Here is a 57,671-nt window from a genome sequence, read left to right on the forward strand (position 1 = left end):
TTGCGGCAGTTGCGCGGTCTTTCTCGCGTCGACTGCCCGTGATTGTTAAGTGATTAGTATGGCTCACCAGTTTTACGAGATGCCACCCAGTCACCATTGTCTTTTACAACCCACTGAAAGTCATCTTCATCATAAACGGCTTTATCACCGTCAGGTCTAGAACCAACAACCAAAAACGAAGCTTCTCGATCAGTTTTATTCACCAATCTATGACCAATACCTTCTGCTGCTTTGAACCCTATACAATCCCCAGAGCTAAGTTGGAAGGTTTCTTCACCATAGTGGAGAACCAAGTTGCCAGACAAAACAAACACAAACTCCTCTGATTCAGTATGCCAGTGCTTTAGCCCTGAAGACCCGCCTGGCTGCACGACTTCCATATTTACACCAAAGGAATTCAATTGAAAGTGATCAGATAAACCTCTGAAAATGGAAGCTCCCATTTTATTGTGAAAAATTTCTGGAAAGGGATTGTCACTTTCACATTTAATTTCTAATGCGTTAATTGGTTCGGTCATATTCCTTCACTTAACGTTTCTGTAACTGGCGAATTTGAGCACCAGCGAAAATGAGTCCAAGGCCAGCTTGCGAAGCAAGGGTATTCTGGCCTGAAGTTCACAGGCTTGTTAGAGAGCATTCAGTATTTCCACGGCAATATCCTTTGGATTGCGATCATTTATCGGAATTACACGTGCTCCATTTATAGAATGCCACTCCTCATGGAACGGGAATAGGTGTTCCATAAAGTAAGACCAAAAGTTTCTGCTTCTCGTGTGATCTGATTTCACCCGCGATTCAATATTGGTGATACTATCGCTTAAGTAAAAAGAACGAACTCGGTTATCACCGAGAATTCGTTCAATAATCGAATTAAGTCGCATTCTGCTTTCATCGATTCGATTTAAATAATCTGGATGATGTAACAAGTAAAAGATATATTCAGTCAAACGATTATCGAAAAGAGAATATCGACTCCCTTGGTTTAGCTCTAAAATGTCACGTTCAAGAAACCGTTCTTGAGTTGTAATGAATTTTTCATATGGACTACTGAAACTCATATTTCTTAAAGGCTCAAGCACATCATTAACGTTCTCTTCTAGAACAACCCAATGATCCTCAAGACTTTTAATCTCTTTGATTATGGTGCTTTTTCCTACACCACTACAACCTAGTATCAATATCATTGCACTCTAACGTGTTTGGCACTGGCGAGGAACGAGTCCAGTGCCCGAAGTTGTTAGTTTACCATCAGAGCTGTTATCTGACACACTTCACCATCTGGTTTCAAACCATTGTCAACATAAACTTTGATTGACTTTGAAGTAGTCCATGCAACAAGTAGGATCGACATTAGATGTTCATCTGTTGCTAGCAAATCGGCAGCGTCGTTTCTGCAACCAATATCCGCCCAACCAGCACTTTGTGTGAAGTAGACGCGAGTTAAATCCTGCATGCTTGTGTTAGCAGGTCGCGATATTGAAATTGGGTGTAACCTATCTATGACGATATCTTTCGTGTATTCACCAGCCAATGAAATTGATGAAGTGAAAACTAAACTTAAAGCTAACAAATTAGATTTTAAGTTCATCTATTACTCCTTAAATGAACTAACGTCCAACATTGAGGCGAGCGACGAAGGAGCGAGTCCTTTGGCCCGCCGCGACAGCGGTTTTTGGCGGGGCAACTTGCAACTGTGTCTTGTTATGAATTAGTCGGTGAAGTAACCACGACTTTCAAGAAACTCACAGTACATATTTATTAGCACTGCATCGGCCTCACCAAAACTCTCGACACTTGCCTCTATAAATTTCAAATGCATTTGAGCCTCCACGACCCGTAATGCATTTTCCGCAACTACAAAATCTACACCTATAGCACTCTCGTTGGAAGCTGATAATTTCTCCAAGGCTCGATCAGCTGCTTCAGTGCTTACCTTAGATTCAAACCATTCACGACTTTCTTCTAATTCACCACAATATTTACTTGCCAATACCGAACTGGTAACGAAAAGCAAAAATGTGGCTATTACTAATTTCTTTATAGATTCATAACGCTTACGCCAGTGGCTAAAATGCGCAGCAAATTTTGGTCCACTGCGCGTACTTGTTATGAGATTAGTTGGCATCCCAGATCCAGTATTTCTTACCTTCTAAAGAAAAAAGATAAACGGAGATGTCCCCACCTTCGTTGTAGTGGTTAAGTTTCTTTTTAGGCAATCGATCCCATAACCATTCAATATCATCCTTCGTTTGATCTTCCTCAAGAAACGAACTTAAAAAATCATTCTTGTCGGTGAAGTCCTCAGCCGATGCAATACATTCAAAGATAGGAAATTTCCCGTTAATCATTGGCCAGCCAGTATCTTGCCAAGTAGGCAAACCCGGCGTTTTATATGTAATTGTTTCTGCTGCTGGAGAGCCGTCATCAAAGTTCATATTTGGCTCTATTTCTAATTCAATCAGTGCACCAGCCTTTAAGCATGCCGAACAAATACAATCAATGTCATTAATGCCAGGGTAGCCTCCCGCATCAAAGCAAAGTTCTATTTTGCTGCAGACTGAGCAAGGTTTTGGCTCATCAACTCTATAGGCAAACTTTTCAGGATATCTAAAGAATTCAAATTCCATGGTTACTACTCATAACGTTTCCCGCAGTGGCGAGCGACGAAGGAGCGAGTCCAAGGCCCGCCGCGTAGCGGTTTTAAGCGGGCCTGATATTGCCGGGGCTTGTTAAGCATTACCGTGGCTCGCTTTTAGTTTTAGATTGCCAAACAGATTATAAAACCATATCCCAAAGCTAGTGACAATCCAAGTTACTACGGCTGCCCCTACCGAATAAGGCAATGAGAATAAGACTGAAGCGAGTGGCCAACCAAGAAAATGTATTAGGATGCCATCACTCATATAGAAATTACCGATGCCAATTCCGTCACCAAAGTACAATGCCAGTTCGCCAGCGATCAATAAGAAGGCGAAACAACCAAAAAACCAACCGACGACAAGTACTTTAAAGTACGAAAATTTAGATAGCTGACTGAATTCTAGTTCTTCCATAGTTCCTTCCATGTCAGATGCTTAACGCGTAGCTAAGCGGCGAGCGATAGCGAGTCCACAGCCCGCCGCGTAGCGGTGTATTTTGGGCTGAATCGCTTCAGCGCCTTGTTAAGATTTTGGTACTTCTGGTAACTCTATTTTTGCACTGCGTTTTTTGCACACATTACATTCAAGAAATGTTTGAAACTTAAGGTCAAAGAAATATGAGTAGTACTTAGTAAATTTAGCTCCGCCTTTCATAAAAAAGTACACGATGATACTAACAGTAATAATAGTATCTAGAGCCTCTCCAAACAAATCTAGCCAATTACTTACACCATGTTCAACCGCCCGAAAAGCGGGGATCAAACCAACCCTTGCGGTTTCTATAACTAGACTAAGTACTCCAAAAAATAGCGCGACCAACATTGCGAAAACTAAAACGCCGCCTATAGCATCTGATGGCTTAATCCAAAACTCAAAACGCCTTTTTAACTTAAGGTCACACTCATTGCACTTCATAAAATCTTAACGTTTTTATTTTGGGGCGAGCGTTAGCGAGTCCATAGCCCGCCGCGCTAGCGGAAATAAGCGGGCTAGACCAACAATTCCTTGTTAATGCTGGTTAGCCACGAATTTACTTCTTGCCTTGTTTCGAACCTCATTTTTTGATGCTTAAATTCACTAAACAGAAGTTCATGGTGTTTAAGTGAGTTCTTATTATCGCGACTATAGTACTCGGAGCACCAAGTAACTAGCTCAGCTAAAGATGATTCCGTTTGCCCAGGCTTACTCCTTGAAAGCATACTGGTCTTACATACTTCCCACTCTATGCTAAGAATGACTAATAGGTCAGCATAAGGTGTGAATTTCTCAGCCATTCCACCAAAGACACCTTCAACTACCCAGCTATCTTGTACTTTAAACCTATCAATGTCTGCGTGGACATGCTCTGGTGGTCGTTTGATATCGAAACCGCCTGGCTCCCAAAATAGATCATCGAGTGATATATAATTACTTTCGAGTCTCCTGGCGAGGTCTTCACCTAAATAGGATTTACCGGAGCCACCATTTCCAAGTATGACAATTCTTTTCATAGCATTAACGTTTCCCGCAGTGGCGAGCGACGAAGGAGCGAGTCCAAGGCCCGCCGCGTAGCGGTTTTAAGCGGGCCTGATATTGCCGGGGCTTGTTAAGCATTACCGTGGCACGCTTTTAGTTTTAGATTGCCAAACAGATTATAAAACCATATGCCAAAGGTAGTGACAATCCAAGTTACTACAGCTGCCCCTACCGAATAAGGCAATGAGATTAAGACAGAAGCGAGTGGCCAACCAAGCAAATGCATTAGGATGCCATCACTCATATAGAAATTACCGGTGCCAATTCCGTCACCAAAGTACAATGCCAGTTCGCCAGCGATCAATAAGAAGGCGACACAACCAAAAAACCAACCGACGACAAGTACTTTAAAGTACGAAAATTTAGATAGCTGACTGAATTCTAGTTCTTCCATGGTTCCTTCCATATCAGATGCTTAACGTTTGTAGCAGTTGCGCGGTCTTTTTCGCGTCGACTGCCTACTTTTGTTACATGGCAGAATTTTCAACCCGCCAATGAAAGTTCATAACTAAGACATATTCTTTTATATGGACAAAAACCGCCGCAGTAGATTGGCTATCTGTATCGACCCGATAAAGCCATCGATTAGTTTCTGAGCCATGTTCAGCTGCTAGCGAAACGTACTCCTGAATGTGCCAACGAAACTGTTCGAGTATAAAGTATGTCTCTCTTGAATCTTCGTAATCTTTGCCTAGAAGAAAGTTGTGAAATACATATTCTTCAATTTGCTCCATTTCTATTCTAAGGTCTATTTCACTCACCTTTGGATTAGAATCATCGATGTATTCATTTATAGCTAATTTTGGATCCATTCCTTCTAAGTAAATCAAGTCAGCCCAAAAACCATGTCTATGACCTATTGCATCATTAACATGTGAGATAGCAGACAAGTAGCCATTCAGTTCTGCTACCCAATGCTCAATACCCCTTTTCGAATTTCTCAATGTACGCATATAAATGAGCTAAAGCTTATGCTCAGTAGCTATGTAACGTTGCCTTCAGCAGCGCAGGCGCGTTAGCAACTGCGTCTGCTGGATGGCCTTGTTAAGCTCCAATACCGTAAATATCATACCCAACCACCCGAAAAAGTGGCTGAAATTCAAGCGAGTTCTCATCCTCTACTTTTTTCCAAGTTTTTTCGACTTCTTCGGGGTTTAGGCCGCCCATCGTAAAGGCATTTGTCACTACGGCACCAGTATGCTCATCTTTCAAACCATTAATATCTTCAATGGGCAAATGACCTAAATATAGATTTTGCTTTACTAGTAGGCCGACTGTTAAGTCAACTTCAACGGTGTCATTGTGTCCATTGTCGATAAATACTTTCTTATCACCAAATATTGAAACTCTTTCATGCTCGCCGGGCTCGCTTGGCATAAGGCCATTATCCCATTGTGCTTGGGCTGTTTCTAAAGATGTGCCTAAAACATTACCATTTTCATCTTGTACTGGAAGGTTATAAAAATCTTGAGGCATAGTGAGTGGCTTTGGAGCTGAACAACTGATACCAAAACTCATAAAACTACTTCTAAAATCACATAGCACTGGCGCTGTTACCGTTGCATGCCACTTGTGCTTGCCCGTCGAAACAGGACGATAAAGATCTATTTGAAGTTTTTTAGCTCTTTTTAAAGCAGATTTGGTGAACCCAGCAGGGCAGACTAAAGCTCCTTTGTGTGCTCTTACATCTAGAACAAGCCCTTGAAATTCCTCAACTCCTTTTACATCAACTGGCTTTGAATAATCTTTGCAATCAATAACAATTCGCATTGTATATTGACCAATATTTTGCTCTACCAATACATCGATTTGCCTCTTCGTCTCACTATCAATACCGTCAAGCATTACATTGTGCTGTACAGACGCATCAGGGGATAGCTGCCTCTGTATCATTACGACAAGGGTCTCCAATTCTTTCCAGTCAGGAATTTCATCAGTTGTCGAATTTGTCATTCAATGTATCCATTTCGATTTTGAGCTTAACAGCTTATTCTACCGCCGCAGCGGTTTTTTATGGTTTCGGCATATGCAGATATTTTCTCTACTGCCAAAACCTCGTTTATCGCCGCTCATACTGGTCATTTCGGCAAATGTTGTCAATTCTATTTATTCGGATAAAAACCGCTGCGCTTTTTCTATTTGAATAGTGCCGCTGCTGTAAGGCCCATGCTAGAGGGGTTCACGTTTTGCCCCTGATTGCTGTCCATAGAACGACAGCTGACTTTTACCGCTGCGGCCGTACTATTTGGTTTTCACCGGAAATATGCCGATTCTTTGGTTTAGTTATGTGATCAAGTTCACGTACTTAGCTCTCAAATTCTAAGAGTATGTATGGATAACCAGTATTCGTGTAAGGAGAAGGTTACAATGGAAGCCGCTAATGCTGTCATCGATACCAGAGTGTCCATCGCCTCAAATAATGCAGATTTTTATGATCGTTTACGGTTGTTTATTCGCGCTAGGGGGCTCGCGTACGCAACTGAAAAAACTTATTTGGAGTGGATTAAGCGTTTCATAAAATTCGGTAAGTACACTTCATCCGGACAAATGCACTTGTCGGATGTAGAGGTTTTCCTTAATCATTTGGCAAACGATAAATACTGCTCGTCAAATACTCAGGCGACGGCGTTGAATGCATTAATTTTTTTGTTTAGAGAGTGCCTTAAGCAGAATACTGAAGGGTTAATGTTCAAAAACGCGCGACGCAAGCGAAAGGTTCCGGTTGTTTTATCTTGCACGGAGGCAAAGCAGGTTATGAGCCATTTGAGTGGCGTGGCGTACTTAGGTGTATTACTCATGTACGGTGCGGGGTTGCGTGTTAGTGAGGTTGTTCGATTACGTATCAAAGATATCGACTTCCAAAACAGCGCGCTTTACGTCATGGAGGCTAAGGGCGATAAATCGAGACGCACGTTACTACCAGAGTCTGCACGCGATGTACTGATTACTCAAATTAATTATGTACAGGGTTTGCTCGAGGCGGATATGGCGATTGGGAAAGCAGGTGTTTTTATGCCAGATGCCTTGGCAAGGAAATGGCCTAAGGCACAGTACGAGTTGAGGTGGCAGTATTTGCTGCCGTCAAATCGTTATTCATTTGACCCGCGTAGTAACGTAGAGCGAAGGCATCATATCTCCCCCGATCTATTGCAGAAGGCGATTAAAGCAGCGACTTTTAAAGCGGGCATCAATAAACGTGTGAGTTGCCACACTTTTCGTCATTCGTTTGCGACTGAGTTATTGCGTCAAGGTACAGACTTACGCGCTATTCAGGAAATTTTAGGTCATGAGTCCATTGAAACCACACAGATTTATACGCATGTGGTTGGTTTGCACGAACGGGGCATTGTAAGCCCGGCTGATTTGCCCGGGCGTATTGTGTAAGGTTAGCCGCAGTTCATTTGACAGACAGGGTTAACCCATGCCGCAAGAGATCGTCCACTTTGCTCTGGTCGTAGACGATTACGACGATGCCATCAACTTTTACGTGAATGTACTGGGGTTTGATCTGCTTGAAGACACCTACCAACCTGAACAAGACAAACGCTGGGTGGTGGTGGCGCCCAAGGGGTCTAAAGGCGTCAGCGTTCTGCTGGCCCGGGCGTCAAACGAAAAGCAAGCGGGCTATGTGGGAGATCAAACCGGTGGCCGTGTGTCATTTTTCCTGAATACCGATGATTTCTGGCGAGACTATCAACATTACCGCGCGCAAGGCGTTCGTTTTGTTCGCGATCCGGTACAAGCCGACTACGGCACCGTAGCTGTATTTTTAGACCTTTATGGCAACCGGTGGGACCTTTTACAGCTCAATGCCGAGCACCCCATTTATCAACGGATTCAATCCTGACTTAATATCATCGCCGTTCGGTACCTTGGCTGTGTCTTCACTCAATGCTCTTAACAGGTTGCCGTGTCGCTCTGGCGCGGCACTCTCCTGTCGATTGGTTAAAGCTATCGCAAGTATCGATATTAATAATTATTGGTAATCGTCGATCACTGCTATAACTAACATCACTTGGTTAATCTTCCAGTCGGAAACGATCGCAAGATACATAGCCAACTACTTTGTGTTGCATCGTCTCGTTGAGGCTGCGCTTGAATTAATTGGTTTGAGTGCCCAGTCGTAACCACCTCGCGAGATGTAACCACTAAACTGAATAATCCTAACCCTCAATTGGAGGATGCAATGAGCGATACACGTAACGCAAGCAACGCCAATAAATGCCCGGTTATGCATGGATCACGCACAAAAATGGGCAATGCCGGTACGGCGAATACCGACTGGTGGCCGAATCAATTGAATCTGAAAATACTGCATCAGAATCCGGCGACGATGAACCCGCTTGGAGACGATTTTAACTACGCCGAGGCGTTCAAAACGCTCGACCTGCAAGCGGTGAAAGACGATCTGACCGCCTTGATGACAGACTCTCAGGATTGGTGGCCAGCCGACTATGGGCACTACGGACCGTTTTTTATTCGCATGGCCTGGCACAGTGCCGGAACCTACCGCATGGGTGATGGTCGAGGTGGTGCCGGGAGCGGCATGCAACGTTTTGCGCCATTAAACAGCTGGCCAGATAACGGAAACCTCGACAAAGCCCGTCGCTTGTTATGGCCGATCAAACAGAAATACGGCAATAAGTTGTCCTGGGCGGACCTGATGATTCTGACCGGGAATGTAGCCCTGGAATCGATGGGGTTCAAAACTTTTGGTTTTGCCGGTGGCCGCGCTGATGTGTGGGAGCCGGAAGAAGATGTGTACTGGGGTGCCGAAGACGAATGGTTGGCAACCAGCGACAAAAAGAACAGCCGCTACAGTGGCGAGCGTGATCTCGAAAATCCGCTTGCGGCCGTTCAAATGGGTCTGATTTATGTGAACCCGGAAGGGCCGGATGGCAACCCAGACCCGAAAGCGTCGGCAAAAGATATTCGTGAAACCTTCGCCCGCATGGCGATGAATGATTACGAAACCGTTGCACTCACCGCCGGCGGTCATACCTTCGGTAAGACGCATGGTGCGGGAGATCCTGCCAATGTCGGGCCAGAGCCAGAAGCGGCACCAATTGAAGCCATGGGTTTGGGCTGGTTGAATAAAATGGGCACGGGCAAAGGTGCGGATACCATTACCAGCGGCCTGGAAGGCGCTTGGACCAGTACGCCCACACAATGGGACATGAGTTACTTCGACATTCTGTTGGGTTATGACTGGGAGCTCACCAAGAGCCCAGCCGGTGCCCAGCAATGGGTAGCAAAAGATCCGGCAGAAGAACACCGAGTGCCAGATGCGCATATCCCCGGTAAGACGCATGCGCCGATCATGTCGACAGCCGACATGGCCATGCGAGAAGACCCAGAGTATCGTAAAATTTCTGAGCACTTTCACAAAAATCCCGAGGAGTTTGCCGATGCGTTTGCCAAAGCTTGGTTTAAATTGACGCACCGGGATATGGGCCCAGTGTCCCGCTATCTGGGACCTGAAGTACCCAAAGAAACGCTCATCTGGCAAGACCCATTACCGCCAGTTGACTATGACCTGGTTACAGAGGCCGACGTGGCCAAGCTAAAAGCAAACATCGCCGCATCGGGTTTAACGGTATCTGAGTTAGTCAGCACGGCGTGGGCTTCCGCGTCTACATTCCGGGGTTCGGACATGCGCGGCGGTGCGAATGGCGCTCGCATCCGTTTGGCACCGCAAAAAGATTGGGAAGCCAACCAGCCCGAGCAATTAAGCAAAGTATTGGGCGTGTTGGAAGGCATACAAACTCAATTCAACGCGGGCAGTGGCAAGACCAAAGTCTCGTTGGCGGATTTGATTGTATTGGCTGGCGGTGTCGGTATTGAGTTAGCCGCGAAACAGTCGGGCCGTGAACTGACAGTGCCATTTACGCCAGGCCGTACCGATGCAACCGCAGAGCAAACCGATGTTGAATCATTTGAAGTGTTGCGACCCGAGGCCGATGGCTTCCGGAATTACCGACGCACCAAGTTCACCGTGTCGGATGAAGAAATGCTCGTCGACAAAGCGCAATTGTTAAAGTTAACCGTACCGGAAATGTCGGTGTTGGTGGCGGGTATGCGTGTGTTGGGTACAAACGTGGGGCATACTCAACACGGTGTGTTTACCGACAAACCGCAAACCTTAACGAATGATTTCTTTGTGAATGTGTTGGACATTAACACCTCATGGTTCGCGAAAGCGGATGAAGAAGATATCTTTGAAGGGCGGGACAGTAAAACCGGAAAAATCAAATGGACGGCCACCCGTGTTGATTTGATTTTTGGTTCCAACTCACAGTTGCGTGCGGTGGCTGAAGCCTATGCTCAAGACGATGCGAAAGACAGGTTCGTCAGTGATTTTGTAAAAGCCTGGACCAAAGTGATGAATGCGGATCGGTTTGATTTGGTGTAAACGCCCATTGCATGACTTGCTAATTTTGAATAGGGGATGATAGTTTTGTCATCCCTTTTTTTGTTAGGTTTTCGCCGTCAAGGACCGCCATTTACATCTCGTGGTCGTTTGAAAGGCGTTGAAACAACCATATGAGTCACTTTCTCGATAGATAAAACTAACCTCCAAATTCTATAAACCTAGGAATGGCGTAAATAACCGTTACTTCACCTCTGGTGAAGGCCGGATCAAGGGGATCGCCCCTTGGAAAGAAAAATCCTTCAAGAGATCTTTTGGTTAAAAATGAAACCAATGTCTTCGGAACAGGTTCGGTATTTGAAGTAAAAAAATCGCAGTGAAACTAGGTCACGCATTGATGTAAGTTACATTGATCAATCTCAAGTAAGTGCCATTCGGGCGATCCCACTGAATCCTTCGCGAGTACACGGTTGCCAGTGAAAGCCCCCTATGGTTATATGCCCTCCATTGAAAAAACACGATAGGGAGTGTGCCGTTGTTTTACCGCCGCAAGAACTACATTGTTAAAAACCATTTTGTGGAAGACTTTAATCATCTGTTCAATAACATCAATCTTCCCAATCAATTAAAACACGGTACCCGGTTTGTTGGCCGTTGGATGATGCCGCTGGAAAATGACGAAACGGAGATATTCGCCATCTGGGAATACGATTCCAAAGAAGATTACCAGCGCATCGAAAAGAATGTGCGCAGCGATGAGGCGCATGTCGCGCGTATCAATCAATGGTTTGAAGAACGCGGTGGTCGTGCGCATTTGGGGAAAACAGCGTTTGTGGTTATTCGCGATGAAGAAATTTTCAACACAGTTCCGGCATGATGAATCTGACATTAAGGCCAATCGATAAATCTAACTGGCAAGAAATTGCGCTGTTAAAAACTGGTGTCCTGAGTCTGAAGTTCGTATCGTTTCAGAGCTCATGGGAAGCGCTAGTACAAGGCGCTCTTCGTAGAGAATATCGAGATCTTTTCAAGAAGAGCAACGCCGTAATAGTGTTTTCCATGGGCTCCCTTCGGGCGCGTCATTCAAGCTCTCTAGCGTCGTTTTGTCTCTTGTTAATGGAATAACCATTGACTGCGAGACACGCCTAGCTATAGATCTTGAATGGCACGCTGAATTCATGCGAACTTCTGACTCAGGACACTGACGATGCGCAGAAGGATTTCCTGTTTGACAATAGCTATTCCATCGCTGAATCATTTTATTGCCCGAGTTCATCGATCCAAGGTATTTATTCTGCAAACGTAGCGGTTGGCTTTTTGATGGTTGAGTCGTTGGAAGAGCAGGGGAAACCCAATGAAGTCGAAATTTTGCGGTTCATGATTGGGGCGGATTATCAGAACAAAGGTTATGGCAAGCGCGCATTCTCGCTGGCGCTTCAGCACATTGCTATTCACATGCGGCCCGAGTCCATTCACATTTGCGTCACTCCGGAAAATGTTGTGGCGCATCGGTTGTACGTCGGTTTTGGATTCAAAGACAATGGTGTCGATGAGTTCGGGCAAATCAACCTCATTTTGCAGACGAATATCGACCCTCAGTAAACAACGACCACCGCCTCCAGTCCGCCTCCAATCACCCGGAAAACCCCTTAAATGCTTATTAGACTGACCTGCGCTTTGATAGAGGCGGGCTGCGTTTACTTGCCTTCTTGGTTTTGTGGATATATGCTTCGTATATGATTCATATATAGAGTGTATATTAGGAAACATTATGGGTATAGTAAAAATCAGTGATGATTTGCACGAAGAAATCCGCAAAGCCAGTTCGGTCATGGTCCGCTCCATTAATGCACAGGCAGAATACTGGATTCGTATGGGCATGTTGGCCGAAGCGAACCCCGGGTTGACGTTTTCGCAGCTTATCAACGAGCAGATGAAGCAGGCCGATGTGCAGATAAAAGAGGTGGTCAGTGGCTAGGGTTATTCTGAAAAACGCTGACGAAATGGAGCTGATGCGCCAATCGGGAAAGCTGCTGGCCTCTGTATTTGATTATCTGGACCCTCTGGTGAAAGCCGGCGTCAGCACCATGCAGATCAACAATTGGGTGGAGCGTTATATTGTCGATCATCTGAATGCCCGACCCGCCAGTAAGGGTCAGTATGGTTATGAATACGTGTTGAATACCTCGGTGAATCACGTGGTGTGCCACGGTATTCCGTCTGAGGCACAAACCTTGAAATCCGGCGATATCGTGAACGTGGATATAACGTTGGAGAAGAACGGCTTTATTGCTGACTCCAGCAAAATGTACATGGTAGGCGTGGTGCACCCTAACGCCAAGCGGCTGGTGGAGCAAACCTATCTGGCCATGTGGCAGGGCATTAACGTAGTTAAGCCGGGCGCTACTCTGGGCGATGTTGGCTATGCCATTCAAAGTTTCGCGGCCAAGCAGGGTTACACCGTTGTGCAGGAGTATTGTGGTCATGGTATTGGCCGCAATATGCATGAAGAACCCAACGTGTTGCATGTGGGTCAGCGAGGGCAGGGGTTGGTTCTACGCGAAGGGATGACCTTCACCATCGAACCGATGATTAATCAGGGTAAAGCCAAGGTGAAGGTGAAAAAGGACGGGTGGACAGTGGTCACCAGCGATAAAAAACTGTCTGCCCAATGGGAACATACCATAGCTGTGACAGCGACCGGTTATGAGGTGCTCACCCTACGGGAAAACGAGCGCATCTCTAGTCCAGCATAGGCAGTGGTTTGCGTTTTTTTGCATGGCGCGGACACTAGGTGTTATTGCGCTCGTTGCGTTAAAAACACACGCAACTTCGGGGTATCCTCATTGAATTATCGAATCCCTTCGGCGAGTTTTTCGCTCGCCATGGCATCGTCGTTCATTTGCCAGCGGAAGTTGGCTTCGATTCGATTTTAACGACTTCACCTCCGGTGAAGGCCGGATCAAGGGGATCTCCCCTTGGAAAGAAAAATCCTCCAAGAAATCTTTTGGTTAAAACGGAACCATAGTTTTCGAAACAGATTTAACACTTGAAGTAAAAAACTCTGCGAAACCAAGTCACACATTGATGAAAATTCCATTGCACAAGCTTAAGGCAACTCTGATTAATTCGAATCACCTCAGTCCTATCAGATCGAAGGATGAGCGAGGCGTGTGTTGCAGGGAATGGCGAGTCCTTTTCAAAACACACAACAAAGCTCAATCATCGATCTGAAGGACCCGGAGGGCGTGGCTGAAATGGCAAATTTCGTTGTTAAGTCCTTTGCCAAGATAATGAATATTGCCTGCAGAACTTGCCTCGAATTTTGCGCATTTCTTCACCCGCTGAGGTAGAGAGCAATTATTCAGAGGTGCCTTAAGTAAGTACCATTCGGATCGCCCCTTGGAAAGAAAATTTTAAAAATTTCTTTCGTTAAGATGCAATCCCGAGTCATCAGATCATTTTGATCCACAAGCTAATAGCATTCATAACGTCGCTGAAGGCGCTAGTTATGTTCACAGTGTCCTCACAAGACACTGGCATTTTTCTGTATTAAATGCGGCCAAAAATTGTTACTTCCATCGCCCAGTTTTGTCTGAGACTGAATGAGGCAGGTGTTGCCAAGGCTCTCACTGACGCCCTGACTCTACATATTCAAACCCCGGTGGCTCGTGCATCAGGAAATTCTGGTGTGATATGTTCCACGCATAAGCACCGGCCAACGAGAACACAACATAGTCACCGATGGCGATTTTCTCGATGCATTGCTGCTTGGCGAATACATCTTTCGGAGTGCACAGTTGCCCCACCATGGTCACATTTTCGCCTTCGATTTCACTTTCTCGCTGACGATTCCTGCCCGCGATCACTGTAAACGGATGGTTGTGGTTTTGCGCCGCAGGTGTGCGGAAGTGGTGCGTTCCACCCCGGCAGATCGCAAAGTATTCGCCAAAGTTTTGTTTGATATCGATGACTTCAGCCGCGTAGTAGCCACAGGTTGCGGTAATATAACGACCGCTCTCAAATCGCAGTGTGTGCGCGGTGAAGTCTTCCTCGTTGATGAGATCACGCAGTTTTTGGCAAAAGGTCTCCCAATGAAAATGTGCAGCGGTGGGGCTGTAATCAATACCGAAACCACCCCCGACATTCAGGTGATTCACCTCAAGCTGGTAGGTGTCCATCCACGCTTTGTAGCGTTGTATGCACACCCGAATAAGTTGGATGTGCTTGTCGGCATCGCATTGATGCGACATCAGATGAAAATGAAAACCGCGTAATGTTAAATTTCTGCAATCACTCAGAACCTGCATCGCTTCGGGTAGGTGTTGCTCATCCAAACCAAATGGGGTTGGCCGTCCGGCCATGGCTAAACGGGTTAATGGCGTATCGTCCAGTGCAATGTTCATGCGCAGTAAAATGTCCTGATGATGCCCGGATTGCGCCGCCAACGCCTGTAGCTGTTTCAACTCGTGCAAACTTTCAACATGAATCAGTTCGACCGAATGATCCAGTGCGCTCTGCAGCTCGTGCCGTAGCTTGCCGGGACCGCCAAAAATAACCGGTACGTTTGGCAGGGTGCTGGTAACGTGGTCCAGCTCGCCACCGGAGGCGACTTCAAATCCATCTACGACATCAGCCAGTGCTGCCAGGATCTTGCGATCCGGGTTGGCTTTGGTGGCGTAGAAAAGCTCACAGTTTGCTGGTAACTGCGCTTTGATGGCACGAACGCGAGCGCGTAAATGCGAGAGGTCGTAAATGTAGGTGCACAATGGCAGCGGCTGGTTGCGTTCTGCCAGCTGCGCCACCGTTTGATGAATCAGTTGCATGGCGCCGCCTCTATCGTCGTCGTTGTTCTTCGCATTGGGTGCTGCAGGTAGACATAACTGGATTGTCGATCCGCCTTTTGAAACAGCCGCGTACGGAAATTCGTTTTACACGGGATAGGACCGCCCACTAACAGTGCCTCTATTTCCGGTTGCACACCGTAATTCGATTGGAAGGTGTCCAGTTGCTCGGACACGATCTGCCACATATCTTTTTCAATGTGACTGTGCCCGTGGGAAAGCGCGTAAATCGCTTCGCTCAGATTGTTGATAAACAGGCAATAGGCCAGTCTCTGCCAGCCCTGTTCACGGCTATAAGTCACAGACGCCTGTTCACGTTCCGATAATTGAGTCAGTTTCTCAGCAGGCCATTGGTCGGCAACCAGTTTGGTGCCTTCCAAATCGCGGTAGAACACTTTCACTGGTGTATCCGCCGCTTGCGCGACAACGATATTTTGCAGATGCGGTTCAAAGATCACCCCGAGTTTGAAAAAGTAGTAGAGCGAGGGTTGCATCATTAACTGCGCGTATCGGCGGAACCAATCGAGGGCCAGCGTTTGGTGGGATCGATGGCGTTGGCTCGCTATTGTTTTCAGTTGGTTTAGTAACGCAACATTGCCGTATTCATCTTCAGAAAACAGCGCGGCGGCCATGTTATGTGCATGGGTGGAAGTCTCGTGCAGAAACGTGTTTTCCCGGAAAATGAGCCCAAACACTTCCGTTAAGTGTTCGGCATTGCCTATACCACTTTCCTGTTCCAGGCTCTTAAGGTCCAGTGAAAGCATCCCGCTTTCTCGCATTAGCAGGAAGTCGTCAAAGGGATGTTTCAACTCACTGAGCAGTCTGGTGAGGTTGACAGCGCTGTCCAGTTCATACCATGAATTTTTGCGCAAACAGTTGGTTAGCCGAATGTGCAACGAACTCTTAATGAAAAAAGGCGCATCAGGCTGGTATAGCGTGCGTACGCTGGAGGTTGGGAAAAACGCTGGTCCTTGTTCGCCCAATTGCTTGACGATGCCTTCGCGTTCCGCGAGCACAAAGAGAGGGTCTTGGGCGAAGGTTTTTAATTGCCATGGATGACACGGCAGAATGTCATAGTCAGAATTGTCCGGCCAGTTAATCAGGCTTTGGCAAAAAGTCCGCACATTGGTCGCAGGCAGCTCATTCCATTTCAAATAACCCTTTTTAACCGCCAAATAGTGTAATGGAAAACGGGCCTTTGCCTCTGGGGAATAACGGATTAGGTCTTCCTGTGTTAATCCTGTGCGACTTTTGGGTGTTGGATGCCAATTGTGCCCCCAGATCAGGCTTTGCTCACTGGCTATAAATGGGTTCGGCATAGCGCTTGACTCTCGATTGTCGAGTGCAACCAGAAAGCGATGCGTATTGGTAACGCTGTTTAGTATTTGTGTGAGCAATTCCAGATTGAAAGGTCGATCAAACTGTGCTGCCAATTCCGTGAGTAATGTTTTGGCGAGTGACTGAATATTCAACCGCTGCCATTCACTGCCTGGCTTCTTTAGATACGGCGCAGACAACATCCGGGACTGACCCATAGCAAAAGGTTGGCTGCATCGGTACACAATATCCATTTGAGTACAGGGCAGTGGAAGCTTAATCAAGTGGCCACTCACATGTCGTAATGCCATGGGTAATCGCGCGGTTAGTGACTCAGCCGGTTTCATCGTGGTTGACTCATCGAGCGCGAACTCCCGCAGATAAACGTTCAGAAGAATCTGCATGTGCCGACGTGCGCTGAGTTCTTGTCGGAATTGTTGTCGAAAGTTTGTTTGTATGACCGTTTGCATGAACAAAATCCTTTAGGTTAATAATGAATTATCGAGTCGACGTTACTTGGTTTGTGCGGGGCTGGTGGTTCGTTGAAACATCGGTATGCGATAGAACTGGCAGTAGAGAACCATCAGCCAAGCGAGCACTAACATGGCATTGCTGAGCGTGAAAAAACTGTGCAAACCCAGTCGCTGAGCCACCACACCCGATGCCATCCCTGCTGCTACCGCGCTCCATTTCCCGATGGCATCGAACCAACCGAACTGACGGCCGGAATTACCCGCGTGAGTCAATGCACTGATCAACTTGTGAATACCGAGCAGCCCAAGAAATAAGGCCGCACCTGTGAGCAAGCGCCAGAAAATGAGGCCATCGCTTGTGGTCATGATGGCTTGTTGCCAGTTGGCGATGATAAAAAGAACGATGGCGATATGACAAAGCCTGAGACCATCAGCTCGGTTCAGTGCCGGAATAGGCAGGAGCATGAGCAGCAGATAACACAGGTGCGGTAGACTGAACAGAAACCCAACGGTTTGCGCAGGTAATGCTTGCAGCGATTGCACCCAGGGCAAAAAGTAGGGGAATGTGACCGTGGTAGCAAAGTAAAAGCAAAACTGAATAACCGATACCTGCGTTCTGGACGCTTGGATAATCGCCAGCGATTGACCTTTGCGCACATCGGTCACGGGCGTCGCTTCGGATAACTGCTTCGGCAGCCTGAACGTAATAACCGCCGCTAGCAGCGGTAACAAACTCAGATACAGAAATAGCTGTCTTGGGTGAGTGATGTCGATAAACGAACCAATAACAATGGGCGCCAACAGCAACGAAAGGCGCGCCGACACCTGCATCCAGTTTTGCGTTTTGGTCAATTCCGATGGCCGAACCAAGCACGCTAAATACGCGTTTGACGCCGCAAACGTACCGCCGAATAAACCCTGAAGCACTAGACCCAGTGTAAATTCATAGAGGTTCGTCGCCAGTCCGGTCACCAGAAAAGCAAACACCAACCCGATTTGCGCGCGCAGCAGGGAGAGACGTTTGCCATAACGGTCGGCCATGTGGCCCCAAAACGGAGCCGACACGGCCATGCAGATCAATGGCAGGCTGTAGTAGAAACCAATCCAGTTCAGGTCTTTCGGAGCAAGAAATTCTGCCAGCAAAGTTGGATAGAAAACCGGCATACCCAGTGCGGTGAAAGACGCCAGAAAATGACACAACAACACGGTCAGGATCAGTTTGTTTGTGCTTGTTGTCTGTTCAGCCATGACCGGTATCCTTGGGTTGACGAAGCCATGGGTTCGGCGCTGACATGCCGTAATATTTATTAATGTCCGCCGCACCGCTATCTTGTTTGCTCAACAGGCTGCCGGACAAAAGCAAATATTTAACCGGGTGGAATTTTGCTTGAAACAAAGCATCGTCAGCCGGCTGCGTATGGATACCGTTTTGCGCCAGCAGGGCGAGTTGCTGCTTAATGGCCACTGCAAGCGTATCGAACCATACCTGTTCGTTCAGTAGACCTGCGTCTGCCAGCCCTGAAATAATGGCCGTCAGATTTAACTGCAGGGTAATGGTCATGAACATGTGCATCAGTTCGTCGGCACTGCCTACGAACAGTCGTGGGTCTTCAAATCGCTCAATCAACGTCGTTAATTCTGGTGTGACAGCTTCCAATTGAGGACGAAAGATGCGGCCAGAATCGTTATCCCGAAACATCAGACCCAGCGGCTGTCCCGGTTTAAAAACCAGCATAGAATTTTGCTGGTTCGATTCCAGTGCAACACCATATTTCAACCACAGAGTTAAATGGGTTCTCAACTGTAGATCAATGTATTCCGTTAACAGTTTATCGAGATCGCCACCGTAATAGTTCGCTGCGAGCGCCTCAATAACCAGCGTGCCTTTGTCATCACTCGCAAGCAACGATGCGACACTGGCAATATGTGCGCTTTCGGGAACCGGCGGATATTCGCGGATGATCCAGCTCAGGTCACTGCGCTGCAACACATGCCCCCCCAGTTGTTCGTTGCAATGTCGAAAGCGTCCTTTCAGCAGTGGCTCATGTGCTTCCAATGACTGCAGTAAGGTTTGAAATACAAACCCATCCACCTGTGTTTTCGGGTCAATCAATCTTAAATTACGATGCCCCAAACTGCGCATCAACAGCGGCAACTTGATATGAATGTGTGGATGGTCGACCAGCCGGACTGTTCGCACGGACAACGTCGCCCGTACCGACAAAGCACGTTTGGGCGCGATCAGAATTTCTTCTGCGAGTGGGTATTGCTTTTTAAGTTGATTGGTAACGTCCTTGAGCAATGTGTTGAGATGTTTTTCAGCCGTCATAGGGTGTATCGGCACCAAACGGTACCGATGACGAGCCTGCTCGGGTAAACCAACCTGTTCAAACGTTGGCGTAAACGGACAACTGTCTCCCGAGACAGCTTCGCGAGGCACCGCCAACCATGCCAGTTCAAATGTATTCATGGCTTCCGGTGCATAGGCGTCCAGGTCGCAAAGAGTTAACCCCGACTTTGCTCTCGCAGTAGGGTAAAAAGGATGGTCTCGATGCGCCGCTAGTTGCTCAATGGATTGTGAACCCAGCCAGCCAGGTTTCAGTTCACTTAAGTTAGGTCGGTTGATCTTTCTTGCCCAACGCAGATGGTCGATCGCACATTGATACTCCTGAACGTAACTTAAAAAGTAGTCTCTCTGATCGGGTTGCAGCGTATCGGAGAGACAACCAAGCCACTGTTGAGCCGATTGACTTAACTGCCAGTTGTTACTTTCCTGCAGAATCCACATGGGCAATGCTACTTTCCAACACTGCATATACAACGCAGGTTGCACGGGTAGCCAGACAACCACATTGATGCGCAGTGGAATTTGCAACCAAAGTGGCTGCAGGGCAAAATTCTCGTGCAGTGCCAACAGGGCTGACGGCACCTCGTCGGAATTTACCAAAACCGCACGTTGCGCCAGGTGACAGACGTTTTCTCGTAGGCAGCAGTCCAACAGTCGCTGCAACATATACAGTTCAGCTTGGTCTGGCGTAGTTGAGGGCGTTTGGGTCATAACGATTGGCTGATTTGCATTCATGCTTGAATCTCCCATTGCCAGCTTTCCGCACGTTCGTTAACCGTTTTAAGCAGTGAATCTCGGTTTTCACCCACCGCACTGAGAACCGCGAGGTAGTCACGGTTAGAATTCTCTAACTGATGCCGGGTGCCGGTAGTCTTGAGGTTTTCAAGTTTTAAATAACAGGGGGCATTTTCGACAAAGTCACTTGGCTGACGGGTCAGCAAGCCACTTTTCTCAGCGACAAAAAATCGCGTTAAGGCACAGCCGGTGATTTCCGCTAGGCTGGTCAGTGGTTCGTTCAGGTATCGTCGGAGAATTTCTTCAAACCAATTGAATGGCGCCATTTTATCGAGCAGGAATTCACAACCGTCACCGATACTACGGTAGTTAATTTCGACCAACCTTGGCCCTTGTTCCGTTAACACAAATTCACTGTGGCAAGCACCGAAACCGACGCCAAACGCCTTTACCTGCTCGAAAGCTTCCTGCAAGTGCGCGCAGTTCTTATCGTTGTTCCAGATGCATTCCAATTCTATAAAGTATGGCGGTTGGGACAGCGCCGTATCGAAGCCGCCCAGTGCAAATAGGTTTTCTCCGTCGCCCAGCGTTTCCAGGGTGAATAGGGGACCAGGCATATATTCTTCGAGCAGTAGCATTTGACCAGGATGTTGATGCCAAAAGGTCTGACAAAAATCACTGAGTTCTTCAAGCTGGTAGCACAACTTAACGTGCATGCTGGCGACACCTTCCTGCGGTTTAACAACGCAGGGAAACGCGACGGTAGCTTCATCCAGTTCCTCAATGGTAGAGAGGCTGGCATGCCAAATGGTCGGGAGCCCAGCCTCCAGCATTCTTTCACGCGTAGCGGCTTTGTTTTTAGCTTGATAGCAAACGCGCCAGTCCTTTCCCGGCAGTTGAAAGTAATGGGCGATCTGTGATGTCTGTGTCTGCAGGTGATCACTGTTGGAAAAAACACCATCCGGTTTTATTTTTTTTCGGATCAGTAATTCCAACACACTGAGACTGTTGAAAACATCGCAATCGTGAATTTCATCGGGTAAATCAGACGCCAGATGGTCGCTGTAATAAGCTTGATGCTCCATAGCATGGTCGGTAAGTACGACAACCCGGCACCCCAGTTTTTTGGCCGCAGGAATAAAACCTTGCGTTACGGCGTTGTGAACAACATGGGTTAAAAGAACGAGTGTTTTTGCCGTCATGATGACATTCCTTTATAGGTATTGGGTGTGTTTATGATTAAATGCAAATGAGAATCATTATCATATCAGTCAGCGAGGGGTTGATAAAGAGGTTTAACTAGAAGAATGTGTCGAGAATTATTTTTTTAGAGCGACGTCTCTTTTTAAAAATAATTCAATTTGAACTTAAAACGAATGCGACAAAAAATGAGTCGAATAATTTTTTGTTAATCGAACTTTTTAAATGTGATTTTTGCAAGAAGTTGGGATTACAACTTTATTGTTTCATCGCGTATGTGTCGGATCATTTTCGTGACCGCCATCCAGTAAGACGTAAATTGCTTCCCGTGGTCGTTTGAAGGGCGGGAGAACACTATGAGCCATCTTCTCGGCAACGAATAAGAAACTATGAACTCTATTTAGCTCGGTCAGGTGTAAATAACCCAACCGTCGTATCCGTTTTATCTGACATGACTGACACGTCGCAACGGATTCAAGGGCATGGATGCCCTTCTAAGCGCCGCGCGTGTTGGGATGCACGCTCAAGCGACCGTTCGAAGAAAGTGTCCGGCATGGCAGATAACCAAAGCGGGCGACATAAGGCGGGTAAAATCGAGTAAAAAGCGAAGCCCCAATGGGCTTCGATTCGATTTTAACGACTTCACCTCCGGTGAAGACCGGATCAAGGGGATCTCCCCTTGGAAAGAAAAATCTTCCAAAAAGATCTATAAACGAATCGTCAGTATTGAGCGGTTCTTCACAACAAGGGACACACGGTTAAATCAAGTCGCTGGTTCTCGCGAAACTAAAATTAACCGGCTAAGCGACACCCAAGAAAACACAAATCAGCGAATACCCGAGACACTCATCCTTCGCAAAGTTTCACGACGCATTTTTCGTTACCTAAAACGTTAGTGAGTGGCAATACACATAGGTGTACCGGCGATCGGGTCACTGAAAATCTTGGCGTTCAACTCGAATACGTCTTGGAGTAACGCTTCGCTCATCACCTGCTCCGGGGTGCCTGTGGCCACAACACGGCCTTGCTTCAATACGACCAGCATATCGGCGTAGCGACACGCTTGGTTTAGGTCGTGCAAAACAACAATAATGCTTTTGCCATTTTTATTCAGCAGCTGCAAATGGTTCATTAATTCAACCTGATGGGCCATGTCTAAATAGGTCGTGGGTTCGTCCAATAACAGCGTGTTGGTTTGTTGCGCCAGCGCCATGGCAATCCAAACGCGTTGGCGTTGACCACCAGAGAGTTGTATCAGGCTGTTTTCTGCCAGGTCTTCAACGCCCATCAACATCATCGATCGTTGTATCAGTTTCTTATCTTCCGCAGAGAGATGCCCAAAAGCATTCAGGTAAGGTGCGCGACCGTAAGCGACCAAATCTCTGACGGATATTCCATCCGGCGTGATAGGCGTCTGTGTTAACAAGGCGAGTTTGCGAGCCACGTCTTTGGCTGACATTGAGTGTATGGATTGCCCCTCCAGAAAAATCTGGCCATCACGCGGCGCTAACAGACGCGCAATACTTTTCAGTAGTGTCGACTTGCCACAACCGTTGGGTCCAACCAGGGCGATGAGTTTTCCTTCTGGCAGACTCAGGTTCAGTTTATCCAAAATGAGCGTTGTTCTGTAGGAAACGCTTAAATCCGTTACGTTAACGTGCATCAGAAAGTTACCAATGTTTGTAGCGGGTAATAAGGAAAATAAAATAGGGCGCGCCGATCATGGCAACAAATATACCAGCTGGGAATTCCAAAGGTGGTGCAATGGCACGAGCAAAAATATCCGCTGCCAGTAAAATAATGGCACCCAGTAACATCGCGATAATAATAACCGGAAAGTGACGGCCCCCCATCAAAAAACGGGCGATATGCGGTGCCACTAAACCCACAAAGGCGATAGCGCCGCATACGCTCACGCTGACACTGGCCAGCGCAATCGCCATTAACAACGTGACAACTTGTAGGTGCGTCACCTTCAGCCCTAAGCTGGCGGCTTTCTCCTGGCCCAGGCTCAAAACGTCCAGCCGGTAGCAAAGGTAAATGGCGCCGGGAACCAATACCATCAGCCAAGGCAAAATCAACGGCAAGTGGCTCCAGTTTCTTCCCCAAACACTGCCCGTCATCCACAGCATCGCACCGTTAATTTCCAGTGGGTATTTACTAAGGAGATAGTCAACAATTGCCGAGAACAACGCTCCTAGCGCCAAACCAATGAGTGCGAGATGGCTGGGCTCCGCTAAACGTTTCGTGGTTAACAACAGCAAGAGTCCGGCAGCTGAGAACCCACCGATTAATGCGGCGAAGGGTATCCAGTGTACGTTTGCATCTGGCCAATAAATAAGCAAACCCACCACCGCGAGTGCAGCGGCAGAAGTTACGCCGAGAATGTCGGGCGAAGCTAAAGGGTTACGCACGACCGATTGCACCATACAGCCAGAAAGGGCAAGGGACATACCCACTAACGTGGCAATGATCATCCGTGGCAGGCGATGATTCCAGAGTACAAAATGTTCCGTTAACGTGCCTTGCTGCCAAACCGACCAAATATCCGATAACGACAGAACGACGGCGCCTTGTGTGAGTGAAAGCGAAACCAACAACGCCCACATTAAGAGCAAAAAAATGCTGACAGACATTAATCGCATCGGTCAACGCCCTCGGGTTTTCAGACTAGCGAGATAAAAAAAGAACGGCGCGCCGAGCAAAGCGGTGACAATGCCGATAGGCGTATCGATTGGAAAATTAATCGCCCGCGCGAGAATATCGGAATACACCAATAGGATGGCACCTAAAAGCGCACTAAATGGAATCAGTATCCGATGGTCATGCCCGACGATTCGCCGCCCGATGTGCGGTACCATTAAACCCACGAATCCAATCGGTCCTGCAATGCTGACGCTGGCCCCGGTTAACAGCGTAATGGCCAAGCCACTGAGTAAGCGCAAGGGTGTTAACGAGCCGCCGAGTGACTGCATGCGCTCTTCGCCCAGGCTTAACAGATTTAACGGGTGGCTGATGAACACGGCGATGACAAGACCAAGTAAGATCGGTGGAATGGCCATCCAGATATCCGGAAAGGTAGCATTGGATATATTGCCTATTAACCAGTAATACACGCCAAAGGCATGGTCGTCTGCGAATATGACCAACCCCCGAACCACTGAAACCAACAAAAAATTCATGGCAACACCGGCCAACACCATGCGGATCGGGTTCATTCTGGACAGGTGTAAGCCCGCAAGAAAAAACATGATCAAACCCGTAATTAATGCGCCAAGAAAACACACGACACTCACGGGTATGACACTCAGTAAAGGGATGAATCCGGTGGCAGACAGCGTAAACGCCAAGGCCGCACCGTAGCCAATACCAAAAAGGGAAGGGGAGGCTAATGGGTTGCGGGTTAAGCCCTGCATTAGCACACCCGCAACCGCTAAGCCTGCGCCTGCGGTCATGGCCGTGAGCAAGCGTGGCAATCGCAACGTTCGAATCACCTGTTGCGAAAGCTGGTTGTTGTCGAAGTGAACCAACGCCTGCCACGCGTCACTGAGCGACAGCGAGAAACTGGAAAAACTGACCAGATTAAACACCGCGCCTACAAACAATAAGCACAACAGAATACCAAAGCGAGTGGCGATGGTTGCGGCGGTTATCGACCCGTTGGAACGAGTCGACTGGTCGTCGACACTCGTCCCGTAACTGCGCTCAGCGGAATGCGTTGTCATGGTTTATTGATGAGTTCAACCAGTTCTTCTGCCATGAGTTCTGCGGCGATCATGCCTCGGTTCAAAGACCAAAGACGTGGGTCCGCTTCGTAGAACCGGTCGCTTTTTGTAGCACTCATCAATGACCATAAAGGGTTAGTTTTCCAGGTATCGACAATGGTTGTTTCGCCATATTCACCTAACAAGAAAACATCGGGATTGGCATTCAGCAGCTGCTCTAGCGTAGTGGCGATATAAGCTGTTTCTCTTTCTTCCGCGGTCGCTACTCGCAAACCTAAACGTTCCATAACACTACCCGCATAGGATTTCGGACCGTGCATCCATAACCCGCGCTCGTTAGCGACGGCAAACTGAAAACGGAAGTTGCTGGAAATCTGCTCGGCCAGTGTATCCATACGCTGGTGGTGTTCCTCTAAACGGGCTTTCACGGCGGTTTCCTGACCCATGATTGTGCCGATTTTCACGAACGTGTCGAGATTGTCCTGGTATGTTTCACCGCGGCTTTTTAACACAACCGTCGGCGCGATTCTTTTCAAATCTTCATAGATGCTGGCATTGCGATCCGGGTCGGCAATGATCAAGTCCGGCTTTAACGACGCGATCACTTCCAGGCTGGGTTGATACCGGTTGCCAACAGAGGTCCACGGGTTCACTTTACTGGAAATAGCGTCGATTAGGTTATTGGCGTCGCCGTCGTCAGCCACACCCACCGGTGAAACACCAATGTTGGCGAGCGCGTCGACGAAGGAGAATTCCAAAACCACAACGCGATCGGGTACAGAATCTATAGTGAACACGCCCATTTCATCGTTAACGGAGGTGCTTGCCAGAGTTAACGTGCTGATGAAAAAGGAAGCAACGAAAAGGAAGAGCTTTTGTGTCATGTTTATGTCCAAGTGAGAATTTGATACGCATGTTAATGATAATCATTATCAATTACAACAAAAATCAGTTCAGTCGGGTGTTTCGCGAAACAGGCAATCAATGATCTTTGCGATGCAATAAGGCTGCATAGTTAGTCATTACAACCCAGCCCAGCTTCAGATCGTGCGAGGCTGAGGCGAATTGCGCGAATGGGTCTCTTGCCAATGGAATAACCATTGACTGCTAGACACGCCTAGCTATAGAACTTGAATGGCACGCTGAATACTTGCGAACTTCTAACTCAGGACACTAGCCCAAGCTATGTCCCTTCGAAAATCTTCTTTATACTGCGCAGCAAATTTATCTGCGTTTTATGGGCCGGGCGCCCTAAACAGAGCCACAGTGAAAGGATCTTCGTTGAAAACTTCCGATACCGAACAGATTCGACTGGCCAACCGAAAACTGGTGGTCGATTACCTGCGGGTGCACGGCCCGGTGGCTCGTGTGGATATGGGCCCAGTTCTTAAACTGAGCCCGGCAACGGTTACGTCCATTACCTCAGATCTGCAGAAAGAAGGCCTGTTGGTGGAGGTTCCCGCGCCAAGTGACAACGTCGTCAGTCGCGGTCGCCCACGGGTGCTGATCGATCTGGCGGTCGATACTCAATTCGTCATCGGGGTCAAACTCTCCATTAATGAAATCCGGTTAATGCTCGGCAATCAAAAGGGCAGCATTGTTAAAACGGAAGTGATCGAGCTGCAAACATTGGCGCTCAGTCGGGAAGGGCTGACCGAAGCATTGTGCAGCGCATTGCGCATGTTTATTGCGAAACTGCCGGTGAGCCAAAAGCCAAAAGCCGTTGGCTTAGCCGTACAGGGTGTGGTGAACGGTCATCAGGGTGAAGTGGTTTGGAGCCCGGCGCTGGCCGATAAACACATTGAGCTGAAAGCGCCCATGCAGCACGAGTTGAATGTACCGGTTCTGGTCGCTAACGACGCCAACTGTTTGGCCATGGCAGTAAGGCAGCAACCGAAGTACCAACAGCTCACCGACTTTGCTGTGGTCATGTTGGGGTACGGCGTGGGTATGGGCATGGTGGTGCGCGGTGAGCTCTATGCCGGTCATCATGGTGCTGCTGCTGAATTTGGCCACACCAAATACAGCCCTGACGGCGCACAGTGCCTGTGCGGCAAACGCGGCTGCATTGAAGCCTATGTCGGCGATTACGCCTTGTACCGAGACGCGGCTGCGGTGGTTCGTCTGCCGCAGGACGATCATCTGCACCCCAACGAAGACCGTATGATGGAACTGGTCGAGTTGGCGGACAGAAACGATGCCGCCGTACTCGACCTGTTTGAACGAGCAGGCCGGGTGCTGGGTTATGGTGTCGCGAATTACATTGCGCTGATGAGCCCTGAAACCATCGTTTTTTCAGGGCCAGGTATCCGCGCTTACCGGCATTTGGAGGCGGGCATACGGCAAGGGCTGAGCAGCGCGCTGGTCTCTGAGCTTATCTGCGAAACGTCCTTAGAAGCGGTGCCCTGGGACGATGATATGACCGGCCTCGGCGTCATCGCACTGGCGTTACAAGAGGTCGATTAACCCTCTTTCAGGGTACCTGTAACCGCTAACAGAACCCTCTGCGTTCAAAAATCAGTACTCGATTGACCTGAAAGTATCAGAACTTGGCAAAAACTCACCACTTATAGCCGTCGCAACTTATACTATGCTCCCATTTCCTGTAACCGGTTTCATTTATGGAAAAGATACCCCCTATGGTGTGTGGGTTGGTTATTTTCTACCGGTGACCGGTTACATTTTAATTTTTTAACTAAGCTATTCAGCGAAAACGATCAGGGTAGGCATAGAATCATGCAAACAGAAGTTACTCTCATGGCCCAGCAGAATCTTGTATCCATCAGCCGCCAGGCCGCTGGCGAGGGTATTGTCTTACTTGAAAACAAAGCGCAGATACTGCCGTTGCAAGCCGGTGCTAAAGTATCACTCTTCGGCCGTTGCCAGATAGACACGTATCGCAGCGGAACCGGTTCGGGTGGTGCTGTGAATGTCCCTTACGCTGTAAACGCGTTACAGGGTTTGCGGGAAAACGCCGACATCGATGTGAACGAAACCCTGGTGTCCGTTTACGAAAACTGGATTGGCGAACACCCCTTCGACGACGGCGGTGGCGGCTGGGCGGCTGAGCCCTGGTTCCAAACAGAAATGCCCTTAACGGACGATCTGGTGAAACAGGCCGCTGACGAATCGTCACTGGCCATCGTGTTTATTGGTCGTACCGCCGGTGAAGACCAAGACAATGCCGACGCGGCAGGCAGTTATCGGCTGACCGATGCCGAAGTCGCCATGCTTGAGCAGGTTTGCGCCGGATTCTCCGACGTTGTCGTTGTGCTGAACGTAACCAACATTATTGATATGTCCTGGCTGAACACACTAGCCGGACGCGATGCGATTAAAGCGGTGCTCTACAGTTGGGCGGCGGGAATGGAAGGTGGCCACGCGCTGGCGGATGTATTGTCTGGCCAGGTGACCCCAAGTGGGCGCTTAACCGATACCATTGCCTATCAACTGTCGGATTACCCATCAGCTGCCGACTTTGGCCGCAAAGACCGCAATTTTTACACCGAAGACATTTACGTGGGTTACCGGTATTTCGAAACGTTTCACCCACAAGCCGTGCAATACGAATTTGGTGCGGGCCTGTCTTACACCCGCTTCGAGCGCGCAGTAGAGCATCACTTTATTGAAGGTGAAGGCGTTAACCAAGTGCTGCACCTGGACGTGAAAGTGACCAACACCGGTAATACCTACAACGGCAAAGAAGTGGTTCAGGTGTATGTGGAAGCGCCACAGGGTTTGTTAGGCAAACCCAGCCGTGTGCTGGCGGGATTCGCCAAGACCGATTGCCTGGAACCGGGCGACAGCGAAACGCTGCGCATTTCCATTGCGTTGAAAACCTTAGCCTCGTTTGACGATTCCGGCGCAACCGGTCACCTCAACAGCTACGTTTTGGAAGCCGGGCAATACCATGTGTACGTGGGCGGCAGCGTTAAGCAGGCAACCTTAACCAACGCAGCGGTACTGCTGGACGAACTGATTGTGGTGGAAACGCTGAGCGAAGCCTTGGCGCCCGTACAAGCATTCAACCGCCTGAAGCCGGGCGCACAAACCGCCGATGGGATGTATGAAAAAGCTTATGAAGCCGTGCCGCTACGACAGGTTTCGTTGGCGCAACGCATTCAGGAAAACCTGCCAGCAGAATTACGCATGACCGGCGATGCGAACATTAAACTGGCCGACGTTAAAGAAGGGCGCGCGTCGCTGGAAGCTTTTGTCGCGCAAATGAGCGCTGAACAACTGGCCACCATCGTGCGTGGCGAGGGTATGTGCAGCCCGAAAGTAACACCGGGCACGGCAGCAGCCTTTGGTGGCGTGTCGGACAGTTTGTTTAAACTGGGCATTCCGGTAGCCGCTGCGGCGGACGGACCCTCCGGTATTCGTATGGACAGTGGGCACAAAGCCACCCAAGTTCCTATTGGTACGTTGCTGGCTTGTACCTGGAACGCACCGCTGAATCAAAAACTGTTTAACCTGATCGGTGAAGAGCTACACGCGAACCAGATCGACACTTTGTTAGGCCCTGGCATTAACATTCATCGGCATCCGCTGAATGGTCGTAACTTCGAATATTTTTCCGAAGATCCGTTGATGACCGGCGTGATGGCCGCCGCGCAAACCTTAGGGTTAAAAGAAGCGGGCGTGTCCGGCACCATCAAGCATTTTGCCGCGAACGATCAGGAAACCGCCCGCACGCTGGTGGACAGCGTTGTATCACAACGTGCTTTACGGGAAATTCATTTAAAGCCATTTGAAATGGCCGTGAAAGACGGGCAGGCGTCGTCGATTATGACCGCATATAACCCGATCAACGGCCATTGGACCGCGTCAAACTACGACCTTAACACCACTGTTTTGCGTGGCGAATGGGGTTACACCGGTATTGTCATGACCGACTGGTGGGCAAAAATGAACGACTGCGCAGACGCCGGTAAAGAAGACAAAACTTTCACCTCTTTTATGGTGCGTGCGCAGAACGACCTGTACATGGTGGTAGAACACGACGGTGCCGAACGTAACGCAATGGGCGACAACACTATGGCCGCGTTGGCCGAAGGCACGTTGACTATTGGCGAGTTGCAGCGCTGTGCCATGAACATCTGTCGTTTCATTATTAACGCCCCCGTGATGAGCCGACCGCTGAAAGCGTTTGAACCCATCAAGGCGTTTGCACCCAACCGCAAGCTCGAGGCGGAAGGCGCAATCAGTATTGCCAATGAGCTGACGTTGGCCGTGAAAAAGAATCAGACATTGGTGATCGACGTGCCGGAAGATGGCATTTACCAATGCTACGGTTTTATTAAATACGACCGAGATTCTCAAGCGCAGTCGACCTGCAGTTTGAGTTTGAATAAGGTGTTCAGTATGACCTTTTCTGTGCACGGCACCGACGGTGAACTGCACAAGGTAGATGGGCTGCAAGTGAAGCTCAGCAAAGGGCTTTACGAGCTGAGCATGGAGTTCGTCAAACCAGGGCTGGAGTTAGAGCGCTTAGGTTTTACCAAGCAGTAACGCCAAACAGCCTGCTCCGGTCGTGAGCAGGCTTTTTCTGTCGTGTGTTTTTTAGACGCTCATCACAATAAATTCACATCACATGAAAAAGTGTTTGTGTTCACCGAACACCCAGTGTTTTATACAGGTTGGTTTTTAAGAAACGTCAGGAGGCAAATAACGGAAAGAAAGTAGCGAAAAACTAAGCGCTACCCAGGAGTGCGGGAACACTCAAGGGCAGCTAACCACAACCGATAGACTAAGGTATCAATTATGGCTAAGTTCAATGGTAAGCTAGAGCACCGCTCGTTCCAAGAAAAAATCCTCTCACAAGAGAAACTAAGCGCAACTAAAAGCGACCTTCAACACCCCGTTGAAGCGAAAAACCCTTGTGAAACCGCTGTTCACACAACAGCAAACTCCACACATGCCAAGCGACACCGAAACCCACAGATAGAAACCGACCCCGCGGTTTTACGCGCCCGACACTGGTGGCGTTTTCGTATAGCCCTGGCGTTGTACACCGGAGCTTTTCCAAATTCGATGCGGCTAAAGCCGTGTTCCGTGACATTCGTGAGTTATCAGCAACTGTTAAAGCAGTACCGAAGTAAAAACAGGCGCTGAACTCACGCAGTAAAAAAACATAGAACACATTGCTTAGCCGCACATCTTGCCTGCGAATGCAGGCAAGGTTTCTGATACTTAAAAATTTTTAAACAGAAAGCGAATTTAAAAGCGAGACAACCATGTACAAAAAAATCACCAACATAGACGACGAACTGCTGTTCACTCACGCCCATCAACGTGAATTGGAAAAACCCAACCCCGTAATACTGGACAGCATCGCCCGTGCTGAACTCTACATAGCCAATACCTTCATCCATTTAAAACACGAAGCCATACACGCACTCATGCTCAGCACACGAAGCGTGTTATTGGAAAGTAGACCCATCCTCACCGGCAAATTCTCCCTCAAAGAACTCACCACCAATTTATTGATCAGCCATATCATTCAAGCCAACGCCACCCGGCTCATCCTTATCCACCACAACCCAAAGGGGAGCTTATCGATCAAAGACAAACACTTGCTGGAAGCCACGCGAATAAAAGACCGACTGCTGGAATACTCAATCTGGCTGGACGACTTCTTCCTAATCACCAAAGCGGATACCGCTAACAGCGGTGGCTACAACCGAATGAACACTACCTCACTCGCCCGATTGGGTTTAGTGTGACAGATTTTTTGTAGGAGCCTTCGGAGCAACGCGGAGAGGCGATATCTTTGTGGGTCGAGCGTCAGCCTGACCCACTACCTTTTCCTACGCTTTTTTGTAGGTCGCGGCTTTAGTTCCGGTACTCGCCGCAATGGGAAGTACCCATTGCCCAGTCACTTAAAAAGAAAGCCACAATCGCGTTAAATGCCTTTGGGCCGCATTTTCCGGGAAATGCCAGAATATCTATGCACGCGCCGCAAAACTCGGGCGATAACGGAATTTCCATTTCCCGTTGATTTAACTAGCCCTCATGAATAGGGCGTTTCAGGCGCACCAGTATTTAAAATACTTAGGCATGCGCTCATATGTAATGACAGCCAAATTGACAAGGGTGTTTGAAGGCTGCAGTATGACTGGCAGAGAGCGATACTGTGGTTCTTTCAGCTAATTACATATGCGCTCAGGAAAAAATAGGCGGTGGCCTATGAAGAAACTGTTAAATTTCACCATGAATGAAGATCTAGCAAAAGAAGAACTTAGTTTTCATAGCGGAAGAAATTCTGATACAGATGATTTACGCTGGGAAAAGGGTTTTCTTGGGAGTTTACGGCCGTATCGAAACATTGAACTCGTAGAGTCGAATTTCCATGCTGTAATGCATTGTATAAAGATATTGGCTCCATATTTAAGCCGTAACGACGCTATAGATAAAGGTTTAATTTCAGATATATCGGGAATTTTATGCTTCGGCAAAGCTTGGGCTGTTCACGAAGATGGTTTGCTTCTAAGCAATCAAATCATTACTCCAGACCAGGCAAAGACTATTGATAGTTGGTTGGATTGTATTTTCTATGCTTGGACAATGCTTTTGGATTCACAAGACGAAAATGTGGCTTTTGAGCCCTACAACCAACAATACAAAATTTAACAAAGCGCTCTACCGTCGGCAGCAAGCTGCCTGGACTCAAAAAAGCTGCGCTTTTTCTCGCCGGTAAGCGCGGCGTTAAGTTTTAGGATTCGCATGGAAGTTGAACTTAGGTCTATAGAAAAGTCGAATTGGCAAGAAATAGCAGTTTTGAAATTAGCAGATTCGCAGAAAGAGTTTCTGTTTGATAATGGCTATTCAATTGCAGAATCATTTTTTTGCGAGAATTCCGTTATTAAGGGAATCTACGCCAATGGTGAAGCAGCAGGTTTTTTAATGTATGAATCTTTAGAGGATGAGGGTAAGCCGAACGAGGTAGAGATCTTAAGATTCATGGTCAATGAAAACCATCAGGGGAAAGGAATTGGCAGGATGGCGTTTGATCTTGCAATCAGAGACATCGCTACATCAAAAAAACCTCGAAAAATTCATATTTGCTTTACCAAGGAAAATGTTGCTGCAAATACACTATATTCTAGCTTTGGCTTTGTAGACAACGGAATCGACGAACACGGGCAAATAAACTTGGTACTACAAACTTAACAAGTAGGTTTTGGTCATGCCCGCTTTTTACCGCTAGCGCGGCGGGCATCGGACTCGTTTTCGCTAGCGCTCAACTCGCCCCAAACCAAGGGCGTTATAAAGTTTATCCATTGATAGTTAGTACAATAATTAAGTAATCTGAGTACAGATAAGAATTAGGAAATTGGAATTTGAACAGTACGGGCTGGAAAAAGGTAGATGAAGGTGGAGTTATCTACTCAATCGAATACAAAGCTGACGTTGCTATTTCTCGTAGCACTATTATAAAACTATCTGAAGATAGGTATCTCGTTTATAGCCCAGGCGCAGCTATATTGGAATCGGCATTAGAAATCATAAGTAAAGATTCAGACCTTATTCTTTTAGCTCCAGCAAAAGCACATATTCTAGGTACGGTTTCTTGGAATAACGAATTTCAAAAATCAGCAGTAGTCGCGTCTGAAACAGTTATACCGCGCATATTGAATATGACAGAAATTGCTGAGGTAAAAGAGCTTTCTTACTTAGAGGAGAAATTACCCAGAAATGTACGCATCCACGCTCTACCTGCTTGTAGGTTAGGTGAGGTATGGGTAAGCGTCGACACGGACGATAAAATTTATTGGATTGTATGCGACTCAATCACTAACTCAAATGTAAATGCTAGCATAGTTGCAAAATGGTTCTGGGAGAAAATATATAGAGTCGGACCAGGATTGGAGGTTACGAGAGGCTTTCGTTACTTTGGGATATCTAAGAAAGATGTGTATCGAGAATGGGCTATAGGCAAGTTTTCAAATGGCCGAGATAACGTCCTGATACCATGCCATGGTGACATCTACAATGAGTCAAACTTTACACAAAGAATCATTGATTTAATTGGAAAGAGATTTTGATATTAATCAACCCAGAGATTTTATAACAATTCCATGCAACCGACATTAGTACTTCGGCACTTATTTTGCTTGCGCAAAAACGCGCCAATGCACCAACGCGGTTGATGGAGGCGTTACATTTTTTAAGCGTAATTTACTCGGATGAAAATTGAAGATATTGAGAGAAATCTAGAAGGTAATAAAAAGCTTCTTCTATATCTTCTCAGGGAGAATGATTGGGAAGTTGTTGGTGTGGAAAATGAATTCTCGGACTGGGCTCTGGATCAAATTTGGACTATTGCATCAACTAGACAGAATAAAGGATTCGAAATTGTACTCCATTTCAATAAGTTTAATGGAGTGCATGATGGAATGAATCGGGTAGTTGCCTTAACTGATATTGAAATAGACGTAAATTCATATGGTGGAGAGCCTTCGTTAGAATTTGATGGTTCTGAATTCAATAGAAATCTTCATGGCTTTGTTAGTGCCATACATAATCTTAGGATTGGCAAATGACTAAATGTAACAAGTGCGGGCAGTCGACGCGCAAAAGCCCGCGCAACTGCCACAAACGTTAAATGGCATTATGAGTGATATCGAATTACTGAAGAAAAGACGTGACTGCAATATCATAAAGAGCTTTAGTTTCGAAACTAATTTCAGTGATGATAGTTACACTTGTAATCTGAAAATAACGTTGTGCTCTGGTGTTCACACACCGGAAGACTCAATTGACATTCAGTGTTTAGGTGTCTCAAATCTAAAAGTAGAGGAAATCGGTGGCGGCATAAGCCAATTGTCTCGTTTGATAGTAGATGACATTAGAGAAAGGCAATGGGATGGACTGAATTACTATGTCTATGACTACGAAGATGAATTAATCTCATTTTATTGTCGGGAAATAAAGTGTAAGTAGCCCCCATTTAACAAACCAAAGCAGTACATGCTTGCCAAAAACCGCTCCGCGGCAGGCATTGGACTCGTAAACTCGCTACTGTTTAGGGGCGTTATGTGCAAAAATCAGGAAATACATGATTCGCTATAGTTTTATCATTTTTACGTTTGCTTCAGTTCTCATTACCGGGTGTAGTAGTGCTCAATATGTTTATGAAGGTAGAGCGACTGACTGTAGTCAATACCCAATTTCTGGTGCTGAGTTCCTTGCCATTGGTGCAGAATGGCACGTTATTCCATATCCAGTAGTTATTGACTCAGCGAAAACTGACACAGAAGGCAAGTTTAGAATAGAAACTCAAAAAAAAGTAAATAGCTTTATCAACGTAGATGATGTGGAAGTTCTTTCAATAAAAAACCATAAAAAACATAGTCGTAACAATTGTGGTTAAGGTACATAACAATCAGTAGCACCAAGCCCGCAATACCTTCGCAGGCTCAGGCGGGTCACTGAAGAAAGAGACATATTAAAGGAAGCCGCCGCGTATTTTGCAGTCGAGTCAAAGAAAAATACGCGCTCATAAAGTCACGGCTCGAACGTTTTTCCGTGGCCGCTATGTGCCGAGTGTTAGAGATACATCCCAGTGGTTTTTATGCCTGGCTAAAGAAACCAAAGTCTAATCGAGAATTAGAAGACGATCGCTTGCTGACTAAGATTAAACAGTTCTGGACGGAAAGCGGATTTGTGTACGGCTATCGTAACATCACCAAAGACCTCAAGGACGACAATGAACACGTTGGCAAGAATCGGGTGTATCGCATCATGCACCAACACGGCATCCTCTCTCATCGTGGCTATAAAAAACACAAAGGGTTTAAGGGTGGCGACTTGAGTCAGGTGGCACCTAACACCTTAGATCGAGAGTTTGAAGTCATTGAGCCAAATCAGGCTTGGGTTACGGACTTCACGTACATCAGAACCCATGAAGGTTGGTTGTACTTAGCGGTGGTACTCGACTTGTTCAACCGGCAAGTCATCGGCTGGAGCATGAAAGCGAACCCTAGGGCGGATCTGGTTATTGATGCCCTTATGATGGCGATCTGGCGTCGCCAACCTAAAGAGAAGGTACTCATACAGTCTGATCAGGGCGTTCAGTACACATGCAGTGATTGGCGCACGTTCCTGAAAGGCCACAATCTGGAGGCAAGTATGAGTCGGCGAGGCAATTGCCATGACAATGCAGTCGCTGAAAGCTTTTTCTCGAATCTAAAAACGGAGCGCATCCGAAAGAAAATTTACAAGACTCGAAACGAAGGGCGAGCAGAAGTCTTTAACTATATTGAGCTTTTCTACAACCCAGTTCGACGACATGGAAACAATGATGGACTGTCTCCGGTCGAGTACGAGAAACAGTATTTTGAGAAGCTAATGAGTGTCTAAGAAACTAGGGGCTTGCCACTCTGATGGAACCTCGGAACTATCGATTGTGAGAGTTATTGCCTGGCGTTTAACATTAAACTGGATAGTTCCATTTATTCCAGTAGCGAACATACTTTCTATTTTCAATTTCTTAAACATAGCTGGGAACGCAACAAACCGTTGTATACATGATGAGCTTAGTAAAACGGTTGTAGTGAAGCGGGCATAGCAAATATGAATATCCAGTCCGCACAAACCTAATGTTACTCGGGCAAGCTCAGGACTTCAGGGTGTTGCCAGATATTTCGCTGGTGTATAAGAGATTACAAGTTTTTAAATGGGAAGTTTCGGAGCTGTTGATGCCTCTTTAAGAGTGCCAGGATTAAACCAGGGCCAATCGCTTGAAGAGATGAGTAAGCATGCTATAAAAAGTATCGTAGTTCTGAACATCATTGGTTTTCACTTCACGCCATCTATCCTAAAATGCGGATGTTAGAGAAAACTAGTTACATGGGAGAATAGACATGGCTAGCGATTTTAAGTTAATTGAAAGAAATTATTTTTCTACAGTTTCAAAAGTTCTGATTATACTAATTTCAATCCTTTCAATTATTGCTTCTTACATAGGAATATTTAGTAAGAATATCTATTTTGATCTGGTTGATGCAGGAAAGCTTTCCCAAAAACTTGCATACGGGTCCGTAGGTCAAGACATAGTAATATTACCAGTTTCAGTTGTATTGTTGATAATTGGATTTTATTTACTAAGGAAAGACAGCATCAAGTTATTTCTAGTTGCTCTAGGGCTGGTTTGGTGTAATTTTTATGCCTTTGGATTATATACAATCCAAGGGCAATACACTTCGATATACATTATCTATTTGCTTATATTTAGTTTTTCGATTTTTTCAATTGTATTCGGATTGATTAGCATATTGAATTTGGAGCTGGTAGTCATAGAAAAATCTAAAGTGATATCAAAAGTAGTATGCATGTTTTTGCTACTAATTATTTTTCTATTGTCGACAATATGGCTTTTACAACTATTTCAGGGGATGCGATCAAACACTCAACCAGATATATATGGTGTCTTTATCATGGACCTTGGAATAGTGTTTCCATCAATGTTTATAATTTGTATTTTACTTCTAAGAAAGAATAAGAGTGGTTATCTATTGTCTATTATGGCTTTAATTAAGGCTTTTGCTCTTTGTCTTTCGTGGGCTTTTGGTGAATTCTATATTGCGTTTGTTCAGAAACAGGATATAGCAGTCGATATGTTTAGTTTAGCTGCATCTTTTAGTTTTATTTGTTTGATTCTTTCATCCCTCATGATTAGAAAAGTAGACTTTAAGTCCACAATTTAGGCATAAGCGGGGGGGTGCAAACCCCAAGCTCCCATAATACTTGTGTACACGGCTTTGAACCAGAGTAATGAAGCTTAATTCATGCGGCTATCAAATGACGTTCTGTAACTGGGTATTTGTCCATTCCTTATTGGCATGTGTGTTGTGTTTAGGTTTCATTTAAGTAATGGTTATCGGTTCAGCGTGCACAATGTGGTGGACAATTGCAGCAGTAGACTGATCCGTTAACTCATAGAGTGGCATCGTATGTATAGGGTACGGTATTGGCAGTCAGACGTGACCGACTATATTGAACGGTTAGAGTTTAAGAACCAGAGGGTTTGGGAAATATCGTCTGCCATTGGTTTTTATGGCTTTGTTGTCGCTGAAGAGGTTAACGCCAGTACCTGGTAGATCGCTACTGTAGCCATCTAAACGGGTTTACATCCCGCAAGGGTACATTGTTCGCCGGGGCTTATGTTTTGTTGGGAAAAATTTGCGACAACATGCACATTCTGGCCTTAAAAGCGCTATAACAGCGGAAAAATGACAGGGTTGTGCTATGGCGTGCACTAAACCATGGGCTACAGTACAGGAAATAGCCATATCAATGGTGGCGAGACGCTGTACCCGACATTGGTGAAAAGGAAGCAATCATGCATGTACACGCAGCACCGTCGAAAGAGCAAGCCAAACAGCCCCCTATTAAAGAATCTTCCCAGACCTCTGTGCGTGAAAGCGAGACCTTTCAGTTTGTGGATAACCGCCCAGCGGTTTCAATGCAAACCAGCCTCGCGGAAATGGCAGATAACAGCCTTCAAGGCAGCCATTCAGCGCAGTTAAAAACAGTGGCTGATAGCCACATTGCCAACATCCCAAGCCCTGTCCAAAAGAAAGATAACCCTAATGGTCTGCCTGAAAGTTTGAAAACCGGTATTGAAAGCCTCTCCGGGCTGTCCATGGACGGTGTAGACGTGCATCGTAATTCGGATAAGCCCGCACAGTTGAACGCGCACGCCTACGCACAGGGAACGGAAATTCACGTCGCGTCAGGTCAGGATAAACATCTACCGCATGAGGCGTGGCATGTTGTGCAGCAAAAGCAGGGTAGAGTGCAACCAACCATAAATGTGGGCGGAGCTGCAGTCAATGACAACACCCAGTTGGAAACCGAAGCCGATGTTATGGGGGCGAAGGCTGCATCGGTGGGGCAGTCACTGGTACAAAAGAAATCGGTGAGTCACCCAGTTAATACACAAGCGAACAACAGCGATATGACCACGCTGTCGTTTGCATCCCAATTGCGCCCCGTTCAACGGGTGACAGAACCACCCCTGCAAAGGAAAAGAGACCGGGATAAGGATGAGGAGACCGTCGACGCCTCTCAGCTGAAACAACTAAAACAGGACCCGGTTCAGCGCGTAGCAGATGTCACCCAACTCGCCATAGCAGATGCAAGTGAGGCGCCACCTGGTACCAGAATCATGGTTACTAACCCGGTAGCCAGTGATACTGGCGACGTCGGTCGGGTCATTCGGCTATCCAGTTCAAAACCAAACTGTATGGCGGTAGAGTTCGATAACGAACGAGGCGTTCTGTACCGAGTGTATTTCAACGAAATCAATGTCCTGCACGATACCGCAGATAAAGATCACAACACGGAAGCGGACAAACTAAAATTGATGATGGACCAGGCCATCAAGGCTGCGATTGGAGCCGTTGACGCACTGAACGATGTCATGTCAGCGGATGAAACAAATGCACCCGCCACTATCGTGGCACCGGCCGCTCAACTGCAAAAATGCATTGACGATTGCGCAGGCTTATCTGCGGAGAAAACAGCTACCTATTTGTACACGACTTACTTCTACGGGCCGTTAAACCGGTACCTGCGCAACCCTGGCGTCAGATTGCCGTCTGCCGCCGTGCAGGGGCTTATCGATGTTACGCACGCCTTCCTGCAACGCGCCTTTAATAATACCGCTGGGGCTAAACTGCTGCCCAAATTCCGTATGGAACTGCAAGCGGAGTGGATCGATAACGCGGTGCCCGGCGACACCGCCGAAACAGGCGACGCTCTGACCTTTAAAGCCTTTACCAGTACGCATCCTCTCTTAAGCGGTGTTAACGGTATGTGGCCAGACATTGAGAAAGGGTCATTTGGGGCGGTAACGAAACTGGCGTTGTTGGTATTCCAGGGCGATTCCAAGTTCTTGTACCCAAGTGCGAAGTATTTCCCAAGCGAACACGAACATATTCTCCCGCCAGAAATGCACACCAAAATAACCGAGAAATATCAGATTCATTGGACGGACTACCGTAAGGACATAGACGATCCGAAGCGAATTTGGACAGTAACGGTGTATCACTTAACCATTGAGGGGTCAGGTGATGTTGATAAGTTCAAATTGTATTTTGGATACGACGGCAACATATATTCTTATAAAACCTAATACGTGGTTATGGAAACGGTGGCAGAGGGATTATGACTCACGAAGACACGCAAAGAATTATGGAAAGCACATTCGGTAACCTGGTGTTTTTTTGCCGGGATGCCCATGTAGACGAGCGCCAAATAAGGCAGTATCAACCCGGTCAAATCCTGGAAGAGCACGCCTTTACAGACGTAAGCTATAAACTGGCTGGGTTGGCGCAGAATTGCCGCTACTTAATCGCCTCTTCTAACTGGAGAGATCTCTCCGGTATTAACCCCGCGTCTGATACCGGGCATGCCTTACTGTCATCAGGTTCACTGTTCAAAGCATTAAGTGTTCAACAGAGTCATGGGAAAACACAGATTTTACTGTTGCACATTCCGGCCGAAGGGTTGGAATATTTCAGAACTTCAGAAAGCGACTTTGAAAAAAGTATTACCGAGAAAGGTGCGGAGATATTCAAAGAGAACTTGACCAAAGAACCGCTTCCGGAACTACAGACAAGCGAATGGCTAGAACGAACATCCTATCCTGTTGGGTTTGATGAGGAAGGCAAACTCTGTGTTGTTAATAATTGAGTCCAGTAAATTAGTAAGTATGATGTCAATCAATGTGGGTGGGTAAACGGTCACTACCGCTGTTACATGGTAAATGATCGTGTGCCGGTTTTAACGAAATATGAAGCATGATTCTCTTAAAGGGAGCGAAATTAATTGAAACCTGACATTTGGATGCTGTTCTTTTTTGCCTACCTAGTCATCACAATATCGCCGGGTCCTAATGTGTTGGCGGTCGTTAAAAATGCCACGGCACATGGGTATTTCGCAGCAATGACCACCATTTTAGGGAATTTAACTTGTCAGCTTATTATCGTTGTTGCGGTAGCATTCGGTGCAGGTACCTTGCTCACTAAAATACCGACGGTGTTCCTGGTCTATAAGCTGGTGGGTGGCGCCTATTTAATCTATCTCGGTATGAAGGCATTAGTTTCAAGGCAGAAGCGCTTGGAAAGTGCGAAAGTTCAAACAGCGCCTCAGGAAAAACCAAACTTTTTAAGAATATTTCGTAATGGCTTTGCAGTGTCAGCCGCGAACCCGAAAACAATTATATTCCTGTCGGCGTTTCTACCTCAGTTTATTCAAGCCGGAGAGTCTCTTCTGGCTCAGTTTGCCACAATGTATGTGACCATTGCGCTGATTGTGTTTTGCATTCACCTGCTCTATTGCGTTGTGGCTAAGAGCTTACTTTCGCGGTTCATTAAACCAGTCTACAAAGTAGCGATGTCCAAGTTATCGGGAATCGTGTTTATTGTTTTCGGCGGTAGGATTGTATTTGGTAGTGCATCCTAATTAATTTTAGTCAGTTTGGTTCTATCAAATAGGCATTGCAACTCATAAACAGGTAAACCCATGCATAATTTAAAATTGTCGGCCCTAATCATGTTTGTCGCGATGCTATCCGGTTGCGCGACAACAAACTATTCAGAAGTAGGATTTGACCCGCAGCGCTCCTATAGAATCGTGAGCCTTATTAGTGCTAAGTCACTTTCAGTGGTCGGTGCGCAGGCGGCGGAATTGTCGAAAATTAACCAATTCCGGTTCAAGGATCTGCCAACACAGCGTTGGAATATAGAAGAGGTCGCTCCGGCTACTTATAAAATACTCGCAGAAGATTCAACTCTGGCGATCAGTGTGGAAGGGCGTCACAGCAGTGGTTCCGGTTATGGATTAATCTTGTTACCTTACCGGGGTGTACAGGGCCAGCATTGGCATATTGAACATGTTGCTAATGGTCGGTACATCATATATTCGACGGAAAATAATGCGGGTTTTGATGTCAGGGGCGGTGCAACCGGCGATGGCGTGGAAATTATGCTTTGGCCCCAGCATGGATCTACGAATCAGAAATGGCTTATTAAGGAATATAAGTAACCAGAATGAGGTGAACCGTTGCGTGAAGGCATTTCAGGAGACGAGTCTTTATGAAATTTGATAAGAAGGCTTATTGCGAAGGCCATATAGGAGTGAAGTACATGGATAAGAGCCGTCTTTTGGTGCTTCTGGTATTGGTCATTACATGTATCCTCGCGAGTTTTTCAATCTACTTGGGCAGTTCAGTTAGTGATCAAGAAAGTAGCAGCGCTTATCATCTATGGCTTTTGGTCTCGCCGTTTTTGGTTGGGCTTTGGCTTCGATTGGATTTAAGGGAGAACCAATATCCGTACGATTATGGCGTTAACTTTAGTGCATTCCGGTTAGTCGTACTTCCATATTATTTGGTTCAGACTAGGGGTAAAGTAGGGGTTCTCGCCTTCGTCGGGTTATTTGCTGTTATCCTGCTTCCTGGTGTGGTTGCTGATATCACCTTGTTAAAATTTGAAAATTGAGGGGTTCCTATGTCTGGCCGAATTGTCATAGCAGGGTATAAACCAAAACCCGGTAAAGAAGCAGAATTAAAAGCGCTAATGAACACCCATTTGCCGCGTTTACGTGCTGAAGGTCTGGTGACGGATCGAGAATCAATCATTATGCAGGCGAGTGACGGAACCATTCTGGAAGTATTTGAGTGGGCATCGAACGAAGCCATAGAAAGCGCGCACCACAACCCAGAAGTGCAAAAAATGTGGCAAGAGTATGCGGCAGTGTGTGAGTACGTCCCCATCGCTGACGTGGCAGAGAGCACACAATTGTTTTCAAACTTTACACCCCTGAACTAAATCTGGTTAGGCCGCAAGCGGGTGGCTAAGCCAATTTCAACAGGCTCAGCTACGTCCCGGATGGTGATTACTGTTCAAGGTTGTTTCTCATTGTCATCGCCCATGGTCGTTGCTCATGAGCTAGTAGAGTGTGGCGAGAGTTCCCCATTATCTCTTCTTTGTAAAACAGGCGTTCATCCTCCATTCAGGTAAGCTGTGCATACTCCCACCCCACTGTGTACAAGACGTATTCTTGCTTTTCTTTTTTTATCTCCTTGTATAGTGGCCGTATAGGCTGCTCTGGCATGACAAATGGGCGGTAAAGTGTGAAGAACAAAGGTTCTAGTTCATAACACGCCATATACCCGACATCCGCTTCGTTCAGCGGATGCCATGATACAGAGGATTACCATGAATAGCTCAACCCGGTTTTTAGTGTTCGGTTTCACTTTATTGTTGTGCGCGACGTCCGTGTCGGCTAATAAGTCAACTGCTTTGCGGGTTGGTGATATCGTTTTTGAGGATAAGCAGTTCATGTACTGCGTATACAAACATGCGAATAAAACAGTGCCAGTACGGGATGTCCGTGTGCTGAATTGCGAAGAGGAGTTCATTAAATCAGCGGCCGGTGTCGAACACTTTTCCAACTTAGAAGAACTCATCTTAAACCGAAACCAAATCACTAAGCTGGATGTTTCTGCCAACACGAAATTAAAGGTGCTTAAGGTGAGTAATAATGGTTTGTCTGAGTTGGACATTTCATCGAACACCGAATTGGTGAGTCTGTGGGCGGTGAGTAACCGGTTGCGTCACCTGAACACCTATTCAAATACAGCCTTAACCGACCTTTACATTTTTTACAACCAAATAAGCGAATTAGACCTGCACACCAATACGGCATTGCTTGATCTTCACGTGAGCGAAAACAAACTCACGGCATTAGACCTGTACGCAAACACGGCGATTCGAACGGTAGATGCTGGCTACAACCAACTGACAGCATTGGATATTTCTTCCAATACTTCATTGTCCAGGTTGATGGTCGGCGGGAACCAAATCACCTCGTTGGACGTTTCTACACATTCACTGTCAACATTGATCGTCAGTGATAATCAGTTAACCACGATAAAAATAAAGGACGCCGAAAAGTTCCAAACCTTAGTTGTTTCGAACAACCCCTACAATGACGAAACGCAGGCCTACTTGGTAGAGCTTTTCACAAACCTGGTACCAGAGCGGGGGCCTTACACCGTATTCATGTATTGATGTTTATCGCCGCAGCGCTGCCTTGCTGAACTGGCTTTCTGGTATGGCCGTGGTGATGTCGATGGTATCAATGCGATATTCCTTACCGCCACTGCTCGAAAGCATGTCTTTAAACGTCATGGCTTTCGGGTACCAGCCGTTGGCCAGTGGTATCACGTCTGTCACTTCCAGTGTTTTCAGCAACTTGCCGTTTTTTGCTATGAAATGTGCCTGCAAAATAATCCAGCGTTCCGTGTCGACCCACAGTTGTTGTTTTTCGTAAGCGACATCCGACTTGAGCGCAGTCAGTTCCAGTTGGCAAGTGTCCCTGCCATTGATGGTGTCGTGCCCGAGCAGGGTTGAGTCGTAGTCGCTGGCGAGTGAATCGTTATTCATCAGATCTTCATAAGACAGGTCGGAGCCCATAATTGACTGCTTGAGCAGGTGGCCGCTGATGGTGATGATACGGTCGTTGGGTGACGGTGTCGCCCAATTGTATGCCAAGGTTGCTCATCAATTCCGAAGTGACGAGCAATTCACCGGGTGCATTGGGCAGTCGCCCTTGGTTGATCATATTCACAAGGTCAAACCGGCTCACCTCAGGTGAGTTTTCGGAAAGCAGATCGATCCCCATGCCAAACACCGGCCCTTGGCTGCGGGTTTCGCCTTCGTCGTCTGGAATGTCCAATAGCCCACCGAAGCGGATGCGCGGAACCCATTCCACGTTGAACTCGGCACTAAACTGCTGCGTTAATGCCGATATTTTTGGCCATGCGTTCGCCCACCCTAACCGGGATGAGATCGGACTGTGTTTTTATCAAAGCGGTAGGAACGTTAACAATGTTCTGCGCAGGGTCAACGCCTCTCAGGTTCGCCGGTTGCGCACGGCCACCGGGAAACACCGAGCCATAAGCGATTAAGACCGGTGTCAGTGCGCCGTCGTCTATTTGCTGTTGCAAGGCGTTAGGTCTTCAGGTCTTAGATACGTTACAAAGGGCACTTTCTCGTCTTCTAAAGTAGTGCGTTTGAGTAATGACAGGTAGGCCAAGCCATGGTTGGTGTCAGCCTGATTTGGAAGAGTTTTTAAAAGTTGGTAATTCTCTAACGCGGCAGATGCAAACTAACCTCTTAATAATGCCTGCCCCACATGAAGCCATTTAAAATGGGTGTTGTTACCGTGTGACTTTGGAAATCATTGGGTAAGCATTTTTTAAGATGGCAAAATCAATTTACTTCTTTAGTCGGGACGATACGTACTTCAGTTTTCAAACTTGTCGGGTTATGGGTTAGAGCTCAATGGGTTTCATTGGCGAACAATGGAACATTGTTTTCAAGCTATGAAGTTTGAAGGCAGCAAGGATTTTTATAAAACCCTCAATTGTGGTTCACCTAAACAAGCCAAGGACCTAGGACAGTTAAGAGCCGAACCGATCCGGAGCGAATGGGAAGTAGTCAAAGAAAACATCATGTATCAAGGGCTGAAAATGAAATTCAATAAACCCGAATTACTGAGGCTCTTCTTTCCACGGGCAAGAAAGAGCTTATTGAAAACTCTCCATATGATAAATACAGGGGTAATTGACCCAATGGGAACGGAAAAAATTGTTTGGGGAAATTGCTGATGCAACTGCGGGAAGAGTGAAAAGAGTTGGCTTAATAAGCAAAAATAAAAATGCCAAGAAAAACGGCTTTACGGTGGTAGTTGGTTGATCCTGGTGTTACTAAATAAAAAGTGCGTTAAAGAATATTTGAGCATTATTATTGAGAACGTGCACGGGCAATGTAATCTGTGGAGTACTGACGATTATCATGATGAGTGTCGCAGCCTTTTCTCCAAGGCAGAAAAGCTGTTTAGACTAGCCTGAAGTTTTTTGGGTAGAGGTGATAGTCGTTTCACTGTCGATGTTCGTTTCGTTCATTGGTATGTGCAGTGGGGCAGCATCAAAAATTGTCGGGTCTATCGTCGTTCCTGCGTTATTGAATGTGCTATTTCATTTATTGGCTTTTATCTCAGTTTGGGTGTCAGCTGATACTCAAAAGTAAGGCCCGATTTTTGTTGATGCGTTTTTCGCCATGCGGCTGGAGTCTTGTGGTGCTGACGTTTAAACTGCCGAATGAAATGGGTTACATCCTGATACCCTACAGATAACGCAGTCTCCGCGATTCCTTCGTTGAAATGTATGAGTCGGGAGGCGGCTTCCGCCAAACGAAATGTTTGCAGCCACTCACCGACGCTTCGGCCAGTTTCCGATTTCATTTTGTTCGCGAGGTAAGGTGCAGACCAATGTACATGATTGGCCACATCCTCAAGGGATATAGGCTCGCGGTACTTCATTTCAATATACTGCAACGCCGAGTCCACTTTTTGAGACCTGGGTCTGGCTTTTTCTATGGGATAGAGAATGCTTATTTCATGAAGGACCAGCAGTAAGAGACTCTTCAGTACATCGTATTGCGCGCTGAAATGTCTGTCCTGGTGCGTTTCAATCTGGTCTAAGAGTTGATTCAGCCAGCGCTGTTGCTCGGTGTTACATTGAACAACTTTATGCTCACTGAACCGTGCTAATCGAAAGGGGGCTAATAAGCTATGGCCCTGTTCTAAAGCGAGGCAATTGCCGCAGAAGCATAGGCTGCGTACATCGCCTTCCAGGCGGTTTGCGACAGACATCAGCTGCCCGGCAGGTAACAATGCAATTGAGCCTGCTATAAGTGGGTGGGATTGTTGCGTTTGCAATTGGTAGTTGCCGGAATTCACCAATATCAACTGGTGTCGCTCAGAGACCTGCACTGCTGTAATGGCATGTTCGCGGAAAGCTTCTAATAAGTGCTGCATATTAAAATTGTATGATTTTTAGTTAAATATGACTCTATTTTAAGAGTTTTTCCGGTGCAATACTTAATTTCATCTGATTTAGGAGGTTTTTTAATGAATTTTGAAATTATTTTGGTTGCGCTAGCTCTCCACACGCTCATTTGGGAAAAACTACCGCATTGGGGAACGTGGTTTAACAGGCTCTTGGCGCTATTACCAAAACCGCTGCAAGCGCTCTATGAAGGGTGGCGTTGCCCTTATTGTTTCGGCTTCTGGGCTGCGTTGGTAGGACATTCTGTAACGCAAATACCTACTTTACCTTTGTTTGTTGAACGCCTAGCTGCGCAAGGCATGATAGGTGTGCTGGCGGGTTATTTTTTTGATGCGCTGGCAAGTGCTGTAGTCATTCAAATCGGCAAGCTCGGTATCAGCGCGTTGGGTTGGCCAGCAATAAAAGGAGAACAGGCGAGTGTTGAATACTTCGGACAAAAATAGGGTCAGTCTGACAAAGCAAACTCCGGAGGAGTTGGCGGGGTTAGCTCAGCAGCTGCTAACATCGGATGTATTGATGTTTCTGCCCGAGCATTGGTCACCCCTTTCGAGTTTGAGCAGTGCTCGGGCTTGGTTAGAGGCTCAACAAGCGGATATTTTTCGCATTACGTCCATGGATGAATCGGCCGGACTGTTGATCATTCACAAAGCCGAGGCGCAGTGGCACATAGGTTTTTTACTGTTGCCTGCGTTTTGGGGCCAAGGAATTGCGACAGTCGTCGTCAGGCTAGTTCAGCGCCTGTCTGAACGGGAGATGTTAAAACCAAGGCTTATCGCGGGCGCGGCCAGTGAGAATGTCGCCAGTATACGTGTTTTACAGAAGTGTGGTTTTGAAATAGCGACAAGTGAAGATGGGGTGTTTGCTGCTTGGCCAAGTGAGTAAATCCCAGAATTTACTCTGCATCAGCGCCTTAACAGGCGTATCCAACGGCCGATATTCAGAACGCTCATCATGGCTTGTGACACATAGGTCAGTGCGCAAGCGAGAAGAATTTTTCGTACGGTCAGCAAGTCACGGTCGGCAACGTAATTACCGTCTTTGAGGATGGGTAGTGCGCGGCCGAACGAGGCGTCAAATTCCACCGGAAGTGTAATGAAGTGAATGAGTGCCGAGATAAACATGGACGCGATAATGAAGATCAGCAATACCCGTGCAGCAACACCGAAGCCGGGAATCATGGCCATGATGGGTATCGCAAAAATAGCTGCACCGGCCAGTTTCTGAATGTTGATTGCGCCTTTGGCCATAAGAGTGCGCGTGGTTAAGGCAGCGTAGTTTTGCGAGTCTTGCAAGGCGTGGCCGAATTCATGCGCGGCGGTGGCTACGGCGGTCAGGCTTTTGCCGTCCATAACGTTTGGTGTCAATCGAATGGCCTTGGCTTCAGTGTCGTAGTGGTCGCCCAGGTCCGTTTTTTCGAGTCGCACATTCGTCAGCCCATAGCGGTCCATAAGGTGTGCAGCGAGTTCACCACCGGTTCCGGGTAGATCGTCTCGCGGTGTGCTGTTACTCGCCAGTACACGTTTTACCCAAATGCCGGGGCCAACGATGATACCGATGACTAGCAGTGCCAGCAGAAGAAACGGCATGGCAATGGTACTCCGTTATGAATTCAGTCGTTGTTGTATCGAGTGTAGTATGCCATTGGTATCCAGCCCAACCTGAGTCAACATTCGGGAAGGTTTGGCATGGTTGGTGTATTCGTCCGGCAAGCCCAGCTGCAAACAGTTCACTGGGATACCTGCGTCGTTCAGCGCTTCGGTCACTGCGGAGCCAGCGCCGCCCATGATGGCATTCTCTTCGACCGTCACTAATAGTTCGTGCTGTTGTGCCATCTGGATCACTAATGCACGATCCAATGGTTTGATAAAACGCATGTTTACTAAAGTGGCATTCAGCTGTTCCGCCACCGCGCGGCAAGGTTCCACCATGCTGCCGAAGGCTAAAATCGCGACCTGCTTTCCTTCACGCAGGATTTCAGCTTTGCCCAACGCCAGAGTGTCTAACGTGGTGGGTATGCTAACACCGGGGCCCGTCCCACGTGGGTAGCGCACGGCTGCGGGTCCATGGTATTGATACGCCGTGGTCAACATGGCGCGACATTCTGCTTCGTCTTTTGGGGCCATGACGACCATGTTTGGTACGCAGCGCAGGTAGGTGTAATCGAAACTGCCGGCGTGGGTTGGGCCGTCTTCACCCACCAAGCCTGCACGGTCGATGGCGAAGGTGACGTCGAGGTTTTGCAGTGCAACGTCGTGAATCACCTGATCATAGGCGCGTTGCAAGAAGGTTGAGTAGATCGCCACGACCGGTTTTAACCCCTCACAGGCCATGCCGGCGGCGACTGTCACGGCATGCTGTTCAGCAATGGCGACATCGTGGTAGCGATCCGGGAATCGGGCTGAAAAAGCGACCAGGTCTGAGCCCTCACGCATGGCTGGCGTCACACCAATGAGTTTTTCATCCTGGCTGGCCATATCGCACAGCCATTGGCCGAATACATTCGAGTATTTAGGTTTCGAAGGCGCCGGCGAACCTGTGGTTAGGGCCTGCGGTTCAATTTTGGTAATGGCGTGATACTTAATCGGTTCATTTTCGGCGGGAATAAAGCCTTTGCCTTTTTGCGTGGCGACGTGCAGAAACTGCGGACCTTTAAAGGTCTTGATGTTACGCAGGGTCTGAACGAGGTCGATCACGTCGTGCCCATCGACCGGGCCAACGTAATTGAAGCCCAGTTCTTCAAACAGGGTGCCCGGAGCCACCATGCCTTTCATGTGCTCTTCCGCTTTACGGGCGAATTCGAGCATCGGCGGTAGGTTTTTCAGCACCTTTTTACTGTTTTCGCGCAGATGCGAATAGGTTTTCGATGAAAATACGCGCGAGAACGCTTTATTCAGCGCACCGACGTTCTCGGAGATCGACATGTCATTGTCATTCAGCACAACCAACATGTTGGCGCCGTCGTGGCCAGCGTGATTCAGCGCTTCAAACGCCATGCCGGCGGTGAGTGCACCATCGCCGATGACGGCAATGCTTTGTTTGGTATTGCCTTTCAGCCGGTCGGCAATGGCCATGCCCAAGGCGGCGGAAATAGATGTGCTGGAATGACCGACGCCGAAGGTATCGAACTCGCTTTCATCGCGATGCGGAAAGGCGTGCAGTCCATATTCCTGGCGTATCGTCGGCAGTTGATCACGACGACCGGTCAGAACTTTGTGTGGGTAGGCCTGGTGGCCCACATCCCATACCAGCTTTTGTTCCGGAGTGTCATAGACATAATGCAATGCAATAGTGAGCTCAACCACGCCCAGACCCGCGCCAAAATGACCGCCAGAGCGCCCAACACTGTACAACAGGTATTCACGCAGCTCGTCTGCCAGTTGTGGCAATTGAGTTAAATCGAGTCGTTTTAAGTCCTGTGGTGAGTCAATGCGGTCGAGCAGAGGCGTAAGGGGCCTGTCCTTGGGAATGTGGTCGAAAACCTTCATGTAAGTACCTGATAACGCGAAAAAAGTCCGTGCTGCGCAAGCCCGGAATATTTAAGCGGCCTAGTCTACCGAATATCGCGCCACAATGGAGCGCTCCAAGGTGAAATTTATCGATCCAATGTCACGAATTTGACGTAAATCCGTGCATTCTGAAAGACAAATCCCCCTGGAGTTAACATGAAATTTCGTTGGAAAGGACTGCTTTACCCTGTGTTGGTTGTGGGTGTTGGCGTTGGCATCGGTGGCTGGTTCATGGCTAACCCGAAATCCAGCGTGGCGTTTGCAGAGCAATCGCTGACCGTTGACCCACTCATCGACGCCCCCACGGTGGCGACAATTTTGCCACAATCCGGTCAGTACGCACCTCAATTGCAGCTGTATGGGCAACTACGCAGTAAACAACAGGTGCGCATTAATAGCCCGGCTTCTGCAGAAGTATTGAAAGTATTAGTGAATGAAGGTGATGTTGTGGCCGAAGGGGACCCTTTAGTCGAACTGGACACTCGTTCGTTACGTCGCCAGGTAGATCAGTTGCAGGCTCGCCGCCAGGACATCAGTGCGCGTCGCCAGGCCGAAGCGCAGCAACATGAAAACAACGTTGCCGCGTTGGTAGTGGAAGAATCTCTGGTGGATATCGCCCGCCGAAGTGTTGCCCGCCTGACCGATCTGAAAGCGAAAAACCTGGCCTCAGCGAGTGATCTGGAAAACGCGGAACGCACATTGCAGAACCAGTTGCTGTCATGGCAGAACCGGAAACTGGCGATTGCCCGGTATCAAACCACAGACCAGCAATTTCAGGCGCAACTGGCTGAGTTAGACAGCCAAATCGACCAGGCCACTGAGCAGCTGCAGGACGCCACCGTGACCGCACCATTCGCGGCGACCGTATCCCAGGTCGAAATACAACAGCGGGCGAATGTTCAGGCGGGTCAGAGTTTGATGACTCTGGTGGATGCCCAGCAGCAGGAGCTGATTGCCTGGGTATCGGCAAACGCGTTACCAGCCAACGTCAGTCTTAACCAACTGCAAGGTCAACTGGAAACGGAACAAGGCTTAGTACCCGTGTCGTTGCTGTATGCCGACCCCGCCGCGAATGCCGGTAGCCTGCGTTTGTTTTTTGCCGCAGAACAAGCCGATGCCTCATTAACGCTGAACCGCTATTACCGCATCTGGGTTGACCTGCCTACGCAGCAAGCCTTCGCGGTTCCGGAGTCGTCTGTTTACAGCAATCAATACCTGTATCAGCTGCAAGATAACCAATTGCAGCGCGTTCAGGTCGACGTCGTCGGTGAGCGGTTTCAAGACGGTCAGCTATGGCGCTTGGTGATGGGTGAGCTGGCGGCCGAACCGGTCCTGGTGACCCGTTTGCAGAACGCCGCGCAGGGCTTGAGTGTGAAGGGCGCTGCCGAAACCACCACACTGGCCGCAGCGGAGCGCTGATATGAACAGCATTATTGAAGCGTTTGCGAAGCATCGAATCGCCCCCAATGCGGTGATGTTTATCGTCATATTTCTCGGGCTGGTGGCGCTGGATCGCGTAAACACACAGTTTTTGCCTGACTTCAACCTGAACATAGTGCGCGTCAGTACACCGTGGGAAGGTGCCAGTGCTGAAGATGTGCAGGAAGGTTTGGCGGTACCGGTAGAGCAAGCCATTCTTGGCTTGACCGATGTCGACCGGGTGACCACAACCAGCATTGAAGGTCGAGCCTCCATGACGGTGACCTTAAAAGAGTCTGCACCGCCTCTGGATCAGATGATCACTGAAATTGAAAAGGCCATTGCGGTGGTGAATCTGCCAGAAGGCGTGGGTGACACTCTGGTGGAAGAGTTTGTAATCTTCGACCCTGTCGCTGACGTGTTGATCTACGGTGACTTAACGTTAGACGAATTGCAGGTTATTGCCGATCGGGCGGAAAAAAGCCTCAAGGGCGCGGGTATTACCAAGGTTGATATCACCGGGTTGCCCACAAAGTCGATCGAGGCGTCAATCGCCGTCGACGACTATCTGAGCCTGGGCTCAGGGCTTTCGTCAATCGGTCAGCAGATTGCTGGACGTAACATCAACGCGCCTGCAGGCATTACCGGTGAAGATGCGATCTCAGCTCAGTTGCGCATTCGCAATGAAGCACAGCGCTCGGAAACGCTTGGTCGTCAGCTGATTACAGTAAATGACCAGATCCTGAACTTGAATCAAATCGCTGATGTCGAGTTGGTGCGGGATAACAATGAGACCCGTATTTATTACCAGAACTTGCCCGCAGTAAAACTCAGCTTAAGCCGGACATCTGGGGAAGACACTCTGGAACAGGCGGAAATTCTGGCGCAGTGGCAAACCGATTTTGGCGCTGAGTTACCGCAAGGTGCGGAAGTTAGGGTCTACAACGAAGCTTATGAGTTTGTGCAGTCACGAATCAGCATCATTCTGAACAACGGTTTGGGCGGTCTGGTTTTTATCATGATCGTTCTGTTTCTGTTTTTGAATCATCGCCTCGCTTGGTGGGTGGCCGCCGGTGTGCCGGTGTCGTTTTTTGCGACCATCATGTTTTTGGAACTCACCGGTAACTCGATCAATGTCATCAGTCTGTTGGGTTTTCTCATTGCCCTTGGGGTCATCGTCGACGATGCCATCGTGGTGGGTGAGAACGCCTACGCCAATATGGAAAAGGGCGATGATCCGGAAACGGCGGCAATAAAAGCCGCAAAACGGATGCTGCCTGCGGTTTTGGCAAGTTCCGTGACGACGGTCGCTGCTTTCCTGCCCCTATTGTTGGTCGGAGGCCCCTCCGGTGCTTTTACCAAGGGCGTTCCCATTGTTGTGATTATGGCTATTCTGGCTTCGTTGATTGAATGTTTTATTATTTTACCCGGTCACTTGGCGCACAGTTTTAAAAAAGGTCAGGTCCAACAACCAAGCAAGTTCCGGGTGAAATTTGAACGCGGATTTGAGTTTATCCGCCAGCGAATCGTGCGGGTATTGGTCACAAAGGCCGTGAACTACCGCGCGACAACCTTTGCCTTTGTGGTGGTGGCCTTGGTGCTGTCTTTCATGCTGGTGGGTTCAGGCCGTGTGAAGTTTGTCTTTTTCCCGGCCATCCAAGCCCCGGAAATACAGCTGCAAGCTGAATTCTCGGAAGGCACCGACCCTGCCGTGGTGACCGATTTTCTGGTAAACATGGAAACAGCCCTGGCAACGGTTGAACGCAACAGCGGCGAAGCCTTTATCGATACCATTGTGCGCGAAACCAATACCGGGTCTCCTGAGCGGGGTGGTTTGTACGTGCAGTTGGACGCCTCCACCGAGCGAGCGTTGACCAATGCGGACATTATTAAACAATGGCGAGCGGAAGTTGCGGCACCGGCTGGGTTGAAGAAACTGAATTTTGTGGAAGGGCAGCAGGGCCCATCGTCCAATGGTGTCAGTATTCGCCTGATCAACGAAGATCTTGGCCAGCTGAAGCGTGCAACAGACTTTGTGAAAGAAGAACTGGCCGCGCTGACCGGTCTTATCGAAATTGAAGACGACATCCCTCTGGGCAGTGAGCAACTTGACCTGACATTAACCGCCGATGCTGTCGCACTGGGTGTGACCCCGGCTTACCTGGCGCGTTCACTACGGGAATACGTGGATGGGTTCGCGGTTCAGAGTTTACAGGTGGATGGCGAAGAGCTGGATGTAGTATTGCGAATTAACGAAGCACAAACCAACAGCTGGTTCGCACTGTCGCAATTTCCGGTTCGCTTAGCCAACGGCGACTCCCGCCCACTGGCGGCCCTAGCACAACCGAGTTCCGAACGCGCGATTCAACAGCTGAGCCGTGTGGACGGTGAACTGTCTTCCGTCATTACGGCCAAGCTCGCGGATCGCTCACTGAACCTCACTGAAATCAATCAGACCATTGATACCAATGTCCGTGCCCAATTGCGTGACCGCTTCCCGAATGTTCGCCTAGATGTGGAAGGGGACCAGGCTTCTCAGGCAGAGTTTTTTGCCGACGTGAAGATTGGTGGCATGCTGGGGTTGTTGTTGATGTTTATTGCACTGGCCTGGGTGTTCGAAAGCTGGACCTGGCCCATTGCTGTCATGAGTGCGATACCGTTTGCGCTAACCGGTGCCATCGTCGGCCACTGGGTGCTTGGATTAGAACTCAGCGTCTTGAGTATTTACGGTTTGTTTGGCTTGTCCGGGATTATTGTAAACGACTCGATCGTCCTGGTGAGTTTTTATCGGGAGCTGCGCAAGCAAGGTATGGATATTAAAGATGCCGTGGTGGAAGCCAGTGTACAACGCTTCCGTGCAGTTCTGCTGACCACGCTGACCACTGTGGGTGGCTTAATGCCGTTGCTGTTTGAACCGTCGTTTGACGCACAGTTCCTGATCCCGCTTGCGGCAGGTATCGCCTTCGGACTCATTTACGGCATTGTGCTGATTATGTGTTTCGTCCCAGCGATGCTGGTCAGTATTGAAAACTTGGGTTCTCGCTTTACGCGTAAACCGCAGGTTGCCGTCGCCTGAAAAACATAGAGGCGGGAGTGCTCAAGGCTCAGTGTGTTAAACTGAGCCTTTCTTTTTTTTGAACCTATCGACATGAGTAAATTGATCGACGACAAACGCTTTTATCGAACCGGACGCGACCATCGTGGGGGCTGGCTGGTGTCGTTTGCAGATGTTCATCAGCGCTTCGAATTCAAATCTATGCGTGTCGGTAAATGGGTCACCAAAAAGGAACGTGAACATACCGCCCCCCTGTTTTATGACGCCCTTTGCGACTTGCTGGACATTCTTCAGGCCCCCTCGTCGCTAATCTCCTTGCGACAGACCTTATCGCTGGATTACGGCACGGGCGGCAGTTACGGCGTGATGGCGCATTATGCCCCGGCTACCCGAACGTTTGCGCTGGCAAAAAACGCCGGTCCCGGTGCCATTGCGCACGAATGGTTTCATGCTTTTGACCATTACATCGCCGATAAATTTCTACAGGATGGCTTTAAAGAAGACTTCGCCTCACACGCTTATTGGGAAGGCGCTCAGATTAACACACACCCGCTCAATGCGATGCTCGCCACTTGTTACGACACAATCTTTTATTGTGATGAAAACGCCAACCCAACCGACTATGTACTGACTAGCCAGAAAGTAGACGAGGAAAATGGGCAGACCTATTACAGCTTGCCGTTTGAACTGTGCGCCCGGGCCTTCGAAGCTTTCGTTCAGGATGCGCCTGTTAAAAATAACTTCCTGGCGAAAGGAACCAAGAAATCGGCTGAGGCTGAACGAGGGTTGTACCCCCAGGGGGAGCATCGGCAAAAGATCAACGCGGCGTACAGAGCGTACTTCCAAACACTTGGCTATCGGTTGCAACAGCAAGATATAAAAGCAGGCCAGTAAATTTAGATTTTGAGAGTTTCCCAAACTCGGTTAAGTAGCATGTCTCTTTCCGTGAAGAACTAATCAGATCTGACGGTTCGTTTATAGGTCTTAACGAAAGAGTCTGCCGGAAGTTTTTTCTTTCCAAGGGGGGATCCCCTTGCACCCCCCCCCTTTTGTCGCCCGCTTTGGTATTCTGCCTTAACTGCCACATTCTTCGAACGGTCGCTTGAGCGAGCATCCCTGCACGCGCGACGCTTGCAAGGGCATCCATGCCCTTGAATCCATTGCGATGTGGCAATGAAGTCAGCCAAAGCAGATACGACGAAACGGTTATTTACGCCAGTCCTTGGTACATAGAGTTTTCAGGTTGGTTTTTTCTATCGAGAAAGTAACTCATGCCACGGTTTTCGCACCTTTCAAACGACCACAAGAAGTAATGCACGTCTCATTGTATGGTCAAGCATGGATGCTTGACTAAGTGAGCTGGAAATGACGGTCCGACGTTTCTGTGGCCGTCACGAACGACCTATCGAAGACGAAATTGAAGATAGTGAGTGGACGTTTTTGGCGGCGGCTGGGGTTGTTAAGGGACAAGCCCGAATCGATGGGCTGGTTTAGTCATTGACGGCGATAACCGCCTAATGAAACCAATGTCGTTGGAAGATGCAAATTCTGAAGATTTAAAGCACTAAGTAAGTGCCATTCGGGTAAAAGAGTACCTCCATTTGAAAAACTCATGAAAACCAAAACCATTAGGCGACAGCCATACTGATAACGTTTGGATTAACGTCCTAAAAAATCAACTTCATAGTTCTAATGAAAATTATAATAAGAAAGGTTGGATGGATAATTTTGTATTTTCTTCTGATCAAGTCTCACGCATTTCATCTATTTGTACGAATTTATTTTCTATCGAATATTCGTCTTGTTTTAAGCAAAGCCCACTCTGATGGTGTTCTATTTTTTTTAATCCAATTCAGAAAAAATCTGCTCAGCGATCTTTTCATGTAAATGGCGGAAACCGACAACGTTTTGGCGTAATTGGATAAGTGTCGATCATATCGTATTCAGGTTTTTTAATGTAAAGAGTTCAAAGACAAGTATTTGTCGCCATTGGATAAGTAAAGTTGCTTGATTGTTTATGAGAAAAGTATCTCTGTTTTTATTTTTGAATTGAAAGGACAAAAATATTTTTTTCAAGTCCTATCAAAAAGATGAATCTTTACAATTGTATCAATTTGAATAACAGGACATTTGTATTGAAAAAAATTTAACCAAGCCAAAAGTCACTTTTACAATGTTTCCGGAAAAAACTTTTTTATTTCACGATAAATAGACTCGATTTATTTGTCGGGTTGTGAGCGGCGGTCGACTTTGTAACAAAGTATATCGAGTTCGTTTACATGAAATTTATAAAGTGAATTGCGCTGTGACTTTCGACCAATTGAGCGCCATAAATCTCAGTGATACCGTTGCGCTGCGTTTCGGGAGGGAGCCTTTCTCACCGGATCTCAATCCATTTTTTAGTTTACTTATATGGTGAAAATTCAATGAAGAAATTAGCAATTGCAATTACCTCTATCAGCGCATTGATGGCGACTGGTGTATACGCCGATGACGCAAATGTATCGGGTGATGTAAAAGTTTCCTATGGTAAAGCCGCTGTTGAAGATACAGACGCATCTTTCAATGTAGAGAGCGTGACTGTTGGTGTTAACCCGA

The 57,671-nt window shown here is 47.6% G+C and carries 59 protein-coding genes and 1 pseudogene (1 of these 60 running past the window's edge); 34 read left to right on the forward strand and 26 right to left on the reverse strand.

What is annotated here, in order from left to right:
* Nucleotides 1-53: 53 nt before the first annotated feature.
* From IYN85_RS23985 to IYN85_RS24035, 11 genes are all read right to left on the reverse strand, one after another.
* The gene (locus IYN85_RS23985) at nt 54-518 is read right to left on the reverse strand and encodes a cupin domain-containing protein (RefSeq protein WP_196161513.1); all 465 of its coding nucleotides are present in this window, start codon (nt 516-518) and stop codon (nt 54-56) included.
* Nucleotides 519-626: 108 nt separating this feature from the next.
* Nucleotides 627-1,184, reverse strand: a complete 558-nt coding sequence (locus IYN85_RS23990) for an AAA family ATPase (protein ID WP_196161514.1) — start codon at nt 1,182-1,184, stop codon at nt 627-629.
* Between the two features lie 53 nt (nt 1,185-1,237).
* Entirely contained in the window at nt 1,238-1,588 is a 351-nt protein-coding gene (locus tag IYN85_RS23995) for a hypothetical protein (RefSeq protein WP_196161515.1), read from the reverse strand.
* Between the two features lie 120 nt (nt 1,589-1,708).
* Entirely contained in the window at nt 1,709-2,125 is a 417-nt protein-coding gene (locus tag IYN85_RS24000; protein ID WP_196161516.1) for a hypothetical protein, read from the reverse strand.
* The gene (locus tag IYN85_RS24005) at nt 2,115-2,627 is read right to left on the reverse strand and encodes a CbrC family protein (RefSeq protein ID WP_196161517.1); all 513 of its coding nucleotides are present in this window, start codon (nt 2,625-2,627) and stop codon (nt 2,115-2,117) included. The genes IYN85_RS24000 and IYN85_RS24005 overlap by 11 nt, the downstream gene beginning before the upstream one ends.
* A 102-nt stretch (nt 2,628-2,729) precedes the next feature.
* Complete coding sequence (locus tag IYN85_RS24010) at nt 2,730-3,053, reverse strand: hypothetical protein (protein WP_196161518.1); 324 nt, start codon at nt 3,051-3,053, stop codon at nt 2,730-2,732.
* A gap of 108 nt (nt 3,054-3,161) precedes the next feature.
* Nucleotides 3,162-3,554 carry a hypothetical protein gene (locus IYN85_RS24015; protein WP_196161519.1) on the reverse strand — a complete coding sequence of 131 codons (393 nt, stop codon included), beginning with the start codon at nt 3,552-3,554 and terminating at the stop codon, nt 3,162-3,164.
* Between the two features lie 74 nt (nt 3,555-3,628).
* The gene (locus IYN85_RS24020; protein ID WP_196161520.1) at nt 3,629-4,129 is read right to left on the reverse strand and encodes an AAA family ATPase; all 501 of its coding nucleotides are present in this window, start codon (nt 4,127-4,129) and stop codon (nt 3,629-3,631) included.
* A gap of 95 nt (nt 4,130-4,224) precedes the next feature.
* Nucleotides 4,225-4,548 carry a hypothetical protein gene (locus tag IYN85_RS24025; RefSeq protein ID WP_196161521.1) on the reverse strand — a complete coding sequence of 108 codons (324 nt, stop codon included), beginning with the start codon at nt 4,546-4,548 and terminating at the stop codon, nt 4,225-4,227.
* A gap of 73 nt (nt 4,549-4,621) precedes the next feature.
* Entirely contained in the window at nt 4,622-5,044 is a 423-nt protein-coding gene (locus IYN85_RS24030) for a hypothetical protein (RefSeq protein ID WP_196161522.1), read from the reverse strand.
* A gap of 154 nt (nt 5,045-5,198) precedes the next feature.
* Nucleotides 5,199-6,107 carry a restriction endonuclease gene (locus IYN85_RS24035; RefSeq protein WP_196161523.1) on the reverse strand — a complete coding sequence of 303 codons (909 nt, stop codon included), beginning with the start codon at nt 6,105-6,107 and terminating at the stop codon, nt 5,199-5,201.
* Between the two features lie 414 nt (nt 6,108-6,521).
* Between IYN85_RS24035 and IYN85_RS24040 the strand changes: the two genes are divergently transcribed.
* From IYN85_RS24040 to map, 7 genes are all read left to right on the forward strand, one after another.
* On the forward strand, nt 6,522-7,538 hold the full coding sequence (locus tag IYN85_RS24040) for an integron integrase (RefSeq protein WP_196161524.1): 1,017 nt from the start codon (nt 6,522-6,524) through the stop codon (nt 7,536-7,538).
* A 37-nt stretch (nt 7,539-7,575) separates the two neighbouring features.
* The gene (locus IYN85_RS24045; protein WP_196161525.1) at nt 7,576-8,001 is read left to right on the forward strand and encodes a VOC family protein; all 426 of its coding nucleotides are present in this window, start codon (nt 7,576-7,578) and stop codon (nt 7,999-8,001) included.
* 339 nt (nt 8,002-8,340) lie between these two features.
* A complete protein-coding gene (gene katG, locus IYN85_RS24050; protein ID WP_196161526.1) occupies nt 8,341-10,566 on the forward strand; it encodes a catalase/peroxidase HPI in 2,226 nt (741 codons plus the stop codon).
* 493 nt (nt 10,567-11,059) lie between these two features.
* A complete protein-coding gene (locus IYN85_RS24055; protein ID WP_196161527.1) occupies nt 11,060-11,401 on the forward strand; it encodes an NIPSNAP family protein in 342 nt (113 codons plus the stop codon).
* A gap of 281 nt (nt 11,402-11,682) precedes the next feature.
* Nucleotides 11,683-12,126 carry a GNAT family N-acetyltransferase gene (locus IYN85_RS24060; RefSeq protein WP_196161528.1) on the forward strand — a complete coding sequence of 148 codons (444 nt, stop codon included), beginning with the start codon at nt 11,683-11,685 and terminating at the stop codon, nt 12,124-12,126.
* 169 nt (nt 12,127-12,295) lie between these two features.
* Nucleotides 12,296-12,502: a ParD-like family protein gene (locus tag IYN85_RS24065; protein WP_196161529.1), complete on the forward strand. Its 207-nt coding sequence runs from the start codon at nt 12,296-12,298 to the stop codon at nt 12,500-12,502.
* Nucleotides 12,495-13,280 carry a type I methionyl aminopeptidase gene (gene map, locus IYN85_RS24070; RefSeq protein WP_196161530.1) on the forward strand — a complete coding sequence of 262 codons (786 nt, stop codon included), beginning with the start codon at nt 12,495-12,497 and terminating at the stop codon, nt 13,278-13,280. Before IYN85_RS24065 ends, map begins: the two co-directional genes overlap by 8 nt.
* A gap of 873 nt (nt 13,281-14,153) precedes the next feature.
* Here map and IYN85_RS24075 read toward each other — a convergent pair.
* From IYN85_RS24075 to IYN85_RS24115, 9 genes are all read right to left on the reverse strand, one after another.
* Nucleotides 14,154-15,350, reverse strand: a complete 1,197-nt coding sequence (locus IYN85_RS24075) for a type III PLP-dependent enzyme (protein WP_196161531.1) — start codon at nt 15,348-15,350, stop codon at nt 14,154-14,156.
* Nucleotides 15,341-17,155: an IucA/IucC family siderophore biosynthesis protein gene (locus tag IYN85_RS24080; protein ID WP_196161532.1), complete on the reverse strand. Its 1,815-nt coding sequence runs from the start codon at nt 17,153-17,155 to the stop codon at nt 15,341-15,343. The genes IYN85_RS24075 and IYN85_RS24080 overlap by 10 nt, the downstream gene beginning before the upstream one ends.
* 42 nt (nt 17,156-17,197) lie before the next feature.
* On the reverse strand, nt 17,198-18,406 hold the full coding sequence (locus IYN85_RS24085) for an MFS transporter (protein ID WP_196161533.1): 1,209 nt from the start codon (nt 18,404-18,406) through the stop codon (nt 17,198-17,200).
* Nucleotides 18,399-20,240 (reverse strand): IucA/IucC family protein, encoded by a 1,842-nt coding sequence (locus IYN85_RS24090; RefSeq protein ID WP_196161534.1) that lies wholly within the window; start codon nt 20,238-20,240, stop codon nt 18,399-18,401. Before IYN85_RS24090 ends, IYN85_RS24085 begins: the two co-directional genes overlap by 8 nt.
* Nucleotides 20,237-21,442 (reverse strand): acetyl-CoA carboxylase biotin carboxylase subunit family protein, encoded by a 1,206-nt coding sequence (locus IYN85_RS24095; RefSeq protein WP_196161535.1) that lies wholly within the window; start codon nt 21,440-21,442, stop codon nt 20,237-20,239. The genes IYN85_RS24090 and IYN85_RS24095 overlap by 4 nt, the downstream gene beginning before the upstream one ends.
* A gap of 890 nt (nt 21,443-22,332) precedes the next feature.
* A complete protein-coding gene (gene fecE / locus IYN85_RS24100) occupies nt 22,333-23,103 on the reverse strand; it encodes a Fe(3+) dicitrate ABC transporter ATP-binding protein FecE (RefSeq protein WP_196161536.1) in 771 nt (256 codons plus the stop codon).
* A gap of 7 nt (nt 23,104-23,110) precedes the next feature.
* Nucleotides 23,111-24,085 carry an iron chelate uptake ABC transporter family permease subunit gene (locus IYN85_RS24105; protein WP_196161537.1) on the reverse strand — a complete coding sequence of 325 codons (975 nt, stop codon included), beginning with the start codon at nt 24,083-24,085 and terminating at the stop codon, nt 23,111-23,113.
* A 3-nt stretch (nt 24,086-24,088) separates the two neighbouring features.
* A complete protein-coding gene (locus IYN85_RS24110; protein WP_196161538.1) occupies nt 24,089-25,165 on the reverse strand; it encodes an iron ABC transporter permease in 1,077 nt (358 codons plus the stop codon).
* The gene (locus IYN85_RS24115) at nt 25,162-26,049 is read right to left on the reverse strand and encodes a Fe(3+) dicitrate ABC transporter substrate-binding protein (protein WP_196161539.1); all 888 of its coding nucleotides are present in this window, start codon (nt 26,047-26,049) and stop codon (nt 25,162-25,164) included. The genes IYN85_RS24110 and IYN85_RS24115 overlap by 4 nt, the downstream gene beginning before the upstream one ends.
* Before the next feature lie 397 nt (nt 26,050-26,446).
* Here IYN85_RS24115 and IYN85_RS24120 point away from each other — a divergent pair, with 397 nt between their 5' ends.
* The 19 genes and pseudogenes from IYN85_RS24120 to IYN85_RS24210 all read left to right on the forward strand — a co-directional run bounded on the left by IYN85_RS24120 (nt 26,447) and on the right by IYN85_RS24210 (nt 44,250).
* Entirely contained in the window at nt 26,447-27,631 is a 1,185-nt protein-coding gene (locus IYN85_RS24120) for an ROK family protein (RefSeq protein ID WP_196161540.1), read from the forward strand.
* A gap of 270 nt (nt 27,632-27,901) precedes the next feature.
* The gene (locus tag IYN85_RS24125) at nt 27,902-30,676 is read left to right on the forward strand and encodes a glycoside hydrolase family 3 C-terminal domain-containing protein (RefSeq protein WP_196161541.1); all 2,775 of its coding nucleotides are present in this window, start codon (nt 27,902-27,904) and stop codon (nt 30,674-30,676) included.
* A gap of 252 nt (nt 30,677-30,928) precedes the next feature.
* Complete coding sequence (locus tag IYN85_RS24130) at nt 30,929-31,279, forward strand: hypothetical protein (RefSeq protein ID WP_196161542.1); 351 nt, start codon at nt 30,929-30,931, stop codon at nt 31,277-31,279.
* 122 nt (nt 31,280-31,401) lie between these two features.
* Complete coding sequence (locus tag IYN85_RS24135; protein WP_196161543.1) at nt 31,402-31,890, forward strand: JAB domain-containing protein; 489 nt, start codon at nt 31,402-31,404, stop codon at nt 31,888-31,890.
* A 463-nt stretch (nt 31,891-32,353) separates the two neighbouring features.
* On the forward strand, nt 32,354-32,797 hold the full coding sequence (locus tag IYN85_RS24140; RefSeq protein WP_196161544.1) for a hypothetical protein: 444 nt from the start codon (nt 32,354-32,356) through the stop codon (nt 32,795-32,797).
* A 93-nt stretch (nt 32,798-32,890) separates the two neighbouring features.
* Nucleotides 32,891-33,337, forward strand: a complete 447-nt coding sequence (locus IYN85_RS24145) for a GNAT family N-acetyltransferase (RefSeq protein ID WP_196161545.1) — start codon at nt 32,891-32,893, stop codon at nt 33,335-33,337.
* A 170-nt stretch (nt 33,338-33,507) separates the two neighbouring features.
* The gene (locus IYN85_RS24150) at nt 33,508-34,212 is read left to right on the forward strand and encodes a hypothetical protein (protein WP_196161546.1); all 705 of its coding nucleotides are present in this window, start codon (nt 33,508-33,510) and stop codon (nt 34,210-34,212) included.
* Nucleotides 34,213-34,353: 141 nt separating this feature from the next.
* Nucleotides 34,354-34,710, forward strand: coding sequence for a hypothetical protein (locus IYN85_RS24155; protein WP_196161547.1), 357 nt, complete (start codon nt 34,354-34,356; stop codon nt 34,708-34,710).
* A gap of 515 nt (nt 34,711-35,225) precedes the next feature.
* The gene (locus IYN85_RS24160) at nt 35,226-35,540 is read left to right on the forward strand and encodes a hypothetical protein (protein ID WP_196161548.1); all 315 of its coding nucleotides are present in this window, start codon (nt 35,226-35,228) and stop codon (nt 35,538-35,540) included.
* A gap of 45 nt (nt 35,541-35,585) precedes the next feature.
* Nucleotides 35,586-36,529: pseudogene (locus IYN85_RS24165) on the forward strand (IS3 family transposase); the annotation flags it as partial.
* A gap of 503 nt (nt 36,530-37,032) precedes the next feature.
* Nucleotides 37,033-37,875 (forward strand): hypothetical protein, encoded by an 843-nt coding sequence (locus IYN85_RS24170; RefSeq protein WP_196161549.1) that lies wholly within the window; start codon nt 37,033-37,035, stop codon nt 37,873-37,875.
* A 246-nt stretch (nt 37,876-38,121) separates the two neighbouring features.
* The gene (locus IYN85_RS24175) at nt 38,122-38,268 is read left to right on the forward strand and encodes a hypothetical protein (protein ID WP_196161550.1); all 147 of its coding nucleotides are present in this window, start codon (nt 38,122-38,124) and stop codon (nt 38,266-38,268) included.
* A 242-nt stretch (nt 38,269-38,510) separates the two neighbouring features.
* The gene (locus IYN85_RS24180) at nt 38,511-40,307 is read left to right on the forward strand and encodes a DUF4157 domain-containing protein (RefSeq protein ID WP_196161551.1); all 1,797 of its coding nucleotides are present in this window, start codon (nt 38,511-38,513) and stop codon (nt 40,305-40,307) included.
* A 32-nt stretch (nt 40,308-40,339) separates the two neighbouring features.
* Nucleotides 40,340-40,867, forward strand: coding sequence for a hypothetical protein (locus IYN85_RS24185; protein WP_196161552.1), 528 nt, complete (start codon nt 40,340-40,342; stop codon nt 40,865-40,867).
* Nucleotides 40,868-41,002: 135 nt separating this feature from the next.
* Nucleotides 41,003-41,638 (forward strand): LysE family translocator, encoded by a 636-nt coding sequence (locus IYN85_RS24190; RefSeq protein WP_196161553.1) that lies wholly within the window; start codon nt 41,003-41,005, stop codon nt 41,636-41,638.
* A gap of 60 nt (nt 41,639-41,698) precedes the next feature.
* Nucleotides 41,699-42,220 (forward strand): RICIN domain-containing protein, encoded by a 522-nt coding sequence (locus IYN85_RS24195; protein ID WP_196161554.1) that lies wholly within the window; start codon nt 41,699-41,701, stop codon nt 42,218-42,220.
* A 50-nt stretch (nt 42,221-42,270) separates the two neighbouring features.
* Nucleotides 42,271-42,675 carry a hypothetical protein gene (locus IYN85_RS24200; protein ID WP_196161555.1) on the forward strand — a complete coding sequence of 135 codons (405 nt, stop codon included), beginning with the start codon at nt 42,271-42,273 and terminating at the stop codon, nt 42,673-42,675.
* Nucleotides 42,676-42,684: 9 nt separating this feature from the next.
* Entirely contained in the window at nt 42,685-43,005 is a 321-nt protein-coding gene (locus IYN85_RS24205) for a putative quinol monooxygenase (protein WP_196161556.1), read from the forward strand.
* 390 nt (nt 43,006-43,395) lie between these two features.
* Entirely contained in the window at nt 43,396-44,250 is an 855-nt protein-coding gene (locus IYN85_RS24210; protein WP_196161557.1) for a leucine-rich repeat domain-containing protein, read from the forward strand.
* A 3-nt stretch (nt 44,251-44,253) separates the two neighbouring features.
* Here IYN85_RS24210 and IYN85_RS24215 read toward each other — a convergent pair whose 3' ends face one another.
* The 3 genes from IYN85_RS24215 to IYN85_RS24225 are packed head-to-tail and all read right to left on the reverse strand — an operon-like array spanning nt 44,254 to nt 45,188.
* On the reverse strand, nt 44,254-44,655 hold the full coding sequence (locus IYN85_RS24215; protein ID WP_230390958.1) for an outer membrane lipoprotein-sorting protein: 402 nt from the start codon (nt 44,653-44,655) through the stop codon (nt 44,254-44,256).
* Nucleotides 44,633-44,953, reverse strand: coding sequence for a hypothetical protein (locus IYN85_RS24220; protein ID WP_196161559.1), 321 nt, complete (start codon nt 44,951-44,953; stop codon nt 44,633-44,635). Before IYN85_RS24220 ends, IYN85_RS24215 begins: the two co-directional genes overlap by 23 nt.
* A 13-nt stretch (nt 44,954-44,966) precedes the next feature.
* Nucleotides 44,967-45,188: a hypothetical protein gene (locus tag IYN85_RS24225; protein ID WP_196161560.1), complete on the reverse strand. Its 222-nt coding sequence runs from the start codon at nt 45,186-45,188 to the stop codon at nt 44,967-44,969.
* 312 nt (nt 45,189-45,500) lie between these two features.
* Here IYN85_RS24225 and IYN85_RS24230 point away from each other — a divergent pair, with 312 nt between their 5' ends.
* On the forward strand, nt 45,501-45,851 hold the full coding sequence (locus tag IYN85_RS24230) for an NADAR family protein (RefSeq protein WP_255533846.1): 351 nt from the start codon (nt 45,501-45,503) through the stop codon (nt 45,849-45,851).
* A 383-nt stretch (nt 45,852-46,234) separates the two neighbouring features.
* Here IYN85_RS24230 and IYN85_RS24235 read toward each other — a convergent pair whose 3' ends face one another.
* A complete protein-coding gene (locus IYN85_RS24235) occupies nt 46,235-47,062 on the reverse strand; it encodes a helix-turn-helix domain-containing protein (protein ID WP_196161562.1) in 828 nt (275 codons plus the stop codon).
* A gap of 54 nt (nt 47,063-47,116) precedes the next feature.
* Here IYN85_RS24235 and IYN85_RS24240 point away from each other — a divergent pair, with 54 nt between their 5' ends.
* Nucleotides 47,117-47,536, forward strand: coding sequence for a hypothetical protein (locus tag IYN85_RS24240; RefSeq protein WP_370592244.1), 420 nt, complete (start codon nt 47,117-47,119; stop codon nt 47,534-47,536).
* Nucleotides 47,511-47,975 carry a GNAT family N-acetyltransferase gene (locus tag IYN85_RS24245; RefSeq protein WP_196161563.1) on the forward strand — a complete coding sequence of 155 codons (465 nt, stop codon included), beginning with the start codon at nt 47,511-47,513 and terminating at the stop codon, nt 47,973-47,975. Before IYN85_RS24240 ends, IYN85_RS24245 begins: the two co-directional genes overlap by 26 nt.
* Before the next feature lie 20 nt (nt 47,976-47,995).
* On the opposite strand, the gene IYN85_RS24250 is transcribed toward IYN85_RS24245, so the two are convergent.
* Together IYN85_RS24250 and dxs are read right to left on the reverse strand one after the other, a co-directional pair.
* Nucleotides 47,996-48,679 carry a zinc metallopeptidase gene (locus IYN85_RS24250; protein ID WP_196161564.1) on the reverse strand — a complete coding sequence of 228 codons (684 nt, stop codon included), beginning with the start codon at nt 48,677-48,679 and terminating at the stop codon, nt 47,996-47,998.
* Between the two features lie 15 nt (nt 48,680-48,694).
* A complete protein-coding gene (gene dxs / locus IYN85_RS24255) occupies nt 48,695-50,578 on the reverse strand; it encodes a 1-deoxy-D-xylulose-5-phosphate synthase (protein ID WP_196161565.1) in 1,884 nt (627 codons plus the stop codon).
* Between the two features lie 177 nt (nt 50,579-50,755).
* Here dxs and IYN85_RS24260 point away from each other — a divergent pair, with 177 nt between their 5' ends.
* From IYN85_RS24260 to IYN85_RS24275, 5 genes are all read left to right on the forward strand, one after another.
* Complete coding sequence (locus tag IYN85_RS24260) at nt 50,756-52,018, forward strand: efflux RND transporter periplasmic adaptor subunit (RefSeq protein ID WP_196161566.1); 1,263 nt, start codon at nt 50,756-50,758, stop codon at nt 52,016-52,018.
* 1 nt (nt 52,019) lies between these two features.
* Nucleotides 52,020-55,094, forward strand: a complete 3,075-nt coding sequence (locus tag IYN85_RS24265; RefSeq protein ID WP_196161567.1) for an efflux RND transporter permease subunit — start codon at nt 52,020-52,022, stop codon at nt 55,092-55,094.
* Between the two features lie 72 nt (nt 55,095-55,166).
* On the forward strand, nt 55,167-55,967 hold the full coding sequence (locus tag IYN85_RS24270; protein WP_196161568.1) for a CLCA_X family protein: 801 nt from the start codon (nt 55,167-55,169) through the stop codon (nt 55,965-55,967).
* Nucleotides 55,968-56,438: 471 nt separating this feature from the next.
* Nucleotides 56,439-56,567: a hypothetical protein gene (locus IYN85_RS26240; protein WP_255533847.1), complete on the forward strand. Its 129-nt coding sequence runs from the start codon at nt 56,439-56,441 to the stop codon at nt 56,565-56,567.
* A 932-nt stretch (nt 56,568-57,499) separates the two neighbouring features.
* Nucleotides 57,500-57,671 carry the start of a porin gene (locus IYN85_RS24275; protein WP_196161569.1) on the forward strand. It continues 722 nt past the right edge of the window, so the window shows 172 of its 894 coding nt (coding positions 1-172); its start codon is at nt 57,500-57,502; its stop codon lies off the right edge, out of view.

Source organism: Reinekea sp. G2M2-21 (genome assembly GCF_015687175.1).
Taxonomy (GTDB): Bacteria; Pseudomonadota; Gammaproteobacteria; order Pseudomonadales; family Natronospirillaceae; genus Reinekea.

Excerpts from the sequence above, each read along its gene's own strand:
- IYN85_RS24105 (WP_196161537.1), bottom strand. The coding sequence starts at position 24,085 with ATGCGATTAATGTCTGTCAGCATTTTTTTGCTCTTAATGTGGGCGTTG.
- IYN85_RS24015 (WP_196161519.1), bottom strand. The coding sequence starts at position 3,554 with ATGAAGTGCAATGAGTGTGACCTTAAGTTAAAAAGGCGTTTTGAGTTT.
- IYN85_RS24135 (WP_196161543.1), top strand. The coding sequence starts at position 31,402 with ATGTACAAAAAAATCACCAACATAGACGACGAACTGCTGTTCACTCAC.
- IYN85_RS24095 (WP_196161535.1), bottom strand. The coding sequence starts at position 21,442 with ATGACGGCAAAAACACTCGTTCTTTTAACCCATGTTGTTCACAACGCC.
- IYN85_RS24010 (WP_196161518.1), bottom strand. The coding sequence starts at position 3,053 with ATGGAAGAACTAGAATTCAGTCAGCTATCTAAATTTTCGTACTTTAAA.
- IYN85_RS24025 (WP_196161521.1), bottom strand. The coding sequence starts at position 4,548 with ATGGAAGAACTAGAATTCAGTCAGCTATCTAAATTTTCGTACTTTAAA.
- IYN85_RS24195 (WP_196161554.1), top strand. The coding sequence starts at position 41,699 with ATGCATAATTTAAAATTGTCGGCCCTAATCATGTTTGTCGCGATGCTA.
- IYN85_RS23995 (WP_196161515.1), bottom strand. The coding sequence starts at position 1,588 with ATGAACTTAAAATCTAATTTGTTAGCTTTAAGTTTAGTTTTCACTTCA.
- IYN85_RS24155 (WP_196161547.1), top strand. The coding sequence starts at position 34,354 with ATGAAAATTGAAGATATTGAGAGAAATCTAGAAGGTAATAAAAAGCTT.
- IYN85_RS24125 (WP_196161541.1), top strand. The coding sequence starts at position 27,902 with ATGCAAACAGAAGTTACTCTCATGGCCCAGCAGAATCTTGTATCCATC.
- IYN85_RS26240 (WP_255533847.1), top strand. The coding sequence starts at position 56,439 with ATGACGGTCCGACGTTTCTGTGGCCGTCACGAACGACCTATCGAAGAC.
- IYN85_RS24160 (WP_196161548.1), top strand. The coding sequence starts at position 35,226 with ATGATTCGCTATAGTTTTATCATTTTTACGTTTGCTTCAGTTCTCATT.
- IYN85_RS24115 (WP_196161539.1), bottom strand. The coding sequence starts at position 26,049 with ATGACACAAAAGCTCTTCCTTTTCGTTGCTTCCTTTTTCATCAGCACG.
- IYN85_RS24170 (WP_196161549.1), top strand. The coding sequence starts at position 37,033 with ATGGCTAGCGATTTTAAGTTAATTGAAAGAAATTATTTTTCTACAGTT.
- IYN85_RS24145 (WP_196161545.1), top strand. The coding sequence starts at position 32,891 with ATGGAAGTTGAACTTAGGTCTATAGAAAAGTCGAATTGGCAAGAAATA.
- IYN85_RS24080 (WP_196161532.1), bottom strand. The coding sequence starts at position 17,155 with ATGCAAACGGTCATACAAACAAACTTTCGACAACAATTCCGACAAGAA.
- IYN85_RS23985 (WP_196161513.1), bottom strand. The coding sequence starts at position 518 with ATGACCGAACCAATTAACGCATTAGAAATTAAATGTGAAAGTGACAAT.
- IYN85_RS24260 (WP_196161566.1), top strand. The coding sequence starts at position 50,756 with ATGAAATTTCGTTGGAAAGGACTGCTTTACCCTGTGTTGGTTGTGGGT.
- IYN85_RS24175 (WP_196161550.1), top strand. The coding sequence starts at position 38,122 with ATGTATAGGGTACGGTATTGGCAGTCAGACGTGACCGACTATATTGAA.
- IYN85_RS24235 (WP_196161562.1), bottom strand. The coding sequence starts at position 47,062 with ATGCAGCACTTATTAGAAGCTTTCCGCGAACATGCCATTACAGCAGTG.
- IYN85_RS24140 (WP_196161544.1), top strand. The coding sequence starts at position 32,354 with ATGAAGAAACTGTTAAATTTCACCATGAATGAAGATCTAGCAAAAGAA.
- IYN85_RS24040 (WP_196161524.1), top strand. The coding sequence starts at position 6,522 with ATGGAAGCCGCTAATGCTGTCATCGATACCAGAGTGTCCATCGCCTCA.
- IYN85_RS24200 (WP_196161555.1), top strand. The coding sequence starts at position 42,271 with ATGAAATTTGATAAGAAGGCTTATTGCGAAGGCCATATAGGAGTGAAG.
- IYN85_RS24130 (WP_196161542.1), top strand. The coding sequence starts at position 30,929 with ATGGCTAAGTTCAATGGTAAGCTAGAGCACCGCTCGTTCCAAGAAAAA.
- IYN85_RS24005 (WP_196161517.1), bottom strand. The coding sequence starts at position 2,627 with ATGGAATTTGAATTCTTTAGATATCCTGAAAAGTTTGCCTATAGAGTT.
- IYN85_RS24270 (WP_196161568.1), top strand. The coding sequence starts at position 55,167 with ATGAGTAAATTGATCGACGACAAACGCTTTTATCGAACCGGACGCGAC.
- IYN85_RS24000 (WP_196161516.1), bottom strand. The coding sequence starts at position 2,125 with ATGCCAACTAATCTCATAACAAGTACGCGCAGTGGACCAAAATTTGCT.
- IYN85_RS24180 (WP_196161551.1), top strand. The coding sequence starts at position 38,511 with ATGCATGTACACGCAGCACCGTCGAAAGAGCAAGCCAAACAGCCCCCT.
- fecE (WP_196161536.1), bottom strand. The coding sequence starts at position 23,103 with ATGCACGTTAACGTAACGGATTTAAGCGTTTCCTACAGAACAACGCTC.
- dxs (WP_196161565.1), bottom strand. The coding sequence starts at position 50,578 with ATGAAGGTTTTCGACCACATTCCCAAGGACAGGCCCCTTACGCCTCTG.
- IYN85_RS24035 (WP_196161523.1), bottom strand. The coding sequence starts at position 6,107 with ATGACAAATTCGACAACTGATGAAATTCCTGACTGGAAAGAATTGGAG.
- IYN85_RS24020 (WP_196161520.1), bottom strand. The coding sequence starts at position 4,129 with ATGAAAAGAATTGTCATACTTGGAAATGGTGGCTCCGGTAAATCCTAT.
- katG (WP_196161526.1), top strand. The coding sequence starts at position 8,341 with ATGAGCGATACACGTAACGCAAGCAACGCCAATAAATGCCCGGTTATG.
- IYN85_RS24185 (WP_196161552.1), top strand. The coding sequence starts at position 40,340 with ATGACTCACGAAGACACGCAAAGAATTATGGAAAGCACATTCGGTAAC.
- IYN85_RS24110 (WP_196161538.1), bottom strand. The coding sequence starts at position 25,165 with ATGACAACGCATTCCGCTGAGCGCAGTTACGGGACGAGTGTCGACGAC.
- IYN85_RS24090 (WP_196161534.1), bottom strand. The coding sequence starts at position 20,240 with ATGAATGCAAATCAGCCAATCGTTATGACCCAAACGCCCTCAACTACG.
- IYN85_RS23990 (WP_196161514.1), bottom strand. The coding sequence starts at position 1,184 with ATGATATTGATACTAGGTTGTAGTGGTGTAGGAAAAAGCACCATAATC.
- IYN85_RS24265 (WP_196161567.1), top strand. The coding sequence starts at position 52,020 with ATGAACAGCATTATTGAAGCGTTTGCGAAGCATCGAATCGCCCCCAAT.
- IYN85_RS24045 (WP_196161525.1), top strand. The coding sequence starts at position 7,576 with ATGCCGCAAGAGATCGTCCACTTTGCTCTGGTCGTAGACGATTACGAC.
- IYN85_RS24250 (WP_196161564.1), bottom strand. The coding sequence starts at position 48,679 with ATGCCGTTTCTTCTGCTGGCACTGCTAGTCATCGGTATCATCGTTGGC.
- IYN85_RS24210 (WP_196161557.1), top strand. The coding sequence starts at position 43,396 with ATGAATAGCTCAACCCGGTTTTTAGTGTTCGGTTTCACTTTATTGTTG.
- IYN85_RS24085 (WP_196161533.1), bottom strand. The coding sequence starts at position 18,406 with ATGGCTGAACAGACAACAAGCACAAACAAACTGATCCTGACCGTGTTG.
- IYN85_RS24205 (WP_196161556.1), top strand. The coding sequence starts at position 42,685 with ATGTCTGGCCGAATTGTCATAGCAGGGTATAAACCAAAACCCGGTAAA.
- IYN85_RS24065 (WP_196161529.1), top strand. The coding sequence starts at position 12,296 with ATGGGTATAGTAAAAATCAGTGATGATTTGCACGAAGAAATCCGCAAA.
- IYN85_RS24215 (WP_230390958.1), bottom strand. The coding sequence starts at position 44,655 with ATGGGCTCCGACCTGTCTTATGAAGATCTGATGAATAACGATTCACTC.
- IYN85_RS24075 (WP_196161531.1), bottom strand. The coding sequence starts at position 15,350 with ATGCAACTGATTCATCAAACGGTGGCGCAGCTGGCAGAACGCAACCAG.